Consider the following 57,208-nt stretch of genomic DNA (forward strand, 5'->3'; position numbering starts at 1 on the left):
ACCTCCCGGCCGAGGATGACGCCGGTCTCCCGGGCGCGCGCGACGTCGTGGCCGCCCGCCCGCAGGCGCGCGTCCACGTACTCGCGCGCGTCCTTCCACGGGAAGTGCTCGGCGAGCCCGACGCGGCCGGCGAGCTCCTTCGCGATCCACCACCCGGGCTTCGAGTCGTGGAGCGGCGGCACCGCCTCCTGGCGCAGCGCCAGGAACGGCCGCTTGTAGGCGGGCGCGGCGACGTCGTCGTCGCGCTCCAGGTAGGTCGCCTCGGGGAGCACCACGTCGCTCCAGCCGCAGATCTCCGCGGGCAGCACGTCGATGGAGACGACGAAGTCCAGCCCCTCGAGCGCCTTCACCGTCTGGCGCCGGTCCGGCAGCGCCTGGAGCAGGTTGCAGCCGTAGACGATCCACGCCTTGAGGTCGTAGAGCGCCTGGCCCGACACGCTCGCGTCGCAGAGCCCCGAGGCGATGACCTCGGTCGCGACGGGGAAGCCGCCCTTCTTCGGCCGGTCGGCGGCCCCCTTCCCGCCGTGCGGGGGCTCCGCCGCGGTCGGGTACGGCGGGAGCGACAGCTTCGCGTGGCTCACGTAGCCGCCGCGCCGGCCCCAGCTGCCGAGCAGGGCCGCCAGGATCGCCATGGCCCGCGCGCGCTGCGTGTCGTCGCCGTACCACGTGGTGTGGCGGCCCGGGTGGACGAGCGACGCCGGGCGCGCCGAGGCGATGAGCCGCGCGCTGTCGCGGATGAGCTCCGGGCGGATGCCGGTGATGGGGTACGCCCACTCCGGCGTCTTGTCGGCGACGTGCGCGCGGAGCTCCTCGAGCCCGACGGCGTGCTTCGCCAGGTACTCGGCGTCGTACGTCTTCTCCTCCAGCATCACGTTCATCCAGGCGAGGAGCAGCGCGATGTCCGTGCCCGGCTTGATGGGCAGCCAGTAGCGCGCCTTGCTCGCCGCCACCGAGAAGCGCGGATCGACCACCACGAGCTGGGCGCCGCGCCCGATGGCCTCGGCCAGCTCCTGCACCTGGGTGTTGTGCATGTTCTCGCCCAGGTGGCTGCCGATGAGCGTGATCACCCGGGCGTTGGCGAGGTCGATGGGCTCGGGCGAGCCGAGCGGCGTGCCGAAGGTGAGGAGGTACCCCGCCTCGCGCGGCCCGCGGCACTGCGCGTACGAGGGCGCGCCGACGTTGGGCGAGCCCCACGCCTTCATGAACTGCTTGAACCAGCTGCCTCCCGACCCGTGCGTGAAGAGCGCCACCGCCTCCGGGCCGTGACGGCGCTTCACCTCGAGGAGCCCCTCGCCGACGCGGTTCAGCGCCGCGTCCCAGCTCACCTCCTCGAACACGTCCTCGCCGCGCTTCTGCGTGCGGACGAGCGGCCTCCTCAGGCGATCGGGATCGTAGAGGAGGCCGGTCGCGCCGGCGCCGCGCGGGCAGAGCATGCCGCGCGAGAGGGGGTGGTCGGGGTTGCCGACCACCTTGGTGACCCGCCCGTCCTTCACGTGGGCCTGCACCCCGCAGCCCCAGAAGCAGAGCTCGCAGTACGAGGCGACGACGCGGTCGCCCTCCGTGCCGGGATCCTCGACGCGGTCGGCGTCGAGGCCCCACCAGCGCGTGGTGAGCCCGGAGGCGAGCGCCGCTCCGCCCGCGGCGGCGCCGCCGATCTGGATGAACTTCCTGCGGGTGAGGGTCATCGCTCGCTCCTTCGGTGAGGTCCGGCGGCGCTGGGGCGGCGCGCGGCTAGAAGCGGTAGCAGAGGGCGACGTCGACCGCGAGCTGCGACATCTCCGTCGAGTAGGAGGAGATGCCCTGCTCCGCGGGGTTCGCGCCCTCGATGCTGGCGTTCAGCGCGTAGACCCCGGCGACGTTCGCGCTGAGGCGATCGCTGAAGACGTAGCCGGCGCCGGCGGTCACGTGGTGCTCGGAGACGGCCGGGAACGCCATGTTCTCGAACGCCCGGTCGGGATCGAGCGGCATCTTGCCGTAGTTGTAGCCGGCGCGGAGCGCGAGCTTCGGGGTCGCCATCACCTGCGTGCCGACCTTCACGACCCACTGGTCGCTCCAGCCCATGTCGAACGGCATCGCCCCGGTGGCCATCGGGTCGCTGGAGTACTGGGGGAGCCCGTCGCCCATCGTGCTCGACCAGTCGATCCACTGCACGTCGACGGCGAGGAGCAGCGCGTCCACCGGCGTCACGGCCACGCCGAGGGTGGCGCTCTGCGGCTGGTCGAAGGCGAGCTCGTCGGTGCCGGCAGGGTTGGTGCCGCCCGTCATCGGGTTCGGGCGCTCGGGCACCGTGAAGGAGAAGTCCTGGAACCAGCTGCGCGTCTCGTACGCCGCGCCGAAGGAGACGCGCTTCACCGGAGAGTACTTCACGCCGAAGGTCGCGCCGGCTCCGAACGAGGTGGCGGTGTCATGCGCGGCCTGGCCGGCGCCGGAGGCCACGTCGTACTCCATCTGCGCGACCATGAGGTTCGCGGTCACGCCGAGGCTGAGCCGGTCGCTCACGCGATACGCCGCGGCGGGCGTGAAGCGGCCCTGCATGTACGACGTCAGCGTCGGCCCGTTGTAGAGGTTCATCCCGTAGTCGACGCCCATGCCGGCGACGCCGAACACGCCGATGCCGGTGGTGAGCCGGTCCGTCACCGGCTGGACGTAGGCGAGGAGCGGGATCGGCGAGGCGCCGCGGTCCGAGTCCAGCGACGCGCCGTCGTTCGCGACGAACATCTGGGGCATGGGCCCGCTCCCGCTGGCGCTGTAGCTCACCGACGGCTTGAAGTAGGAGCCGCCGAGCTCGAGGCGGCGGCCCAGGTCGGCCATGCCGGCGGGGTTCGTGAGCAGCGAGGCCGCGTCGAGCGTCGCGCCGACGCCCACGCCGCCCATGGCGTCCTGCACCGGGCTGAAGCCGATCATCCGCATGCCGTTCGTGGCGTGCGCCGCCGCCGGCGCGAGGAGCGACAGCGCGGCGAGGAGCGAGGCGATCCTGTTCGTCGTCATTGGCCCTTCCCTTCGTTCGGCGCGCCGGACGTGCCGGGGCGCGGTCGGTCGCCAGGCGGCATCGCCGTGGCATGTCTCGTCCCAGACGGCGATTGCGCGCCGCGTGCCCACGCGGGGTGGGCAGCAAATTCGAAGGGTTGGCTCGGATGAGCGACGACGCGTTTCAGCTGCGACGACACGCCACGTTTCATCGTGAAACGTGCTGTGTCATGGAGGGAGCCTGCACCCGGGCCGCTCACCCCGAGGCCGTGGAAGGGTGGACGGCGGGTCCGGAGGTTCCGATGCAAGCCGCTCCCGAGAGCACCCGTGACGTCGCCTTCGCCGCCGTGAACGCCGCGTTCGGCTCGCTCGGCCGCATCTGCATGGCGCTCGACTCCCAGTTCCGGATCCGCCACGCCTCGGAGCGCATGGAGTCGCTGCTCGGCGCGGGGGCCGCGGGGCGCATCGCGGGCGCGCCCGTCGAGACGGTGCTCGGGACGGAGCTGTTCGGGACGGACGGGCCGCTCCGCCAGGCGCTCCTCGCGGGAGAGCGGCGGGAGGGCTGGCGCGCCTACCTCCAGTGCGAGCGCGGCCCGCGCCTGCTCTCGGTCACGGCCGCCCCCCTCGAGCACGATCCTCACGGCGTCTGCGATCCCTCCGCCGCCTACCTGGTCGTCCTCCGCCCCGCGGACGACGAGTCCCCGGACGTCTGCGCGCCCGTCGCCGGGTTCGGCGTCATGTGCCGCTCGCAGGCGATGACGCGGGTGTTCCGGCTCATCGAGACCCTGCAGCACAGCGAGTCGACCGTGCTCGTCACCGGCGAGAGCGGGACCGGCAAGGAGGTGATGGCGCGCATCATCCACGCGCACTCGCCGCGCCGGAACGGCCCGTTCGTCGCCGTGAACGCGGCGGCGCTGCCCGCCGAGCTGCTCGAGAGCGAGCTCTTCGGCCACGTGCGCGGCGCGTTCACGGGCGCCATCCGCGACCGCCTCGGCCGCTTCGAGGCGGCCGAGGGCGGGACGCTCTTCCTCGACGAGGTGGGCGACCTGCCCTTGCCGGTGCAGGTGAAGCTGCTGCGCGTCCTCCAGGAGCACACCTACGAGCGCGTCGGCGACGACGCCGAGCGGCGCACCAGCGCGCGCATCATCGCCGCCACGCACCGCGATCTGCGCCGGGCCGTCGCGGCCGGGACCTTCCGCGAGGACCTCTACTACCGCCTGCGCGTCTTCCCGGTGGAGCTCCCGCCGCTGCGGGCGCGGCGCGAGGACATCGAGCCCATCGCGCGGGTCCTCCTCGGGCGCGTGGGCGCGCGAACGGCGCGCGCGCTCCGCTTCTCGCCCGACGCGCTCCGCGTCCTCCTGTCCTACGACTGGCCCGGCAACGTGCGCGAGCTCGAGAACGCCCTCGAGTACGCCGCCACGGTGTGCCAGGGGCAGACGCTCCAGCCCGAGGACCTCCCGCCGGAGATCGTCGCCGGCGCGCCGCACCGCGAGCCCCTCGCGGCGCCCCTCGCGGCGGGCTCCTCCACCCCCGCCCAGCTCGCGGCCGCCGCCGCCCGCCGCGCGAGCCCGCACGACGAGCGCGCGTCGCTGCAGGCGGCGCTCGACGCGCACCGCTGGAACCGGGCGGACACCGCCAAGGCGCTGGGCCTGTCGCGCAGCACGCTCTGGCGGCGGATGCGGGCGCTCGGGCTGCTCGAGCCGGCGGAGGGCGCGCAGGCGGCGGGCTGACGGTCTCGCCCCGGCGGCGAGGCCTCGCGGCGCCCCGGCCGCGGGGCGGGCCCCCTCACCGGCGGCGGCAGGATGGTGCCGTCAGCGCCGCGCCATCCCCCACCCCCGCTCCACCGCCCGCATCCCGCGCTCGAACGCCTCGGCGTTCACGGCGGCGAGCGCGGCGCGCTTCTGGAGCGCCTGGCGGATGACGGCGAGGAACGTCTCGGGGGGGAAGAGCCCGGTCGCGCCCTGAAGGGCGCCCAGCGCCACGACGTTCTTCACGAGCGGGTGACCCAGCGCGGCGGCGATCTCGGAGAGCGGTACGCCCAGCGCGCGGACGCCCGCGGGCAGCGCGGGGGACTCGCGGATGACGGAGCGGTCGTAGAGCGCGATGCCGGCCGGCGCGACGGCGGGGCCGAACTTCGCGAGGCTGGGCGCGTTGAAGGCGACGAGCGCGTGCGGCGCCGGGACGTCGGGGGAGAGCACCTGCGTGCCGGCGATCTTCACGTCGGCGTAGGAGGTGCCGCCGCGGGACTCCGGCCCGTAGCTCGGGATGTGCGTCGCGTCGAGCCCCTCGTTCACCGCCGCGTGGACCATCACCATGGCGGCCGTCTGGGCGCCGTCGCCCCCCGCGCCCGCGAACTTGAGCCCGAGCTCGTCGCCGCCGAACGGCGTGGCGGGGAAGCCGGACGCGAAGCGGGGGACGGCGGCCCCGCGCGCGTCGATGGCGTCGAGGAGCGCGTCGGCATCGTACGTGGGCGAGCGCCAGGCACCCCAGCTCGCCGTCGCGGCGACGTCCTTCTTCACCCCGAGCGGGAACACCGGGACCATCTGCTCCCTCACCCACCTCTCCGCCTCCGCCGGCGAGAGGCGCAGGTGCGTCGGGCACTCGGCGAGCACCTCCACGAAGGAGAAGCCCTTGTTCTCCGCCTGGAGCTGGAGCGCCTTCTTCACCGCCTTCGCGGCGCGGACCCGCTGCTTCGCGTCGAAGAGGGCGACGCGCTCCACGTACACCGGGCCGTCCAGCTGGGCGATGAGCTCCGCCATCTTGAGCGGCTTGCCCATGCTGGCGTCGCGCCCCTCGGGCGAGGTGGTGGTCTTCTGGCCGAGGAGCGTGGTGGGCGCGATCTGCCCGCCGGTCATGCCGTAGATGGCGTTGTTCACGAAGACGACGGAGAGCGGCAGGCCGAGCTGCGCGGCGTGGACGATCTCGGCGAGCCCGATGGAGGCGAGGTCGCCGTCGCCCTGGTAGCTCACCACCACGCTGTTCGGGTTCGCGAGCTTGTGGCCGATGGCGACGGCGGGCGCGCGGCCGTGCGGCGCCTGCGTGTTCCCCACGTCGAGGTAGTAATAGAGGAAGACGCTGCAGCCGACCGGGGAGATCGCGATGGTCCGGTCCTGGATGCCGAGCTCGTCGATGGCGTCGGCGAGGTAGCGGTGCACGAGCCCGTGGCCGCAGCCCGGGCAGTAGTGCGTGCTGCGGCCCTTCAGCCCCTCTCCGTGGTCGTGCCGCTCGAACCGCTCGTAGAACACGCTCACGCCGTCACCTGCCTTGCCGCGGCCCGTACCGCCTCGGCGATCTCGCGCTGGGAGGGGAGCACGCCGCCGTGCCGTCGCACGTGCGCGATGGCGACGCCGGCCCCGGCGCCGGCGTGCGCGAGCGCGAGGCGCAGCTCGTCCTCGAGCTGTCCCTCGCTCGCCTCCACCACCACGATCCGGCGGGCCCGCTCGAGGAGCGGGAGGAGCGGCTTCAGCGGGAAGGGCCAGACCGTCTGCGGTCGGAAGAGGCCCACCGCCACCCCCTCGGCGCGGAGCGCGCTCACCGCGCCCGCCGCCATGCGCGCGGGCGTGCCGCAGGCGACGACCAGGGTCTCGGCGTCCTCGCAGCGGAGCAGCTCCGCGCGCTGCTCGGCCTCGGTCATGCGGGCGTACTTGTCGAGCAGGTGAAGGACGTGCGCCTCCTGGTCGTGCTCGCACAGGCAGATCGACGCATGGACGTTCGCGCGGTGCGCGGCGTCGCCGCAGACCGCCCAGCCAGGCAGCCCGGGCTTCACGAGCGCGGCGGGGAGGTCGACCCTGCCGGTCATCTGGCCGAGGTGCGCGTCGGCGGCCACGATCACCGGGTTGCGGTAGCTGAAGGCGAGCTCGAACGCGAGCATCGTGAAGTCGAGCATCTCCTGCGGCGTCGCGGGCGCGAGGACGATGGCGTGGGTGGTGCCGTGGCCGAGGCCGCGGCAGGCGAGCTTCAGGTCCGACTGCTCCGGCGCGATGTTCCCGAGGCCGGGGCCCGCGCGCATCACGTTCACGAACACGGCGGGGAGCTCGGCGCCGACGAGGTACGAGACGCCCTCGAGCATCAGGCTGAAGCCGGGCGACGACGTGTACGTCATCGTGCGCCGGCCGGCCCCGCCCGCGCCGTACATCATGTTCACCGTCGCGACCTCGCTCGGCGCCTGCAGGAAGCTCCCGCCCAGGGCGGGGAGCAGCTTCGCCATGAGCTCCGCCCCCTCCGTGGACGGCGTGATCGGGTAGCCGTAGAAGTGGCGGCAGCCCGCGAGGAGCGCGCCGATGGCGGAGGCGTGGGTGCCCTTCACCACCAGCGGACGTCCGCGCGGCAGCGGAAACCGCTCGTCGGGGACGTCCCTCGCCCGTTCGGGCGGGGGTGAACGCCGGCCCGGAGCCGCCGGGCCCCCGGCTGGCGCCATCTCCAGCCCGTACGGCTCGGGGCACGCCTCGACGCACAGCCCGCAGCCGTTGCAGGCGTCGAGGCTCAGCACCACCGGGACGAGGCCGCTCAGCGGGTGGATCTCGTCGCCGGGCGCGAGACAGCCGTGCGCACAGGCCTCCAGGCAGCGCCGGCAGCCCTTGCAGCACTCGTCGTGGAGGACCGGCCTCTCGGCGACGTCGACGTGGGCCACGGGACTCCTCCGCCGCCGGACCGCGCGGCCTTCGCGAAAAGGCGACGGTCAAGGTACTCGGGATGAGGGACAAGTCCAAGCCGCTCGGGGCGGAAGTCCCCCTCCCGAGGGGCCGCCGGCGCCGCGCCGCGGGCGAGCCGTTGGACGCGCAACGAGATCGGGGCGGGCGAGGGCGCGCGTGCGATCGCACCACCCTCGCGCAGCACCGCTCGTCGCCCCGAAGCGCCCCATGTCGCCCGCGGACCGCACCGCCTCCTCCGGCGCCTCCACCACGCCGAGCGGGTGGTGGCCGGCGCCGCCGGCGTTCTCACGGTCGAGGCAGGCGACGCACCTCGGTCGGCGGCGGGTACTTCGCGGTGGGTGACATCTCGCCTCCCGCCGTCGGGTCGCCTCGCCCCGGTGGGTGCGGCCGACCGCGGGCGCGCGCGGTGGCCCGACAGCGTGACGTGCTCCGCGGCCAGGCCCCCGCACGCCCTCCGTGGATCTTCGGATCGCGCGCGCCGCGATCGGCCCCGGTCGGCCCGCCCGGTCGGCCCGCGGGTTCGTGCTCGCGGGCGGAGGGCGCCGCAGGTTTGGTCCGGAGGCGAGCGATGGCGACGGAGGAGGCTGGGAAGCTCGGCGCGCCGGGACGCGGGGGCACCGACGAGGCGCGCCACGACCGTGCCGGGGGCCGCGCTGGGCGCGCGGACGGCGGATCCGGACCGGAACACGACGACCTCCTCGAGGTGGCGCTCACGCCCGCGGAGGTGCTCGCGGCGCTCGCGAGGCTCGACGTGGAGGCGGCGCTGGCCTACGAGGCCGCCGCCGGGCTGGCAGACGACGACGAGACCGTCCGGCAGCTGCGCAGGTTCGGACGGGACCACCGCCGCCACGCGGAGGTGCTCGCCCGCCTGATCGGCGAGCGGGAGGCCGAGCGCGAGCCGGCGCAGCCGGTGCTCCCCGGGCTCGCGCGCGTGGCGGCGGGGCTCGGGCCGGGGTCCCTGACCCTCGCGCTGCTCGCGAACGAGCAGCTCACGAACCTCGCCTACGAGGACGTGCTCGCGTACGCGTGGGACGAGGCCGTGGAGCGCCTGCTCATGGAGCTCCGCGCCGACGAGGAGCGCCACCTGCGCTGGCTGTCCGAGCGGCACGGTCTCTCGGCGACGCCCGCGCCCGCCGATCAGGGGACCTGAGCGTCACCCCGCGCAAGCGCTCCGCCGAGCGGCGGCGCGGCTGCGGCTCCAACCCACCGTGAACGCCCGGAGACACGAAAGCCCGGCCCCTCTCGCGAGGAACCGGGCTCGTGTCGTTCAGACGTGAAGCGGCTTACAGCGGGCGGACGTTCGCCGCCTGGAGGCCCTTCGGGCCGCGCTGAACGTCGAACTCCACCTTCTGGCCCTCGGCCAGGGTGCGGAAGCCCTGCGTCTGGATGGCGGTGTGGTGGCAGAACACGTCCTCGCCACCGCCGTCCTGCGTGATGAACCCGAAACCCTTCGCGTCGTTGAACCACTTCACGGTACCAGTCGCCATTACTCTTACTCTTTTCTCTTCTCAATCGGCGGCAGAGAGTTGCCGCGTCGATGCGCCTCGACACGAGGCCGCCTGGGTGTAACTCGTCGCGCGGCCGGCGTCGAGAGGACCTCGCGGAGATCTTCGCGAAAAAGGGAGGGGGGCCTCCCATCGGGGGCCGGCGCAGGCCCGCTGCCGGAGCGGCGGTCCCGGTCCCTCGTCGGCGCCGGTGTGGGCGAAGGTAGCCGTCCCGAGCGCAGGCATCCGCTCGCGGCGCACGCGTCCCCCTGCTTGAATCCCCGCCACGCGCTCCCCGTCCAAGCCGGTGGAAGCGAACCCACGAACAGGAGCCGACATGATCCGGACCGCCCTCGCCGCCGCCGCCCTCCTCGCCCTGCCCGCCGCGGGCCACGCGCAGGTCGGGCGCGCCCCCGCCGAGCGCGCCCAGGATCGGGCCGAGCTGCGGCAGGACCGCCGCGAGCTCGCCCGCGACCGGCGCGATCTCCGCTGGATGCGGGAGCTCCTCACCAGGTTCGACGCGGCCCGTGCCCGCCGCGATCGCCGCGCCCTCGCCGCCGTCGAGCAGGACGTGTCACGCACCCTCGCGTACGAGGAGCGGGAGGCGCGGCTCGAGGTGAGGAACGCGCGGGGCGAGCTCGCCCGCGAGCGGGCCGAGGCCGCCCACGATCGGCGCGACGACCCGCACGATCGCCGCGACGACCGCCGCGACCTGCGCGACGATCGCCGGGACGCGCGCCGCGTCGCCGCCCTCCGCGAGAACTTCGCGCGGCTCGAGGGGCGGATGAACCGCCGCGCCCTGGACCGCAAGCGCGACATGCTCGTGGAGCTGATCCGCATGGCGCGCGCCGAGCTCCGCGAGGACCGCCGCGAGCTGCGCGAGGATCGCCGCGAGCTCCACGAGGCCCCGCACCGCTGAGCGGGCCCCCGCCGGGCCGCCCGCGCGCGGCCCGGCGCGCCTGATCGCGCTCAAGGCCCTACCCCCCCTCCGTCGTGACATCCTCCCGCCGCGCCCGATCGTTCGATCCGCAACGATCGCGAGCGGCGGCGCGGAGGACACCATGCTGAAGTGGACGCCGGCCCTGGCCGTCGGCATCGAAGAGATCGACGAGCAGCACCAGGAGCTGTTCCGGCGCGCCGAGCGATTCGTGGCGAGCCTCGAGACGGCGGACCGTCAGGAGATCGGGATCCTGCTCTCCTACCTGCGCATGTACTGCGTCACGCACTTCGGCGCCGAGGAGGCCTGGATGCGCGACGTCCGCTACGACGGCTACGCCGCGCACAAGGCCGAGCACGACCGCTTCGTGAAGGACGTCCTCCGGCTCTCCGACGAGCACGAGCGGCGAGGCGGCCCGGGCCTCGAGGCGATGAAGGTCGGCTCCTATCTCTCGCGCTGGCTGCGGGAGCACGTGACGAGCACCGACACCGCCTTCGCGCGCTTCCTGCTGTCCCAGAGCGCCTGATCCGCCGCCGGCGGGCGAGCGCCTCCCCCGCCTCCTGCTCACCCCGGCGGCCGCGCCCGGGCACCCCCGCCTACCGCTGGAGCCCGCCCTGCGGCGGGTGGTCTACTCGTGGGGGGCGCGATGCGCCGCGGTCGCGCCGTCGATCGGCGACGCGGCGGAGCGGGTGCCGGGGGGCAGTGCGATGACGGCGCTGCACGAGGCGAGATTCTACGAGCGGCTTCCCGGGAACGAGGTCCACTGCGCGCTCTGCCCGCACGACTGCCACGTGCGCGCGGGCGGGCGCGGCGCGTGCGGCGTCCGCTTCGACGTGCGGGGGACCCTCTACACGCTGGTCTACGACCGCGTGGTGTCGCGCGGGGTCGATCCCATCGAGAAGAAGCCGCTCTTCCACTTCCTGCCGGGCTCGCGCGCGTACTCGATCGCGACCGTGGGCTGCAACCTGCGCTGCTCGTTCTGCCAGAACTGGACGGTGTCGCAGTGGCCGAAGGATCACCTCCCCCGCACGATCGACGCCGGCGGAGGGCGCGAGCCGACCGAGCTCGTGTGCCCCCAGCTCGCCGCCGCGGCCGACGCGGTCGTGGGCGAGGAGGTCACCCCCGACGAGCTCGTGGAGCGCGCGTTGGCGAGCGGCTGCCGCTCCATCGCGTACACCTACACCGAGCCGACCGTCTTCTACGAGCTGGCGCACGACACGGCGGTGCTCGCACGCGCGCGGGGCCTCAAGAACGTGTTCGTGACGAACGGCTTCACGTCGGAGGCGCCGCTGCGCGAGATCGCGAAGGTGCTCGACGCCGCCAACGTCGACCTCAAGTTCTTCGACCCCGAGAGCTACCGGCGCATCAGCCGCGCGCGCCTCGAGCCGATCCTCGACGCCATCCGGCTGTACCGCGCGCTCGGCGTGTGGGTCGAGATCACCACGCTCGTCATCCCCGGCGTGAACGACTCGGACGCCGAGCTGCGGCGCATCGCGGAGTTCGTCCGCTCCGTCGGCCCCGAGGTGCCCTGGCACGTGTCGCAGTTCTACCCCGCGTACAAGATGCTCGACCGACCCTTCACGCCGCTCGAGACCCTGGAGCGGGCCGCCCGCATCGGCCGCGCCGCCGGCATCCGCCACGTGTACGAGGGGAACGTGCCGGGCGCGGACGGCGAGTCCACGCGCTGCCACCTGTGCAACACCCTGCTCGTCGAGCGCTACGGGTTCCACGTGCTCGAAAACCGCATCGCGGCCGGCCGGTGCCCGGCCTGCGGCACGGCGGTGGACGGCGTCGAGATGTCGGCGGTGCCGGCGCCGCGTGCCTGACGTCCTGGGAGGCGAGGCGCCATGCAGCGCGTCGCGCGCGTCGTCGTGGTGGCCGCGGCGCTCGCCCTCGTCGCGGGTGAGTGCGGCGGCGGGGACGAGACGGAGCTCGCCTGCCTCGAGGCCGTCGCGCACCTCGACGCCTGCTGCCCGGCCCTCGACGCGAGCCTGTTCGCGTGCGGCGGTGGGGGCGACGGCGCGCGCTGCGTGGTCGTGGTCCGCTCTGCCCGCCTCGGGCTCGAGGAGAGCCGCTGCATCTGCGCGCGCTCGTGCGCGGAGCTCGTGGACGGCGGCGTCTGCGCGCGGGCGGCGGAGGCGGCCGGCCCGGCGCCGGATGCGCCCTCCGGCCCGCCGCTCTGCCCTTGAGGTGCGGCTCACCCGCCGCGCCGCATCGGGACGAACCGCACCGGCGCGAGGTGCTCCTCGCGCGGCCCGCGCGCCGTCTTCGTCACGACCACGAGCAGCTGCACCTCGCCCTCCGGTCCCTTGGGGTAGACGATCCTGCCGCCCTGGACGAGCTGCTCCCAGAGCGGCGCGGGGATCTCCTCCATCGCGCAGCTCACGACGATCGCCCGGAACGGCGCGCGCTCGGGCCAGCCGAGGAACCCGTCGCCGCGCCGGAGGTGCACGTTCCCGTAGCCGAGCTCCGCGAGCGTCTCGACGCTGCGCGCGTGCAGCTCCGGCTCGAGCTCGATGCCGTAGACCGCGCCGGCGAGGTGCGCCAGCACCGCCGCCGCGTAGCCGGAGCCCGATCCCACCTCCAGGACGCGTTCGCCCCCGCGCAGCGCGAGCGCCTGCGCCATGAACGCGACCACGTAGGGCTGGCTGATGGTCTGGCCGCGGCCGATGGGGAGCGGCTCGTCGAGGTAGGCGAGCGACCGCCACTGCTCCGGGACGAAGCGCTCCCGGGGCACCTTCCCCATCGCCTCCAGCACCCGGCGATCCCGGATCCCGCGGGCGGCGAGCTGCTCCTCGACCATGCGCCGCCGCTCGGTCTCGGGGGTGGATCGCTCCGCCGAAGGGTGCCCGCGGTCCGCGCACGCGTCGCCCCCCGCGGTTGCGGCGAGCAGCAGCGCGAGTGCCGGCAGGAGCGAACGGGCGAGCACGCGAGCCCTTTCCGCGGCGAGGTCCGGGACGGCGCGCGGCCAGGACCCGCGCGTCGTGCTCGGCGTCGCCCAGCAGATCACGCCGCGCCGTGGCCGGTCGCTGGAATCGCGGGGTCCCCACTCCGTGGGCGTCGAGCGTGCGGGACGCCCCGCTCGTGCAGCCGCGCCGGAGGCGGCGGAGCGCGACATTGAGGGCGTGAGCCCCTCCTTCGTCACGCGCCTGCTCGCGCTCGCGGTGGTGGTGTTCGTGGGCGTCGCCTCCGCGATCCTGCTCTGGGACGGCCTCGCGGCGATCGGCCCGGGCGACTCCGCGGCCCACGCCTCGTGGCGGACGCGCGCCCGCATCGCGGTCGGGGTCATCGGGTTCGCGATCGCCGTCTGGATCGTGCTCGGGATGCTGACCCACGCCCACTGACGGCGCTCGTCCCGGGCAGGCCCGCGCGGCGGGCCGGCGGTAGAGGGCGTCGCGCGGCAGGGACCCGACCCTTCGGCATCGCGAGCGGACGAGCGCGCGCGGACCTCGGGCACGCACGCGCGCCGGAGCCCTCGTCTTGGCGGGCTCCGGAGCCGGTCGAACGGTCCATCATGCGCCGACACTGCGCGTCACGGGCGGTCGCCCCCGGACGGGCGGGCCCTCCGGACGCGGCTCGGGCGCGCGCCGAAGGCGTATCGTGGAGTTGCCCAGGGGACGCGCGACCTGCGACGGCTCTCTCGTGGAGTCGAAGGTGCCGCGGGGCGTACCCGCTCCTGACCGTCGGCCCGGGCGCGCGCCCGGCTCGCGGTCACGGCTCGCGCGCACGAGGCCATGCCCCTGGGCCCGGGGGGCCGCCTCCACGGCGGCCCTCGGCGTGCGCGGCGCCCCGCGCCGAGGTGGGAGATGACCTCGATCGTGCTGAGCGGGAGCGCCCACCCCGAGCTCACCCGCGAGGTCGCGGAGCGGCTCGGCCTCACGTCCGCCGAGCGCGTCGTCGAGCGCTTCCCGGACGGAGAGCTGCGCGTCGTCGTGAAGGAGCCGGTGCGCGGCGCCGAGGTCTACCTCGTGCAGCCGCTGTCGCCGCCCGCGGACGCCCACCTCCTCGAGCTCGTCTTCCTCGCCGACGCGTGCCGGCGCGCGGGAGCACGGAGCGTGACGGCCGTGGTGCCGTACCTCGCCTGGGCGCGGCAGGACCGGCGGCGCGTCGAGGGCGAGCCGCACGGCGCGCGGCTCGCGGCCGACCTGATCTCGGCGCGCGCCGACCGGGTGGTCTCGGTGGACGTGCACGGGCCGGCGGCGGAGGGCTTCTTCTCGGTGCCGCTCGATCACCTCACCGCGGCGCCGGCGCTCGCCGCGGCGATCGCGCGCTCGGTGCCGCGGGACGCGGTGGTGGTGGGCCCCGATCTCGGGGCGGCGCGGCGCGCCGCGCTCTTCGGCCGGCTCCTCGGCCTCCCCTCCGCGATCGTGCACAAGGCCCGGCTCTCCGCCCGCGAGGTCGAGGTCCGCGGCGTCGCGGGCGAGGTCGCCGGGCGCGCGCCCATCCTGGTGGACGACATGATCAGCACGGGCGCGACGATCGAGGCCGCGGTGCGGACCCTGCTCGCGGCGGGGTGCCGCCCGGAGATCGTGGTCGCCGCGACGCACCCGCTCTTCACGGAGAGCGCACCGGAGCGGCTCGCGCGGCTCCCCATCGCCCGCATCGTGGTCACCGACGCGCTCCCCGTCCCTCGCGCCCCAGGGCTCGAGCTCGAGGTGGTCCCGCTCGCGACCCTCCTCGCGGAGGCGATCGCGCGGCTCCGCGAGCAGCGGCCGCTCGGGGAGCTGCTTTCGACTACCTGACGACGACCTGCGGGCGCGTCGAACTCCTTCCCGCGCGCCGGAAGAAGAGCGTACGCTGGGTGCCGCGGGACCTGGCCCCGGCCTCGAACCTGCGCGATCGACGCCAGCCGTAACCCGGTTGGGTTATACTTTTGGGACCCTTCCGGGGCATCCCGGTGTCGGCCGCCCGCCCGGGGCGCCGACGGCCGAAAAAAGATCACGGAGGGGGTGGCAACCGGGAGGGGCGTTACTAACGTGGCGAGGGGTTGGGGAACGAACAGCCGGGCAGCCCGCGGCGGGCGGAAGCGGCGACCCAATCACACGAACGCAGAGAGGAGCGCGAACATGCCTCACATCGAGATCGACACTCTCACCCCGATCGCGGCCAAGTACATGGACGGCAAGAGCCTGACGCCGGCGGAGCGCGCCGAGGTGCTCCGGATCGCCCAGGGGTTCGCGTGCAAGGACTCGGCGGCCGCCGCCAACGTCTCCCCGGAGACGATCCGGGCGCGCCGCAAGCGCATCTACCGGAAGGTGCACGTCGCGGGCGCCGCCGAGATCATCTCCGGCCTGCTCTCGATCTCCCTGCAGATGCTCGCGTCCGGCGAGAAGGTGGAGCAGCGCACGGTCGCTCCGTCGCAGTCCGAGACGGACGCGGCGCCGATGGTCGCGGCGCTGTAGGAGACTGCTCGTCCGGAGCACCCTCCAGCGGAGCTTCCCGCTGGTCGGGCCGGCTGGCGTAACGTCCGCGGCGGGTCGCGGCGCGACGCAGGCCAACGCGATCCCGGATCACGGAGGTCGCGATGGCAAGCATCGCCGCCGCGCTCGCGGCGCTCTCGCTCGCAGGCGTGGCGAGCCCGGAGTCGTTCGCCCCCGGCGAGGAGGCGCTGTTCGAGGTCCGCTACCTGAACGTCGTCGCGGGCGAGGCGCGCATCGCGGTGGGTCGGCCGGAGGGGAGCATCTGGCCGGTCTTCTTCCAGGCGCGCACCCGCGGCGTCGCCGGGCTCGTCGACGTCCGCGAGCACCTGGTCTCGTACTGGGACGTGAAGTCCCGCCTCCCCCGCGGCTCGGAGCTGCGTGCGTTCGAGGCGGGCGACCTGCACGTGGACCGGTCGCGGTTCGATCGACAGCGCGGCAAGGCGACGTGGGTCCGCGAGCGGAAGGGACGGCGCTCGGAGCGGACGTTCGACGTGCCGGAGGGCGCGCACGAGCTGACGAGCGCGTTTCTGTGGCTGCGGCTGCAGCCGCTCGCCCCGGGTGACCGCCACGAGCTCCCCATCCTGTCGGGCCGCCGCCAGTTCTCCCTCGTCGCGGAGGTCCGCGGCCGCGAGGAGGTCGAGACGCCGGCGGGGAGGTTCCCCTGCGTGCGCGTGGACGTGCAGCTGCCCATCGCCGGCCGCATGTCCACGCGGGGGGCCGTCGCGCTGTGGCTCACCGACGATCCCCGCCACGTGCTCGTCCGCCTCGAGGCGCCGTTCTCCGTGGGCGAGGTCGTCGGCGTGCTGACGCGCTACTCCCCCGGGACCGTCATCCACGGTGCCCGGCGGAGCGGCGGTCAGCCGCCGCGCGCCGTCGCGGGGCGCTCGAGCGAGCGCGCATCGCAGAGGCGGCCGGTGGCGAGCTGGAGCGCACCGGCGAGCGCCTCCACCGACTGAGCCCCGACGAGCCGGCGCACCTCGCGCCCGGAGCCGTCGAGCACGAGGAACGTGGGGACGCCGCGGACGCCGTGGCGTCGCGCCAGCTCGGCCCCCTCCGGCTCCTCCACGAGCCGCCTCTGCACGTGCGCGCCGGGGCAGCCGCGCTCCGCCTCCGCGACGACGGGCTCCATGCTCCGGCACACGGGGCAGCTCCGGCTCATGACCTCGACCACCCGCGGACCGGCGGAGGCCGCGAGCTGCGCCGCGAGCGCGCCCGCGGGCTCCGCGGGCGCGGCGTCGATGGGCGGCAGCGCGCACTCCCTCGAGGATGGCGCGCTCGCGTCGCACGGGGCGGCGTCCCCGTCGATCGGCACGGCTGGGGGCGGCGGCGCGCCGGGGGCGAGGGCGAGCGGGGCGTCGCCGCCCATCGAGGGCATGAGGACCATCAGCCGGTCGGTCGCGAGGAGCGCGCCGACCGCCACGAGGAGCGCGCCGGTCGCGAGCTCCACCTTCCGCAGGTGCGGCTTCACGCGATCGAGGAGCCGCAGCGCGCGCGGCGCGAACGCGGCCGCCACGAGGAGCGGCGCGACGAGGCCGGCCGCGTAGGTGGCGAGGTAGAGCGCCCCGCGCGCCGCGCTCGCGCCAGAGCTGACGGTGTAGGTGAGCACCGATCCGAGCACCGGCCCGATGCAGGGCGTCCAGCCGAGCGCGAAGGCGCCGCCGAAGGCGAAGGACGCGAGCAGCGACCCTCCCGGCGCGGCGCGCGCGAGCAGGGGGCGCCGCTCGCGATCCAGCCCCGGCAGCCGCAGGAGGCCGAGGAACTTCAGACCGAACGCGACGACCACCACGCCCGCCACCCGCAGGAGCGTCTCGCGGTGCGCCTCGAGCAGGGCGCCTGCGGCGCTCGCCCCCAGGCCGAGCGCGACGAACACGCTCGCGAGGCCGAGGGAGAACGCGCCCGCGGTGGCGACGAGCCGCCCGCGCGCGCTGCCCGCGCGGACGTCGCTCGCCGACGCGCCGCCGAGGAGCCCGAGGTAGATCGGGACCAGCGGCAGGACGCAGGGCGACAGGAAGGTGAGGAGGCCTGCGGCGAACAGGCCGGGGATGTCGACGCTCATGAAGTCCTGGGCTCCTCGTGCGAGTCGGAGCCAGGGACACGGCGAGCGGTTCCGTGGGCCCCCGCCGTGGGGATGCCGGCCACGCCGAGCGTGGCGACGCGGCGTCAGGCGCGGCGCGAAGTCGAGGGGATCCGACCGCGCCCGCCTAGAACCCCGCGATCCCCTCGCGGACCGCGACGCCCTCGAACAGGACGGCCTCCACCTGCTCGAGCCAGCCGCCGTTGTGTCCGGCCACGTCCGCCGCCGTGGTCGCGTACGGCACGTGCGGCTGCACGGGCCGGTTCTCGAAGGCGAGCGCGGTGAAGAACTCCTCGGCGGAGCGCTCGGCCTGCGCCGCGAGGGGCGCATCCGCCTCGAGGGGCTGCACGCCCATCGCCGCGTTCGGGATCGACACGGACAGGAGCCCGTCGGGATCCGACCAGCGCGCGCCCAGGTTCTTCGCCTCCTGCTGGCTGCCGCCCGCGCCCTCCGTCGGCCCGCCGACGAGCACGGCGCGCCGCGCGCTGCGCAGCAGGCCAGCGAGCCGGTCGCAGGCGCTCATGCAGCTCGGGCTGGTGAGCACCACCACCCGCCCCGCGAAGCCGCCCACCGCGTCGCTCGGGTGCACCGGACCTTCCAGGAAGGCGGGCGTGTAGTCTCGGCGGTCGCGCCGCGCGCGCCCGATCGCCTCGACGATCTTGCGGGGCGCGAGGGCGTCCTCCGCGTCGCCGGCGGGCGCGGCGCTCGCGGTGGGCATGCGCTGCTCGTAGACGAGCTGGTTCTGCGTGGTCGCGCGCAGCAGGAGGGCGCCGCCGGGGTAGGCCTCCCCGGGGCGGGAGAGCATCGCGAACAGCGAGCTCGAGTGGGCGATGTAGCCGCCCTGGTTCTGGCGCAGGTCCACCACGAGGTCGAGGCCCTTCCCCTTGCACTCGCTGACGAAGCGCTCGAGCACCGAGGTGAACGCGCGCGGCTCCCCGCCGTCCGAGTGCAGCTGCTCGGTGTGGAACGACAGCACCTGCGCGTAGCAGAAGGCGCGATCGCGGCGGCGCACCACCTCGCCGAGCCGCATCGCGACGCGGTCGCCCTCGTCCAGGTACTCGGCGAGCGCCGCGGCGTCTCGCGCCGGCAGGATGGTGTCCGTCCGCAGGTACCCCTCGGCGGCGCCCGGATCGCGCGCCCAGGTGTCGGCGCCCTTGTCGTACCGCCAGGCGAGCCGCTCGTTCGTGGCGATCCCGGTGCGGCGGACGTAGCGCTCCGTCATCGGGTGCCGGGCGGCGTCGGGAGAGATCCACCAGGGCAGCTCCACCACCCGGCGGACGCCGCGCACCGACACCGCGATCGTCGTGGTGCGCCGCCGCGGGTAGGCGAAGTCGCGGCGCGTCATCGCGTCGACCGCCCGCTCCAGGCGGGCGGCACGCGAGCTCCCCTGCACGTAGCGGGCGAGCTCCTCGACCCGCTCCGCCGCGGGCGCCCCGTCGATCTCCAGCACCTCGTTGCCCACCGCGAGGACCTCGTCGATCCCGCGGAGCCCCGGCATCTTCGCGAGGTGGCCGAGGAGCCTCTTCTCGCGGTTCGCGATGAGGACCTCGCCCCCCGCGGTGAGCCGCAGGCCGAACCCGAGCGCGACCTGCGGGAGCCGCACCGGCGCGCCGAAGAGCAGGTGCCCGTCCTCGAAGGCGGCGGTGCAGCGGCGCATCCGGTCGTAGAAGCGGAACGGCTCGTCCTCCCGCGGGATGGCGCGCTCCTCGGCCACGCACGCGTCGAGGTGCGCGCGCGAGTCGAAGCTCGGCTTGCCGTCGCGCGCGAGGAGGCGCCCCTTCACCGGGAAGAAGACGTATCGCTTCTCCATCGCGTCGCGCAGGTCGCACGCGAGCTTCACCCGCTGGCGCGCGGAGCACAGCGGGGCGTCGCCGCAGGCCAGGTCCTCCGGCAGGGAGGCGGTCCCGTCGCACACGTCGGCGGCGGGGGCCGCCGGCGACGCCGCGGGCTCGACGGGTGCGGCGCCGCCGAGGGCGGGCGGAGGCGGGACGGCCGACGCGTGGGCCGCCGCGGGCGTCGCGGCGACGGCGAAGAGGAGCGAGAGCAGTGCGGGCAGCGCCATCGGTGGTCGGAGGTGCGAGCGGGCCCCACCAGCCTCGGCGGCCCTCGCGCGACTCCACCAACACCCCTCCGAAGCCGGGCATGCCCGCTCGCGCGTGGACGGCGCGGCCGACTGTGCGTCGAGCTGGGCGCGTGTCGCCCGATGTGCGGCGCCGGCCACCATCGGTGGGCGGACCGCCCCGAAGGCGCGAAGCGACAGGACAAAGCGGGGCGGCTCGGCCACCCCGCCTCATCCGGCGCTTGCTGACGAGGAATGCTACGAGGCTCGCGCCGCGCGGCGAGGCCTGCGGCGGGCGAGCCCTCGGCTACAGCATGGCGCGCCGCATGTCCGCGAGGAGCTGCGCGAGGTGGCTCGTGAACCGTGCGGCGGCCGCCCCGTCGACCACCCGGTGGTCGTAGGAGAGCGACAGGGGCAGCATCAGCCGTGGCGCGAACCGCTCCCCGTCCCACACCGGCTTCGTCGCGCTGCGCGACACGCCGAGGATGGCGACCTCGGGGGCGTTGATGATGGGCGTGAAGGCCGTCCCGCCGATGCCGCCCAGGCTCGACACCGAGAACGTCCCGCCCTGCATGTCCGCGAGCTGCAGCTTGCCGTCGCGCGCCTTCTGCGCGAGCTCGGCGAGCTCCCGCGCGATCTCGAGGACGCCCTTGCGATCCGCGTCCTTCACCACCGGCACGACGAGCCCACCGGGCGTGTCCGCCGCGAACCCGATGTGGAAGTAGCGCTTCAGGACGAGCTGATCGCCCTCGAGGGAGGAGTTGAACTCCGGGAACCGCCGGAGGGCTGCCACGCACGCCTTCAGCACGAAGGCGAGCAGCGTCACCTTCACCCCCTCCTTCGCGCGCTCCTGGTTCAGCTCGACGCGGAACCGCTCGAGCTCGGTGATGTCCGCCTCGTCGTGCTGCGTGACGTGCGGGATCATCACCCAGTTCCGCGCCAGGTTCGTGCGCGAGATCCGCTTGATGCGCGAGAGCGGCTGCACCTCGACCGGGCCGTACTTCGCGAAGTCCACCTTCGGCCACGGGGCGAGGTCGAGCCCGGCGCCCGCGCCGCCGCCCGCCGCGGCCGCGCTCACGACGCCCTTCACGAACCGCTGCACGTCCTCGTGCAGGATCCGGCCCCGCGGACCGGAGGGCTGCACGCGCGCCAGGTCCACGCCCAGCTCCCGCGCGAGCTTCCGCACCGAAGGCGAGGCGTGCGGCACCGCCACCCTCCCCTCCTCCTCGGCCGCCGGCGCGGGAGCGCGCGGGGGCGCCGGGGCCGGCCGGGCCTCGACCTCGGGCGGGGGCGGCGCCGCGGGCGCCGGGGCGGCGGGAGCCGCGGGAGCGGCGGCCGCCTCCGGACGGCCGCCGGCGGGCGCGCCGGCGGCGTCGAGGACGAGGATGACGCTCCCCTCGCTGACGCGATCGCCGACCTTCACCTTGAGCTCGCGGACGGTGCCGGCCGCCGGCGCCGGCACGTCCATCGTCGCCTTCTCCGACTCCAGCGTGACGAGCGGAGCGTCCCGCTCGACCCCGTCGCCGGCCTTCACCAGCACCTCGATCACCGGCACGTCCTCGAAGTCGCCGATGGCGGGCACCTTCACCTCGAGCGGTCCTCCGCCCGCCGGCGTGGCCGACCGCCCCGGCGGCGGAGGAGCGGGCTCGGCGCGGGCCGGAGCGGGCGCGGCGGGCCCGTCGCGTGGGGGAGCGGCCGCGGCGGAGGGCCCGTCGCGCCGCCCTGCCGCGGGCGCCTTCGCGGCGGCGGGCGCGGGCGGCGGAGCCTGCTGGGCCGCCTTCGCCCCCGCGGCCTCGCCGGCCTCGAGGGTGAGCACCACGCTCCCCTCGCTGACGCGGTCGCCGACCTTCACCTTGAGATCGCGGATGGTGCCGGACGCGGGCGCCGGCACGTCCATCGTGGCCTTCTCGGACTCGAGCGTGACGAGCGGATCGTCCTTGCTCACCGCCTCGCCCGGCTTCACGAGGACGTCGATGACCGGCACGTCCTTGAAGTCGCCGAGGGCCGGGACCTTCACCTCGATGGTGCTCATGGGGCGTTCGCTCTCCGGGCGCTAGACGGTCCAGGGGGCCGGCTTGGCGGGATCGATGCCGTACTTGCGGATGGCCTCCGCGACCTTGGCCGGTGGGAGCTTCCCCTCGTCGGCGAGCGCCTTCAGGGCCGCGACGGCGACGTGGTGCCGGTCCACCTCGAAGAAGCGGCGCAGCCGCTCGCGCGTGTCGGACCGCCCGTAGCCGTCCGTGCCGAGCACGAGGTAGCGGCGGCCGACGTAGGGGCGGATCTGCTCGGCGAAGGCGCGCACGTAGTCGGTCGCGGCGACCACCGGGCCGGAGGTCTCCCCCAGGCACCGCTCGACGTGCGACTTCTTCGCGGGCGCCTCCGGGTGGAGCAGGTTCTCGCGCGCGATCGCCATCCCGTCCCGGGCGAGCTCGGTGAAGCTCGGGCAGGCCCACAGATCCGCGTCCACGCCCCAGTGGCTCTTCAGGAGGTCGGCGGCGGCGATCACCTCGCGGAAGATCGCGCCCGACCCGAGCAGCTGCACGCGGGGCGCCTTCTTGTCGCCCGTCCCTCCCCGCTTGAAGAGGTACATCCCGCGGATGATGTCCTCGGCCGCGCCCTCCGGCATGGCGGGGTGGACGTAGTTCTCGTTCAGGACGGTGACGTAGTAGTAGACGTCCTCCTGCTCCTGCACCATGCGGCGCAGCCCGTCCTGCACGATGACCGCGACCTCGTAGGAGAAGGTCGGATCGTAGGAGCGGCAGTTCGGGATCACCGCCGAGAACACGTGCGAGTGGCCGTCCTCGTGCTGGAGCCCCTCGCCGTTCAGGGTGGTGCGCCCCGAGGTGCCGCCGACGAGGAAGCCGCGGCAGCGCATGTCGCCCGCCGCCCAGGCGAAGTCGCCGACCCGCTGGAAGCCGAACATCGAGTAGAAGACGTAGAACGGGATCATCGAGCGGCCGTGCGTGGAGTAGGCGGACGCCGCCGCCATCCAGTCCGCCATCCCGCCCGCCTCGGTGATGCCCTCCTGCAGCACCTGCCCCTTCTTGTCCTCGCGGTAGAAGGCGAGCTGCTCGGCGTCCTCCGGCGTGTAGAGCTGCCCCACGTGGCTCCAGATGCCGAGCTGCCGGTACATGCCCTCCATGCCGAAGGTGCGCCCCTCGTCCGGCACGATGGGCACCACGCGCGCGCCGATCTTCTTGTCGCGGGCGAGGATGCTCATCATCTGCACGAGCGCCATGGTGGTGGAGATCTCCCGGTCCTCGGTGCTCTTGAGGAGCCGGTCGAACGCGGCGAGCGGCGGCACCTCGAGCGACTCGGGCGCGCGGCGCCGCCGGCGCGGGCGATCGCCCCCGAGCTCGGCCCGCCGCGCCCTCATGTACTCGAGCTCCTTGGAGCCCTCCTCGAACCTGAGGAACGGCACCTCCTCGAGCGCGGCGTCGGGGACGGGCAGCTCGAAGCGGTCGCGGAACCGGCGGATCGCGTCCACCGCGATCTTCTTCTGCTGGTGGGCGATGTTCATCGCCTCGCCCGCCTCCCCCATGCCGTAGCCCTTGATGGTCTTCGCGAGGATGACCGTCGGCTGCCCCTCGTGCTTCACGGCCGCGTCGTAGGCGGCGTAGACCTTGAACGGATCGTGGCCGCCGCGGTTCAGGCGCCAGATGTCGTCGTCGGAGAGCTCGGAGACGAGGTCCTTCAGCTCGGCCGAGTCGAAGAAGTGCTCGCGGACGTAGGCCCCGCTGCGCGACTTGTACAGCTGGTACTCACCGTCGACGACCTCCATCATCCGGCGGCGGAGCGCGCCGCTCTTGTCCTTCGCGAGCAGCGGGTCCCAGTGCCGTCCCCAGATGACCTTGATGACGTTCCAGCCGGCGCCGCGGAAGGTGCTCTCCAGCTCCTGGATGATCTTGCCGTTGCCGCGCACCGGCCCGTCGAGCCGCTGCAGGTTGCAGTTCACGACGAAGATGAGGTTGTCGAGCTGCTCGCGGCCGGCGAGCCCGATCGCCCCCATGGCCTCCGGCTCGTCCATCTCGCCGTCGCCCGTGAACGCCCACACCTTGCGCCCCTCGGTGTCCACCACGCCCCGGTCGTGCAGGTACTTCATGAAGCGCGCCTGGTAGATGGCCATGAGCGGCCCGAGCCCCATCGACACGGTGGGGAACTGCCAGAAGTCGGGCATGAGCCACGGGTGCGGGTACGAGGAGATGCCCTTCCCGTCCACCTCCTGGCGGAAGTTCGCGAGCTGCTCCTCGCTGATGAGGCCGAGCAGGAACGCGCGCGCGTAGACGCCGGGCGAGGAGTGGCCCTGCAGGAACACGAGGTCCCCGCCGCGCTCCTCGCTCCAGGAGCGCCAGAAGTGGTTGTAGCCGACGTCGTAGAGCGTGGCGGCGGAGGCGAAGCTCGCGATGTGGCCGCCGACGTTGGTGTGCTTGTTCGCGCGGACCACCATCGCCATCGCGTTCCAGCGGATGTAGTGGCGGATCCGCTGCTCGAGGGCGAAGTCGCCGGGGAAGCGCGGCTGCTTCTCCACCGGGATGGTGTTGATGTAGGCGGTGTTCGCGGAGAACGGCACGTAGGCGCCGGACCTTCGCGCCCGGTCGATGAGGTGCTCGATGAGGAAGTGCGCGCGCTCCGTCCCTTCGCGCTCGAGGACGCCCTCCAGGGCGTCGAGCCACTCGCGCGTCTCCTGCGGGTCGATGTCGGGGCTGGAAAGCGGGTCCATTCGGGGCGCCTCGGGCTGTTTGCGATCGCGGCTGGAGCTCGGGGGAAACTCCTAACGCCAGGCGCCTGGCGATCAACGCCTGCCGCGCGGATCCGCACCTCGGGTGCGACGCGGCGAGCGCCTCCGGCGAGTTTCACCGCCCTGGCGGTGCCCTGCGGGGGGCCGACCGGCCGGCCTGCGGGTGTGGGAGGGATTCGCGCGCCTCGTCCGGCCTCCGGCGGAAGGCGGTACGCTCCACGCCATGCGCGCCATGGTCGTCGAGCACCCCGGTCGCCCGCTCGCCGCCCGCGAGCTCCCCGCTCCCGAGCCCGGTCCGGACGAGATCCTCGTGCGCGTCCTCGCCTGCGGGGTGTGCCGGACCGACCTGCACCTCGCGGACGGCGAGCTCGCCCTGCCCGGCCGGCCGGTCGTGCCCGGGCACGAGATCGTCGGGGAGGTGGTCCGCGCCGGGCCAGGCGTGACGCGCCTCGCGCCCGGCCAGCTCGCCGGCATCGCCTGGCTCGGCTGGGCCTGCGGCACCTGCCGCTTCTGCGCCTCCGGCCGCGAGAACCTCTGCGAGCGGGCGCGCTTCACCGGCTGGCAGCGCGACGGGGGCTACGCCGAGTACGCCGTGGCGGACGCGCGCTTCGCGTTCCCCCTCCCGCCCGGGACCGATCCGGTCGCGACCGCGCCGCTCCTCTGCGCCGGCCTCATCGGGCATCGCGCCTGGCGGATGGCCGGCGAGGCGCGCCGGCTCGGGATCTTCGGCTTCGGCGCGGCCGGTCACATCCTGGCGCAGGTCGCCCGCCACGCCGGCCAGGAGGTGCTCGCGTTCACGCGGCCCGGGGACGAGGGTGCGCAGCGGCTCGCCCGCGACCTCGGCGCCGCCTGGGCGGGCGGCTCCGACGCGCCTCCGCCCGCGCTTCTCGACGCCGCGGTGATCTTCGCGCCGGTCGGCGCGCTCGTCCCCGCCGCGCTCTCGGCCGTGGCGCCCGGGGGGACGGTCGTCTGCGCGGGCATCCACATGAGCGACATCCCCGCCTTCCCGTACGCGCTCCTCTGGGGCGAGCGCGTCCTCCGCTCGGTCGCGAACCTCACCCGCGCCGACGGCGAGGCGTTCCTCGCGCTCGCCCCGCAGGTGCCGGTCCGCTGCGCGGTCACGCCGTTCCCGCTCGCCGCGGCGAACGAGGCGCTGGAGCTGCTCCGCGCAGGGCGGATCGAGGGCGCCGCGGTCCTCGTGCCGGAGTGACGCGGAGCCCGCGCGCCCGGTCGCCTGCTCTTCCCCTCGACCCGGCCCGCCCGATCCGCCCTCTTGCAAATGAAAGCCATCCGCCTTAGGCTTTCCATTGCAAGGCGCCCGTCCCGGCCGCCCAGGAGGTCCATGCGCGCATCCGCCCACGCGAGGGCGCCCGAGCCGGGCGCGGTGCTGACCAAGGCGACGCTCCGCGCGGCCGAGCTGCTCGGGCTCACCGACGCGCAGCTCGCGAGGATCATCGGCGTCAGCGGCGCCTCGGTCTCGCGGCTCCGCGCCGCCTCGCGCTCGATCGACCCCGCGGCCAAGGAGGGCGAGCTCGCGCTCACTTTCCTGCGCATGTACCGCAGCCTCAATGCTTTACTGGGAGACGCAGCGAGCTGCCGCGCGTGGTTCCACGCCGAGAACGCTCACCTCGGCGGCGCTCCCGCGCTCCTGGTGCGGGGCGTCGAAGGGCTGGTGAATGTCACGCAGTATCTGGACGCGATGCGGGGGAAGGTCTAGCGCGCGGCCGCTGGCGTGCCGGCCGTGGCGCGTCGCCGAGAGCCAGCGGATGATCTCCACGCGGCCCCTCGTGGACACCGACGCCGAGCACGACCTGCTCGAGCGCATGATCGACGCGCAGAAGCCGCCGCTGCCGCCGGACCCCGCGTTCGCGGGGCTGCACTACCTCCTCTACTCGCCGTTCCGGTACCCGCCGCTCCGCTACGGCTCGCGCTTCGGCGGACGCCACGAGCCGAGCCTCTGGTACGGGTCCGAGGAGCTGCCCACCGCGCTCGCCGAGACGGCGTATTACCGGATCGTGTTCTTCGAGGGCACGGAGGCGAAGCTCGCGCCCCACGCCATGCCGTTCTCGGCGTTCCAGGTGAAGGTCGCCACCCGCGCGGGCGTGGACCTCTCGTCGCCCGCCTTCAAGGGCGCGGCCCGCCGGATCTGCTCGCCCTCCGACTACACCGCCAGCCAGCGGCTCGGCGCCGAGATGCGGGCGGACGGGATCGAGGTCGTCCGCTACCCCTCGGCGCGCGACCCGCGCCGGGGCCCGAACGTGGGGCTCTTCTCGCCGGCCGCGTTCGCGGCGCCGGCTCCCCTCGCGACGCCCGAGACCTGGTACTGCACGGTCACCGGGGCGCACGACGTCGAGTTTCGCCACGAGCGGGCGCTGGGCATCGACACCGAGCTCTTCCCGCGCAGCACGTTCCTCGTCGACGGCGCGCTGCCGGCGCCCGCTGCCTGATCGTGAGCCGGTCAGCCGCGCCGAGCGGGGCGCGGCGCGTGCGAGCCCCGCGCGATAGGCTAGGCGTATGCCGACGCGCCTCGATCGCCCGGACGCCCTCGCCCTCGAGCAGGCCAAGCGCGCCCTCGAGAGCCCCGACCTCGCCATCCAGCTCGCGAGCCGCGTGGGGCGGCCGATCGAGCGGCTCGTCGAGAAGCTCCCGGCGCGCTCCCGGGAGCTCGTGAGCGGCGCCACGCGCGCAGCGCTCGAGCGGGGGCTCGATCTCGCCGTGCGCACCCTCGACTTCCGGGAGCCGGGCCCCGGCGGCGCCTCGGGGACGGTGCTCGCCACCCCCGCCGGCGCCTCGGACCTCGCGCACCGCGCGGCCGTGATCGCCTCGGGAGCGCTCGGCGGGGCGCTCGGCGCCGCGGCGCTCCCGCTCGAGCTGCCCGTCTCGACCACCCTCATGCTCCGCTCGATCGCCGATCACGCCCGCGCGCAGGGAGAGGACCTCTCGGAGCTGCGGGTGCGGCTCGAGTGCCTCGGCGTCTTCGCCATGGGCGGCCGTTCCCCGACGGACGACGCGGGCGAGACGGGCTACTTCGCGGTGCGCGTGGCCCTCTCGCAGGCGGTCGCGCGCGCCGCCGAGCAGCTCGGGGCGCGCGCCCTCGGCGACGTCGCCGCCGAGCGCGGCGCCCCGGCGGTGGTGCGGCTCGTCGGGCTCATCGCGCAGCGCTTCGGCACGACGGTCGCGCAGAAGGCGGTCGCGCAGGTGGTGCCGATCGTGGGCGCGCTCGCGGGCGCCGGCATCAACTCGGTGTTCATCCAGCACTACCAGAAGACGGCGTGGGGGCACTTCACGGTCCGGCGATTGGAGCGAAGGTACGGGGAGGAGGAGGTGAGGAGCGCATACGACGAGGCCGCGATCTGAGGGCCTCGAGCTGACTCCGACCTCGACCGCGACCTCGACCGCGACCTCGACCTCGACCTCGACCGCGACCTCGACCGCGACCGCGACCTCGACCGCGACCGCGACCGCGACCGCGACCATCAGAAAGTCCCGCTCGTCCCGAGCGCCGTCCTGAGCCTGGCGAAGGACGGCGCGGAGTCGAGGGGCGAACGCGAGGACGTGAACCGCTCGATCAGCCGCCGCGCCGGGCTTTGCCCGTCACGGCGGCCTGCAGCGCGTGGTCCTCGTGAATGGGGGACGGGTTCGAGCTTGGGCGTTTGGCATCGCGCCTCCTGTCCGGGGTGAAGGAGGCGCGATGCCAAACACCGTTCTCGTCCAGCTGAAGCCCGGTTCCGTTTCCACTCCCTCCCCCACACCCTTCCCCTTCCAGACCCTCGACGTCTACCGCTGCGCCCGAGAGCTCGCGGTGCGCGTTCATCGCGCCCAGCTCTCCGACGCGGAGCTCCGCGATCACGCCACCCGCGCGGCCAAGAGCGCGTTCCTGAACCTCAGCGAGGGACTCCCCGACGATCGCGTCGCCATGCGGCGCAAGTACTTCCTCGCCTCCGACGGCTCGCTCCACGAGGTCGTCGCGGCGGTGGACCTCGCAGCCGGCATCGGGGCGGTCCAGGAGACCGACGCCGCCGAGATCCTCGCCCTCGCCGACCGGCTCCGGGCCATGCTGCGAGGGCTGCTCCGCAGGGCCGCCACGCGCTGAACGCAGCACGAGGCGCGGTGACCCGAGCGAGGTCACCGCGCCGCTCCGGTCTAAACCATGGTTCGTGATTCGCGATCACCTTCGGTGTCGCGAATCACGCCATGGTTTAGCCATGTTCTGACGGGGGCTGCGCCCCCGCCCCGCCGAGCGAAGCTCGTCGGGGCCCCACCCCTGCTACGCGGGGCCCGGGCGCGCTTCGCCCCTCGGGGCTCGCGCGCCGTCCCGCGGGCGCGGCTTCGCCGCGCTGTTTCCGAATCGCGCACGGTCGTTTAGCGCACCAGCCCCGTCAGCATCGCCACGAGGCGGTCCGCGATCCGGGCGACCTCCTCCGCGTGGGCGGCGGAGGTGTCCCCGCACAGCGCCGCGATCTCGACCGCCGCGGCGGCCTCGACGGTCTCCGCGCGGGCGATGGCGAACGCGCGGGCTTTGTCGCCCCTCGTCACTCGCCCGGCGCCCTCCGCGGTGTTGAGGCAGGCCGACTTGGCCGAGCGGACGGCCTCGTCGCGGAGCTTCGCGTCGCGGATGGGCGAGCCGACGACGGCGAGGAGCAGGTCACGCGCGACGGCGAACGCGTGGAGCTTGTGGTGAGGGAGGACGGGGACGGGGGAAGAATTGCGGGAGCGGGAGGAGGGGACGGTGGAGCGGGCTGCGTCTGCAAGGGAAGCGAGGTTGTTGGCCATGGGGCGGCTCCTTTCACCCCCGGGAGAAGGAGCCGCCCCATGACCAACGACTGTGAGCCCCCGGACGAAGACCGTCCGCCCGAACGACGCGTGGCCCCGAGAGCCGCAGGCGCAGTGCCACCCACCGGTGGCACGAGCCTGCCCGACGATGAGAGCGCCGTTCACGCGTAGTGACCGCGACCTCGACCTCGACCGCGGCGTCGACGGGATCACTCGAGGCCACTCATCCCGAGCCCTCCGACTCCGCGGCCCCGGCCGCTACGCTCAGGACAGGCTGCGCTCCGTCGCGTCAGCGACGGAGCGGAGTCGAGGGATCCCGACCGCGCGCGGATCACGCCCGCCCGGTCTGCAGCCAGCGCGCCCAGTCCTCCCGGCCGTTCCTTCGTGCGGCCGCGACGGCGGCGGCGTGGTCGTACTCGACGCTGCGAAGCGCGACGCTCCAGCCGCTCCGGGTCCGCTCGCAGATGGCGTAGCGAGCGTGGGGACTCCCGTTCTCGACCACGTGGAAGGACGGATGATCGTCGTCGTAGGCCTGCAACCCCACGCTGCCCGGATTCACGACGAGCCGCCCGTCCGAGAGCCAGTGGATGCCCGGCTGGTGCGAGTGGCCGCACACGATGAGGCGCTGCCCGGCTCCCGCGGCGCGTGCCTCGACCACTGCCGCCGGAGCGCGGACCACGCGGCCCCGCTCCACCTCCTCGAGGAGGTACGCGCGATCGTCCGACGGCGTGCCATGACAGAGCAGGATCGCGCCGTCGACCTCCAGCGTCGAGGGCAGCTGCCGCAGCCAGTCGCGGTGGCGGAGGCTGACGTGCTCGAACGCGTACTGGTCCGAGGGGCCCCCCGCGGCGTGCTCGCACGCGAGGAGCTGGCGCTCGTGGTTGCCGGCGACCGTGGGCAGGTCGAGCGACATGAGCAGGTCGGCCGTGGCAGCGGGGTCGAGCGGCCCGGAGAGCAGATCCCCCGCGTTGACGAAGCCGTCCGCTCCCTGTCCCTTCGCGTCCTTCAGCACAGCCTCGAGCGCCCACACGTTCCCGTGGATGTCCGCAAGCGCGGCGAGCCGGATCATGCTGGCCATGATGCCCCGGCGCCCGGGAGCACGCGACCTCGCCCTCGCGCGACGACTGCTGCACCGCATTCCGAACCCGACCCGCCCCGCCCACAGCGCGCCGCCCCAGAGTACGTGACTCGAGCGCTCGTGCTTGGACAGGCTCAGCACGAGCGGTAGAGAGGAACAACCCCGACCGCGACCCCGACCGCGACCCCGACCGCGACCCCGACCCCGACCGCGACCCCGACCGCGACCCCGACCGCGACCCCGACCGCGACCCCGACCGCGACCCCGACCGCGACCCCGACCGCGACCCCGACCGCGACCCCGACCGCGACCCCGACCGCGACCCCGACCGCGACCCCGACCGCGACCCCGACCGCGACCCCGACCGCGACCTCCCGGCCGTAGGCGTGTTACCCGAGCTCCCGGTCTGACCTGTCACCCAAGTACCCGGTTTGTACCGGCCCCGACCCCAACCCCAACCCCGGCCTCGACCCGCTCCCATTCACGTCCCCGGCTCGACCTCCTCTACGTTCCCGGGCTCCCGCTCCGCCCCGCACGCGATCCGCAGCACCGCGCCCTGCGCCGTGCCCGCCAGCAGCTCTCCCCCGCTCGCAGACAGGGCCGACACCGCGAGCCGCTCGAGCCCCAGCGGCCGCCCGGCCCCGAGCCCGGTCTCCGTCGGCCGCGCGAACACGAGGCCGCCGCCCTGCGTGCCCACCACCACCGCCTCGCCCGCGACCGCCGCGGCGCCCGGGTTCACCTCGTTCGCGCGCGCGTCGGCGAGCCTCAGCGCCGACACGGCGCCGTCCGCCCCCAGCCGCACGAGCCCGCCGTCGTCGGTGCCGGCCAGCGCTCCGGCGCCCAGCGGCGCGAGGGCGGTGACCACGTTCGTCGCCGCGCCGGGGGCTCCGAAGACGAGGGGGTGCCAGGTCGCGATCCGCGACAGGAGCGGCGCCTCCAGGCTCGCGCGCGAGAGCGCGTACGCGCCCGAGGCCGTCCCGATCCAGAGCTCCGTCTCGCTCGCGGCGAGCGCGCTCGCGCGGATGGGCTCGCCATCGGGGCCGGTGACGGACATCGGCTCGGCCCCGCGCCCCGCCGAGACGCGGAAGACGCCCCGCGCGGTCCCGGCGTAGAGCCGCTGCCCCGCGCGCGCGAGCGAGGTCACCCCCTCGCCCGCGAGCAAGGTGAGCGCGCGGCGCTCGCCGTCGAGGGCGACGAGCCCGCCCTGCGTCGCCGCCCACACGAGCCCGTCGTGCTCGGCGAGCGCGTTCACGAACCGTTCGCGGCCCTCGAGCCCCGCGATCTCCTGGGCCGCCCCGTCGGTTCCGAGGCGCACGATCCCCCCGTCGAACGTGCCGACGAGGGTCGCGCCGTCCGAGGCCGCCAGCACGGCGGTGACGCGCCGGCCCACCCGCGCGAGCTCGGCGCTGGCGCAGGGCGGCAGCGCGGCGAGCGCGGCGAGAGGCTCCGGCGCGAGCGACGGATCGCTCACCGCGGGGAGCGCCAGGTGGCGGAGACGGGCGCGCTCCTTCCAGGCGAGGGCGGCCGTGGCCGCTGCGAGGAGCGTCGCGCCGCCGAGGACGGCGACGAGCATCGCGCGGGCGAGCGCGACCCGGCCCCGGCGTCCCGGGCGCGGGGGGGACACCGCGAGGGAGGCGGGGCGGGCGTGGCCGACTGCCGGCGCGAGCGCCAGCGCGAGCAGCGTCGCGCGACGGCGGCCACGCCGCTCCGCCCCGAGCCGGAGGAAGGCGGCGGCGAGCGCCGCGCCGGCGAGGGCGAGGACGACCAGCCTCGCGCCGACGTCGGCCCGGAGGGCTCCCGCCGTACCAGGAGCGCGCGCGGGCACGACGGCGAGCGTCAGCCTGCGCCGGCTCACGTTGCCCGCCGCGTCGGAGGCGACCACCTCGAGTCCGGCCGCACCGGCGCGCGCGGCCACGGGGACGTGGAGCTCCGCCACCCAGGCGCCGAGCGGCCCCTCCATCCGCGCCCGCGCGCGCTCGCCCCACGGCGCGCGCACGAGCACCTCCTTCACCTCCATCGCCCCCTTCACCGCGTTGCCGAGGCCGCCCGGCCGCCGAGCCAGCTCGGGGAGCCACGCGACCGGCAGCGCCGGCTTGAGCGCGAGGCGCACGGTCTCGCCGGGCGCCGCCGTCGCGGGAGCGGCGAGCACGGCGACGGCGGCGGGCGTGGTGTCCACGCGGATCGGGGCGACCCGCTCCTCGCGCCTGCCGTCCTCGTGCCGGATGGTGACCCGCGCGTCGTAGCTCCCGTCCGGCCAGGCGGGCGGGACGAGGAAGCGGAGCACGAAGTCGCCGCGAGCGGGGTCGCGGATCGCCTCGCGCGCGCTCCGCTCGAAGGGGAGCGCGACGGAGACCGACACCGCGCCCGGCGGCGCCACCACGCGCAGCTCAGGATCGCCGGGCTTCACGCGGGCGGGGGCGACGTCCACCAGGGAGGCGGGTCCGAAGATGCCCTCGTACGAGACCCCCTCCGGCAGCTCGTTCGGGACCAGCGCCTGCGCGAGCGGCAGCGCCGGATCGACGCGGAGCTCGCGCTCGACCGCGACGAACGAGGTGTAGGGCGTGACCAGCTTGAAGCGCAGGGCGAGCGCGACGGTCTCCTCGATGGCGGAGCGCTCCGGCGCGGTGGGGCGCGCGCCGAGGAGGTCGTCGATCCGGCGTCGCGCCCAGAGCGTCCCCACCACCGGCTGCTCGGAGCCGTCGCCCACCGCGGCGCGCGCCGTCGCGACCTCGACGCGCGAGACCCACGGCGCCTCGCCGAGCCGGCCGCGCAGGATCACGTGCGACGGCCTGCCGCCGCGGACGCGCGCCGCCACGACGAGCGGCTGCCCCGCGAACAGGTCCGGCAGGCGCGCGGGGAGCAGGTCCGTCACCTCCGCGCCCTCGAAGCCGACCTCGAGATCGGTGAGGAGCGGGCGATCGATCCGCGCGAAGAGGCGGGCCACCGCCGCGTCCGGTGGCTCGTCCAGCGACACCACCTCGGAGGCGCCCCGGCCCGCGCGCCCGACGCCCTCCACCAGGTAGCGGTTCACCGAGGAGCCGATGCCGAAGCCGAACACGCGCGCCCGGCCGCGCAGCGCCTCCACCGCCTCGATGATCTCCGGCTCGTTCCCGATGAAGCCGTCCGTGCAGAACACCACCATCCGCAGCCGGCGCGGATCCTCCGGCGGCGAGAGCGCGGCGCGCACCCCCTCGAGCATCTCGGTCCCGCCCCCGCCCTCCAGCGACGCGAGCCACTCCTTCGCGCGCGCGATCGCGGACGGCGTCGCCGGCAACGGCGCCTCGCTCATCGCCTGCGCCGACCCGTCGAAGGCGACCACCTGGAAGGTGTCGTCCGGCCCCATCGCGTCGAGCGCCCGCGCCACTAGGGCGCGCACCCGGTCGAACGGCGCCCCCATCATCGACCCGGACTTGTCCACGAGGAACACGAGCTCCTTCGGGCGGACCAGCGCCGGAGCGACGCCGGCGGGCGGCTGGACGAACAGCATGAGGAAGTCCTCGCCCTTCTCCCGCTGCACGAGCGCGTGCGCCCCCGGGACGACGCCGGCGGGGCGCCAGGTGAGCACGAAGTCCTTGTTCGGGATCCGGTCGTCCTCGGCGAGGGCGACCAGCCGCGCCCCCGCGGGCTCGAGGCCGGTGACGACGCGGTGGCTGCGCGTCTCCACCTCGTCGAACGCGCCGCCGGGCACGAGCCGGACGAGGAGGTCCACGTCGTGGCCCGAGCGCGTCCCCGGCGGTGAGACGGGCGGGGTGACGCGCGACGCATCCGGCACGCGGCCGGTGTCGGGCGAGGTGCCCGGACCGCGTGCGCCCCCTGGCGCGTCCGGGGCGAGCGCGGCGCCGGGGACGTACCGCGGCCCCACGGTGGTGGGGAAGTGGAAGGCGTAGCGGCCCCCGTCGAACGGGACCTCGTGCACGTAGCGCAGCACGACCGCGACCGTCTCGCCGGGCGGGACGTTCGCGACCGACTGCGTGAAGAGGTTCGGCCGCTCCTGCTCGGTGAGCGCCGCCGTGCGACCCTCCCGCTTCGCCGCCTCGTACGTGCGGCGCGCCTCCTCGCGCCTGCGCACCTCGGAGATCACCACTCGGTCGCCGATGCGGAACAGCATGTCGGTGACGGCGGCATCGGGAGGCAGCGGGAACGCGTAGATCGCCTCGAGCCGGTCGGGCGAGGGGTTCGCGTAGAACTGCGTGACCTCGACCCGCGCCACGTCGCCGGTGATCTGGGCGGCCACGCGGGTGTGCACGAGCGGGAACTCGAGCACCGCCTCGCCGTCCGGGCCGCGGCCCGTGAGGCGCGGCGAGAACGGGACCGGCGCCGCCCCGGCCTCCGCGCCGTGCGGCTCGAGCGTCGTGTGGGCGGGGAGCGCCGCGACGAGCGCGGCGAGCCGGACGAGGTCCGCGCGCGGGGGCGCGCGGTCAGCGCTCGCTCGCGCCGCGCTCACGCCGGGCGGTCGCTGTGGGGACGGTGGAGCACCCCGGGGAGCCTCGCGCGAGCAGCCGAGCGCGAGGGCGACGAGCGCGGGGACGAGGCGGGAGCGGTTCGGTTGGAAAGCGGGCGATGGGCGCATGAGGCCCCTCCGTTCCCCGCCCCGCAGAGCAACGGCCGTGCCCCTCCGGGAAATGCACGTCCGTGTGCACTCCACGACTCCCGTGTCCGCCCGGCCACGCCGGCGAGGACGCGGGGACGCGGTCGCCGGGAGCGCGTCCCCTGCGGGCGAGAGAGGTGTTGTCGTCGGGCACTACCCTCGCGAGATTTCCACCGGGGACGAACCGGAGGAGACGGAGATGGGAATGCTGGACGCGCTGCTCGACGGGCTCGGAAGGGAGAGCTTCGAGGACTTCACCCGCCGCTGGGAGCAGGGCGCTCCCTGGGATGCGCTGCGGGACGACGAGACGATGGCAAACTACGACCGCGTCTCGGCCGAGCTCGGCCCGGCGGAGCTCCACGAGGCCGCCCTGGCGAGCGTGGAGCGTCTCTCCCCAGCGGAGCGGCGGCAGCTCGTGGAAGAGCTACAGCGCAACGCCAGGCGGGCGGACGTCAACTACCCCGGGGTCCACGACGACGGCCTCGACGAGCCGGCGGCGCTCGCCGCGCTCCTGTCGCGCATGCACGGCGAGCGCCGCGGGATGATCCGCCAGCTGCTGGCGGGGACCGAGGCGACGGCGGCCGCCGCAGGGAAGCTGTCCAGCCCGGTGGCGCGCGCCGCGCTGGCCGGCATCGCGGTGATGGCGGTGCGCCAGTTCACGAGCGCCGCGCGTCGCCAGGGTTAGCTCGCGCCGGAGAGGTGTTGCGGATCTCAACGCCCGGCCGCGAGCGCGCCACCCGCGCCAAGCTGCTCCGGGCGAGTTCACGCTCCGCGCACCCTGGCGGAGCCCCTCGGCGGCGCGTCGCCGCCACGTCCGCCCCAATTCCTGCGTGCTCGCGGGGCCCGGCGCGAATAGACGGTGAGTACGGGCTCCGATCTCCGCGCCGTGGGCGTGTCCGTCCCGTGGCTCTTCTTTCACGCCATGTCCACCACCTTCGCCCGGCGACTCACGCTCTGGAAGCTCCTCGCCACCGCGACGGAGCCCCTGCCGCTCGCCACCATCGCCGACCGCCTCGGCATCTCGAAGAACACGGCGCAGCGCGATCTCGACGCCCTCTCGGCGGCGGGGGTTCCCGTGCTCGAGGAGCGGCGCGGGCAGCGGCTGTACTTCAGCGTGTCGGGCGGAGAGTGGCTGATGGCGACCGGGCGACGGTCCAGCTCACACGGCGCCCGCCGCCGGTAGAGCGCCCGCGTGGACCGCCTCGCTCCGTGAACGCCGAGGCGGATCACCCTGGGCCCCCGGACCGCTCCGGGACCTGGAGCGGTCCCCTGATACCGATCCACTCGCCGGGGGGGAGGGCCGTGGCGGCGCGCGTGGCGCCTCGCCATGGCCCTTTTTTTGCGCCGTCCCCGAGAGCCGCCGCCGCGACGGAGCGCGAGCGGCCGGCGAGCGGCCCGGCAAGGACGTGCGGCCGGTGGACCGGCCCGTTCTTTTGAAGGGCCCGGGGGGTGACCTTGAAGATCGGTACGTGGAACGTGAACGGCATCCGGGCGCGGGAGGCGCAGGTCGCGGAGTGGATCGCGCGCGAGCACCCCGACGTCGTGTGCCTTCAGGAGATCAAGGCCCCTCCGGCGCGGGTCCCCCCCTCGCTGTGCGAGCTCGAGGGGTACTGGTGCCTGTGGCACGGCGCCACCGCGTACTCAGGAGTGGGCCTGCACGTGCGCCGCGAGCTCGCGGCCGAGCGTCCCGCCTTCACCCACCCCGACTTCGATCTCGAGACCCGCATCGCGGTCGCGGAGGTGGCGGGCGTCACCGTCGCCTCGGTCTACGTCCCGAACGGCGGCAAGGACTATCCGGCGAAGCTCCGCTTCCTCGAGGCGCTCGATCGCTGGGTCGAGGCCGCCTGCGCGGCCGGCCGTCCGCTCGTCGTGGCGGGTGACCTGAACGTCGCGCGCACCGATCAGGACGTTCACCCCAAGGAGCGGAAGGCTGGCGCCATCGGCCAGAGACCGGACGAGCGCGCTGTCTTCGAGCGAATCCTGTCGCACGGGCTCGTCGACCTCGGCCGCGCCATGGATCCCACCAACGAAGGGCTGTTCACCTACTGGGCGCCCTGGCGCAACCTGCGCCAGCGAAACATCGGCTGGCGCATCGACTACGTGCTCGTGAGCGCCGCCCTCGCGCGGCGCGCGACGCGCTGCGCGGTCCTGGCCGACTTCGGGACGAGCGATCACGCGCCGCTGGTGGCCGAGCTGCCGTGAACCCTGGCCCCCGCTCCGGCTCGCCTCAGAGGCCGTCACGTCCTGCCGTTGGCTCCGCGGACGCGGCGTACGGCTCCAGCGCGGCGGCGTAGCGCCGGACGAGCTCCGGCGGCGCGTCCACCGGCCGGCCGGCCACGAGCGACTCGAGCATCAGGGCGTTCGCCGGGGCCTTGCCCTCGAAGTGGTTGTTCGTGACCACGTAGACGTCCGGGTGGGCGGGGGCCGCGTCGAGCGCGCGGATCCGCTCCGCCCACGGCGCGAGCTCGGCCGCCGTGTACAGGTAGTCGTAGCGCGCGTCGCGTCCGGCGGTCTTGCGGAACCAGTCCTTCCAGTTGCGCCCGTGGACCCGCACGTACGCGACGGGTGAGGTGACCTTCGCGCCGGGGCGGAGCGAGTGGTGGAAGAGCGGCTGGTCGACGTTGACGAAGCCGACCCGCGCCTCGGTGAGCTCCTCGAGGACCTCCCGCGCCCCCCACGAATCGTGGCGCACCTCGAGCACGAGCGGCAGGCCGGCGAACGCCCGGAAGAGTCCCCGCAGCCACTCCTCGTTGGGGCCGGTGCGCTTGAACGACCAGGGGAACTGGAGCAGCGCCGCGCCCAGCTTCCCCGCGCCGTGCAGGGCGTCGAGCGCGGCCCGCCCCTGCTCGACCTCCTCCGCCCCGTACGCCTCGCGCTCGTGCGTGAACCGGCGCCAGACCTTGGCGCCGAAGCGGAACTGCGGCACGTCGGAGACGCGCTCGAGCCAGCGCGCCGCCACCGCGGCGGGGAACGGGCGGTAGAAGGAGGCGTTGACCTCCACGGTCCCGAAGTAGCCGGCCAGGAACCGGAGCCGGTCGAACCCGCGCGGCTCCGGCTTCGGGTAGACGATCCCGGCCCAGTCGTCGTACTCCCACCCCGCCGGCCCGAAGCGGATCACCCCCTGCGTCTAGCGCCGATCCCTCCGCGCGGCGAAAGTCAATCGGGGCGGCGGGCCGTCTCCGCGCACGTCGGGTGCGCGCGGGACGCCGAGGCGCGCCGCCGTGGGGTCGCCTCGGAGTAGAATCCGGCCCGGGGGGCGGACCATGGCGGCGAGGCCCGACGAGAAGGAGCGCACCTACACCGCGCTGCCGAGCATCGCGGCGGCGGCGGAGCGGCACGGCTTCCTGCTCGTGCTCTCCGGGCCGCAGTTCGGCGACGTCTTCCCGCTCTCCCCGGGGCGGGACATCGTCGTCGGCCGGCGCGAGGACGCGGATCTGCGCATCGTGGACGAGGCGGTCTCGCGCCGCCACGCCGCCATCCGGATCGAGGGCTCGGGCGTCGTGCTGCTGCGCGACCTCGACAGCGCGAACGGCACCTGGGTGGACGGCCGCCGCATCGCCGAGGAGCGGCTCTCCGACGGCGCGCGCATCCAGATCGGCGGCGCCACCACCATGAAGTTCGTGTGGGCGGACGAGCTCGAGGCGCGCTGGCAGATGAAGATCGCCGAGGGCGCGCTCCAGGACCCGCTCACCGGCCTGTTCAACCGCCGGCACCTCGAGGAGCGGCTCGCCTCCGAGCTCGCCGCGGCCCAGCGCCACGGGCGCGAGCTCTCGCTGCTGCTCGTCGACGTGGACTTCTTCAAGGCGGTGAACGATCGCCACGGCCACCTGGCCGGCGACGAGGCGCTCAAGATGGTGGCGTTCGTGCTCCGGGGCGCGATCCGCAAGGAGGACGTGCTCGCGCGCTACGGCGGCGAGGAGTTCATCGTCATCGCCCGCGAGACCGGGCTCCAGGGGGCGCGCGCGCTCGCGGAGCGCATCCGCCGCGCCGTCGAGCGGAGCCGGTGCGCCTGGCACGGGCACGACCTCGGGCTCACCGTGTCGATCGGCGTGACCGTCTCCATCGGCCTCGCCGAGTACGTCCCCGGCCGGAGCGATCGGGAGCTCCTCGAGACGGCCGACCGCGCGCTCTACCTCGCGAAGCAGGCCGGGCGGAACCGCGTGGTCGCGGTCGCCGCCGGCCCCGCCGCAGAAGGACGGTGACGCGCCGCTCGCGCGGCGCGCCCCCTGCGCCCGGCCCGGTTCAGCGCTGCGGCGCGGGCACGGCTGCCTCCGGCGACTGCGCCGGCTGCCGCACCGCCTCCAGCCGGCGGAACGGATCGAACTCGCCCGCCACCTGGAGGAGCCTCACCGCCGCGAGCTGCGCGGACAGCGACTCGGTCGTGACGGCGATCTCGGAGTTGCGGAGCTCGGCGGTGGCGTCCGCCTGCTCCACCGCGGTGGCGGCCCCCGCGCGGTAGGAGACGTCGACGAGGCGCTGGTTCTCGGCGGCCAGGTCGCGCTGCTCCCTGGCCTTCGCGGCGTTGGCGCGCGCGCTCTCGAGGTCGAGGATCGCCTGGCGCACCTCCCTTCGCGCGAGCGCCTCCGTGCTCGCCGCGCTGGCCTCCGCCTCGGCGACCTTGGCGTTGCCCTCGCGGAGCTGGGACTCGCGCAGCCCGCCGTCGAGGAGGGTCCAGGAGAGCCCGACGCCGGCGGCCCACGCCGTCTCCTGGCCGCTGAACCCGGCGGCGTTTTGACCCTGATACAGCCCGAACGCGGCGACGTCCGGGAAGTAGCGCCCCCAGCTGGCGTTGCGGCTCGCGCGCTGCAGCTCGACGTTGCGGCGCGCCGCCTGGACGTCGTTCCGGTGGCGCAGGGCGGCCTCCTCGAGCTGCGCGAGGTCCGGCGGCAGGTCCGGCTCGGGCGGGTCCGTCACCTCGAAGTCGACCGGACGATCGAGGAGCGTGGCGAGCGCGATGCGGGCGGACTCGTAGGAGTTGCGCGAGCGGCGGAGATCCTGCTCGGCGCGCGCGCGGTCGATCTCCGCGCGCAGGTAGCCGACCTTGGCGATGGTGCCCGCCTGGTAGCGCACGCGGGCGTCGCTCTCCTGCCGGCGCGCGATCTCGAGGAGCCGCTCGGTGACCTCCACCGACTGCTTCAGCGCCGCCACGCCGTAGTACGCCTGCGCCACGCCGAAGAGCAGATCGCGGCGGGCGTTCTCGATGCTGTGCCTCGCCACGGCCTCGCCCTTGTGCGCGGCGCGGATGCCGAACCACAGGGCGGGCGAGAACAGGACCTGGGTCGCCTCCAGCTGGCCGGTGAGCTGGTCCTTGGGGACGATGGTGATCTTCGGGCTGGGCGGCCGCACGCCGGGGACTCCCGGATCGAAGGCGCCCTCCGGGATCGAGCTCTCGCGCTCGTTCCGCGTGTACCGGCCGCTCGCCGTGAGCTGCGGCAGGAACCCGGCCCACGCCTGCGCCGACGCCTCGTCCGCCTGGCGGAGCCGCGCGTCGAGCGCCTTCAGGTCGAGGTTGCGCGAGGCGGCGATCCCGAGCGCCTGCTGGAGCGTGATGATCTCTCCGGCGGGCGCGGGCTGCGGCGCGGGCTGCGCGTCGAGGCTGGGCCGCTGGGGTCCGCCCTCCTGCGCCGCCGGCGGGGCCGCCTGCTCGGGCTGCGGCGCGGGCGCGGCGCTCGGGGCAGGCTCCTGCGCCTGCGCCGCCGCGAGCACGAGCATGGTCACTGCGGTCACTGCGTTCATGGCTCCTCCAGCCGGGTGGCGTGGCTGCGTGTTGCTACCGCGTATCCGCCCGCTTCCGCCGCTCCCTGCAAGGGGACGGGCGAGCCGGCGGGTCGCGCGCGATGACGAGCGGGCCGCGCCGCGGCGTGCGGCGCGGAGCTTCGCGCGACGCCCGTCACCTCCGGCCGCCCTCCTCCGGCGCGGCGAGGCGGGCGACGAGCTTGTCGAGGATGCGCGTCAGCGCCCTGCGATCGTCGAGGTCGAGGGCGCCGAGGAGCGCGGTGATCCTGTCCTCGATGTCGGCGTCGATGCGCCGGAAGAGCTGCTCGCCGCCCGAGGTGAGCCGCGCGCGCACGAGCCGCCGATCCTCCGCGTCGCGCTCCCGCTTCAGGTGCCCGTCGCGCTCGAGCCTGTCGACGATCCCGGTGACGGTCTTCTCGGTCACCGCCACGCGCCGGGCGAGCTCGCCCATCGTCAGCGGCCCGTCGTGACCGAGCCAGAGCAGCGCGTGGATCTGCGGCGGGGTGAGCTCGAGGTCGGCGCAGCTCGCCGCCACCGGGTCGCGCAGCGAGCGGTGGCGCGCCAGCGCGATGACGCGCCCGCGCAGCGCCCGCGCCTCGCGGCGCAGCCCGGCGTCGGAGGTATTCCGCATTCCGGACTGTCTCTAGGGCAGAAGGTCGCGCCGGTCAAGCGTCCCGGGAGCGCGTCTCACCTACAGCGCCCCGCCCAGATCCTCGATCTCCCCCTCGATGTCCTTCCGCTCGTCCGCGTCGGGCCTCAGGGCGAGGAAGGCCTTGAACGCCTCGACCGCGCGGCGGCGCTCGCCCCGCTCCTTGTAGAGGTAGCCGAGGTAGTAGTGCGGCATCGGGTTGCCCTTGTCCTCGCGGGCGGCGCGCTCGTACCACGGCAGCGCCGCGCGCTCGCCCTCCGACTCGTGCAGCGCGCGCCCCAGGCGGTAGAGCACCGGCACGGCCTTCGCGTCGGCGCGCAGCACGGCGCGGAACACCTTCGCCGCGTCCTCCGCCTTCCCCACGCGGAGCTGGCAGTCGCCGAGCGCGATCTGCAGCCGCGCCAGCCGCGGGGCGGCGGCGACCGCCTTCTCGTACGCGGGGATCGCCGCGTCGCAGCGGCCGTTCGCGGCGAAGAGGAGCGCGAGCCGCTCGTGCGCGTCGGCGCGGCGCGGGTCGGCCTTGGCGGCGGCGCGGTAGGCCGCGAGCGCCTCGTCGAGCGCGTTCGCCCGCTCGAGCGCCGCGCCGAGGTGCAGGTGGTGGTCGACGTTCGAGCCGTCGAGCTCGACCGCCCGGCGGAGCTTCGCCACCGCGGACGGGGTCTCTCCCCTGGCCAGCAGCGCGCGCCCGAGCCACTGCTGCGCCTCCGCCAGCTGGGGCGCCTCGCCGGCCGCCGCCGTGAGCCGCTGCACGGCGCCGTCCACGTCGCCACGCTCGAGCTTCACGGCGCCGAGCCGCATGAGCGCGGTGGCGTTGCGCGGCTGGAGCTCGACCGCGGTCTGCAGCGACTTCTCCGCCCCCGCCAGATCGCCGGCCGACCAGAGCAGGGTCCCGAAGGCGACGTGCCCCTCCGCGTCCCGGGGATCGAGGGCGAGGGCGCGATCGAGCCGCGCCCGCGCGGCCGCCGCGTCCCCGCGGGCGAGGGCGATCCGGGCGAGGCCGGTCTCGGCGGCCGCGCTCTCGGGCTCGACCGCGAGCGCCTGGCGGAAGGCCGCCTCGGCGCCCGCGGCGTTCCCCTGGGCGAGCCGGAGATCGCCCACCCCCACGTGCACGGCGGCGACGCGGGGCGCGCGCTCGACCGCCGCCTCGAGCTCCACGGCCGCCGCGTCCAGCTGCCGGCGCGTGAGCGCGATCCGGCCGAGCGCGAGCCGCGGCTCCCACGCCTCGGGGCTCCTCGCCGCCACCGCCCGGTAGAGCTCCGCCGCGTCCTCGATGCGGCCCGCCCCGGCGAGCGCGGCCGCCTTCGCGAGCGACAGGTTCGCGTCCGCCGGCGCGCTGGCGAGCGCCACGTCCGCCAGGGAGAGGGCGTCGAGCGCCCGCCCGGCGCCCGCGAGGGCGCGCACACGCACCGCCGCGAGCGCCGCGTCCTTCGCGGCGGACGCGGCGACGGGCTCGGTCGCGGCGACCGCCCCGCCGGCGTCGCCGTGGGCGAGCCGGTGCCGCGCGAGCGCGACGCGGATCTCGGTCGCCCGCGGATCGATCGCCGTCGCCGCCTCCCAGGTCCGAACGGCCTCGGCGGCGCCCGCCGCGCTCCGCGCGAGGAGCTCCGCGCGCAGCGCGAGCGCGCGCGCCCGCTCGCCCGGCGCGAGCTTCGCCTCCGCGTCCTTGGCGAGGAGCGGCGCGAGGTGGCGCTCCGTTCCCGCCGGGTCGCCGGCGGCCTGGGAGAGGGTCGCGAGCCCGAGCCGCGACGGCAGGTGACCTCCGTCCCGGGCGAGCGCGGCCTCGAAGGCGGCCTTCGCCGCCGGTGCGTCGCCGCGGGCGAGCGCGGCGAGCGCCTTGCCGTGCAGGGCGCGCGCCCCCTGGGGCTCGAGCGCCGCGAGCGCCTCGAAGCGCGCCGCGGCGGCCGCGGCGTCGCCCCTCAGCAGCGCCGCGCGCGCCAGCAGCGCGACCACCTCCGGGTCCCTCGCCGCCGCTCCGCCCGAGCGCTCGAGCGCGGCCTCCTGCGGCGCGGTGGCGCCGCCGCCCCCGGCCACGCTCAGCGCGAGCCGCGCGGCGAGCGCCGGCGCGTCGGGAGCGTCGCCGCCGGCGAGCCGGTCCGCGGCCCGGCGCGCCTGCTCCAGCGCCGCCGGCGGCGCGCCGTGCCGCAGCTCGAGCGCCGCCACCACCATCGCGTGCAGCGCCGCCGCGTCGCGCGCGTCCGGATCCGCCGCCACCGCCCGGGCCGCGAGATCGAGCGCGGTGCGCTCCGACGGGTAGTCGCCCTTCGCGAGCGCCGCGCGCGCCTGGGCGACGAGCGCCGCCGTGCGCGCCCCGTCCTTGCCGCGCAGCGCGGCGGTGAAGAAGTAGCCGTGGGGCGTGAAGCCGGCGCCGACGCCCACCGCGAGCACGATCGCGAGCGCGGCTCCGGCCACCGCCACCCCGGAGGCGCGGGGCCGGCCGGCGCCGCGGCCGAGCTTCGCGACCCGGCCGCCCTGCCTCGCCGGCGCCGCGGCGGCACCGGCGAGCGCATCGACCTCGCTCATGGGCGACCAGTCGTCCTCGCCCTCGCGGCAGACCTCCTCGTCGCCGGTGAGCTCGCCGCGCACGCGCAGCCCCATGACCTGCGGCACGCCGAGCGGCCCGACGATCTTCCCCGACCGTAGCCGCACCTGGTAGCGCACCTCGTCCGCCGGCGGAGCCTCGGCCCCCTCGCCGTAGAGCGTCTCGAGGGGTTCGCCCGCGGCGGGTGGCTCGCGCCGCGGCGCGCTCGCCGGGTCCTCGGGCTTCGCGAAGGGATCGGCGCCGCTCGCCGCGGCGAACGGCTGCGCCGCCGGCGCGGCGCTCGAAGGAGGCCAGGACGTCGCTCCCGGCGCGGGCGCGAACGGATCCGTGTCGTCCAGCGAGGGAGCTGCGCGCGCCGCGGGCGCGCCCCCGCCGAGGTCGACCTCGCCGAACCCGAGGGCCTCGCCCTCGGGCGCGGCCTCGACGGCGTCGGCGGTCGCGTCCGGCACGTCCATCCCGAACGGATCCGCGCCGGGCGGGGCCGCGAACGGGTCGGTGGATGCGTTGCCTGCGGGGATGGGCGGCGGCAGCGGGATGCCGGCCGAGGTGACGAGGTCCGGGGCCACGGCGGGAGCGGCGCGGGGGGCCGGCAGCGGGACGCCGCCAGAGGCCGGCGCCGCGGGCGGCGGGAGCGGAACGCCCGGCGCGGCGCCGGGGCGACCTTCGCTCGCGCTGGAGGGGGGCGCGAGCGGAACGGCGCCGGACGCCTGGCCGGTGCCGGTTGGGAGCGGGACGGGAGCGCCCTGCCCGGCGGGGTCGGCGGGACGCACGGGAAAGGTCTCCCGGCACTTCGGGCAGCGCACGTTCAGGCCCGTCGCCGGGATGCGGCGGTCGTCGATGTTGTACGCGGCGTGACAGTGCGGGCAGCCGACCCTCATTGGCGCGTTTCCTTCCCAGCGTTTGGCGGGGGTGCTCGGCGTGCGGGCGACGGAGCCCTCGCAGGTCACGGAAGGTAGCACCCGGCGCGAGGAGCCTTCAAGGAAGCAGGCCCGTGATAAACGGAGGGAATGTCGGAGTTGTCGGACGCCGTGCGCGAGCGGCTCAAGACGTGGACGTACCGCCTCGGCGGCCCCGGCACGCGCGCCCGCCTCGAGAAGATCACCGCCCCCGCCAACGAGTTCGGCGTCGACCCCTACGGCCTCGACCTCGACTTCGCCGTGGCGGCCGCGGCGCCGCTCAGCTGGCTCTACCGCAAGTACTTCCGGGTCCAGCTGCACGGCATCGAGCGCGTGCCGCCGGAGGGACGCGTGGTCCTCGTGTCGAACCACTCGGGTCAGCTGCCGTTCGACGCCGCGATGATCGAGATGGCGCTCCTCCTCGAGAAGGACCCGCCCCGCGTCGTGCGCGCCCTCGTCGAGAAGTGGGTGCCCACCCTCCCGTTCGTCTCGACGTTCATGGCGCGCTGCGGGCAGATCGTCGGCACGCCCGAGAACTGCCGCAGGCTGCTCGCCGCCGACGAGGCGATCCTCGTGTTCCCGGAGGGCGTGCGGGGCCTCAACAAGCCGTTCCGCGAGCGCTACCGCCTGCGCAAGTTCGGCCCGGGCTTCATGCGCCTCGCGCTCGAGTCCGGAGCGCCCATCGTTCCGGTCGGCGTGGTCGGCGCCGAGGAGCAGGCCCCGGCGCTGCTCGACCTCAAGCCGCTCGCGCGGCTGCTCGCCTTCCCCGCCTTCCCCATCACGCCCACGATCGTCCCCTTCCCGCTCCCGGCGCGTTACCACCTCCACTTCGGCGAGCCGCTCCGGTTCACCGGCTCGCCCGACGAGGACGACGCCGAGCTGGAGCGCAAGGTGGAGGAGGTCCAGGCCGCGGTCGCCGCGCTGCTCGAGCGCGGCCTCGCCGAGCGCAAGCACGTCTTCTGGTAGGAGCCGCCGTGGCGCCCCACCTCGATCCCTCCACGTCCCTGGACCTGCCGCGGAAGGTCCTCGTGACCGGGATCTCCGGCAACCTCGGCCGCGCGCTCGCGAAGCTCCTCCACACCGAGACGCGCGTCATCGGGCTCGACCGGCGGCCGTTCGCGGGCAAGCCGAAGGACCTCGCCCACCACCAGCTCGACCTCCGCAAGGCGCGCGTCGAGGAGGTCTTCCGGCGCCACCGCCCCGAGGCGCTCATCCACATGGGCATCATGCACGACCCTCGGGACCCCCGCAGCGAGGCCCACTCCTTCAACGTCCTCGGCACGCACAAGATCCTCGATCTCTGCGTGCGCCACGGCGTGAAGAAGGCCGTCGTGCTCTCCTCCGCGAACGTCTACGGCCCGCGCCCCGACAACTCGAACTTCCTCCCGGAGGAGACGCCGCTCATGGCGGGGGAGCGGTTCAGCGAGATGCGGGATCTCATCGAGCTCGACATGTACGCGCAGTCGTTCATGTGGAAGCACCCCGAGCTCGAGACGGTGGTGCTGCGCCCGGTGAACATCATCGGCCCCACCGTCCGGAACGCGCCCTCGAACTACCTCCGCCTCGAGCGGCCGCTCACGGTCCTCGGCTTCGATCCGATGGTGCAGATCATCCACGAGGAGGACGTGTGCCGCGCCCTCGTGCTCGCGCTGAAGCCGGGCCTGCGCGGGATCTTCAACGTGACCGGGCCGGGCCAGCTGCCGCTCTCGGCCATCCTGCGCGAGCTCGGGCGGCGCCCCGTCCCGGTGCCGCACTTCCTCATCCGGTCCCTGCTGCGCCGGGCCTTCGAGGCGCGGCTCACGAGCTTCCCGCCGGAGGAGGTCGATCACGTCCAGTACCTCTGCATCGTGGACGGATCCCGGTTCGCCCGGGAGGCGGGCTGGGCCCCTCAGCTGTCCCTTCGGGAGACCATCCGCAGCGTGGCGTAGCGCGAGGGCGCTCTGCTATGGGTGATCCCATGCGTCCCCGCGCCGCCGCCCTGCTGATCGCCGCCTTCGCCTCGTCGCACGCCTCCGCCCAGGAGGAGCTGCCGTTCGAGCCCACGGGCGAGATCCGCTTCCACGCCACCTCCGGGCTGGGCAGCGGCGCCTCGTTCGATCAGTACCGCATCGTGGGACCGGCCGTGAACCTGACGCGCCGCGAGGACGGCAGCTGGGCGGGGGACATCGCCGGAAACGACGTCAGCCTGGTGGGGAACGACTCGAAGCTCACCGGGCCGAACGTGAGCCTCACGTTCAAGCAGAAGGGCGGCACCACGGAGGTCGAGGGGCTCTTCTACGGCACCCGCGTCCGCCTGGCGGTCGACGGCAAGAAGCTCAAGGGCCGCTACGGCACCTGCTCGTTCGACCTGAAGCGCCGCGGGCCGCCGATGTACCGCGGCGACGTGGGGTGCATGCGCCAGGAGACGCGGCTGCCCATCGCGGGCACGGCCGCCGTCGAGCTCATCGGAGAGGCGGCCAGCGAGAAGCCGCCCGCGGCGCAGGTCGGGCTCGCGCTCGTCGCGATCCTCCCGCGCTGACCCGCGCGACGGGTTCAGTAGCGCCGGGCCGGACATCCGGCCAGAATCCTCCGGATGTCCGATCGTCTCTGCCGCGGCCTGTTCCCCGAGCGCGGGCTCCGGGCCGTGTTCGTCCGCGTGGGTGACACCGCGCGCATGGCGCGCGTCCTCCACGGCCTCTACCCGACGAGCGCCCACCTGTTCGCCCAGGCGCTGGCCGCGGGCGCGCTGCTCGGCGCCCTCCAGAAGGAGCGAGGACGCGTCAACCTGCAGCTCGAGTGCGACGGCCCGCTGGCGGGCCTGTTCGTGGACGCCGACACCGAGGGCAACGTCCGGGGCTACGTCCGCCGCCCCGACGTGCACTTCCCGGGCGACCCCGCCCGCGGTGCACGCGCGGCGCTGGGGGGCGCCGGGTTCCTGTCCGTCCTGCGCCAGCTCGGCGACGGCCAGCACTACCGCAGCGCGGTCGAGCTGCGCGCGGCGGACCTCGCGGAGGACCTCCGGCGCTGGTTCGCGGCGAGCGAGCAGGTCGCGACCGCCCTCGACCTCGCGGTCGTCCCGCTGGACGGCGAGCCGCTCGGGGAGGTGGCCGGCGTCCTCCTCCAGCGCTTGCCCGACGGCGACGACGGCGCCATCGAGGCCGCGCGCGCCCGGCTCGCCGCGGGCGCGCTGCCGGCGGCCCTCGCCCGCGGCGCCTCCGCCCAGGAGGTGATCGCCGAGGTGGGCGGCGCGGGGTTCGAGCTGCTCGCCGACGTGGAGGTCGCCTACCGGTGCGGCTGCAGCCAGGAGCGGGCGAGGACGGCCGTCTCGGCGCTGGGGCGCGAGGGCGTGCTCGAGGTGCTCGAGACGGAGCGACAGGCGGTGATCACCTGCGAGTTCTGCAGGTCCAGGTACGTCGTCGACGAGGAGGCGCTCCGCGAGATCGCGCGCCGGCTCGCCGAGCGCGAGGCGAGCGGGTGAGCGTGGCTGTGGTAGATTCGCCTCCCCTGTCGGGCCGGAAGCGCCCGCTCTCCCGGAGGATCGTCATTCCGACCTCGAAGAAGAGGAAGACCGCCGCGGCCCGGCGCCCGGCGAAGGCTCGCGGCCGCGCGGCCGCGACCTCCCGCCGCCGCAGCTCCGCGCGCGCGACCCAGGCCCGCGGCCCCGCGGAGCAGCCGCTCGGCATGGGCGTCGCGGACGGCTTCGCCATGGACCGCCTCGCCGCCCCGGTGCGCGCGAGGCGCTCGCCCAAGAAGGAGGTGCGCGAGATCGGCTGGGCCGCGTTCGGCGAGGTCGCGCGCACCCTCGCCCAGCGGATCTCCGCCCGCTTCCGGCCGGACGTCGTGGTCGGCGTCGCCAAGGGCGGCGTCTTCGTCGGGGGAGCGCTCGCCGCCGCCCTCGGCGTGGACTTCTACCCGGTCCGCATCGAGAAGCGCCGCCGCGACGCCGCTCCGCTCCCGGAGCCGGTGGTGGAGCTGCCCGACCTCTCCCGCAAGAAGGTGCTCGTCGTCGACGACGTCGCCTCGAGCGGCGCGACCCTCGCCAAGGCGCGCGCCGTCGCCCGCAAGGCGGGCGCACGCGAGGTGCGCACCGCGGTGCTCGTCGTCCGGCCGGACGGCGCGCGGCCCGACTTCTCCGCGATCGAGACGGACCAGCTCGTCCTCTTCGGCTGGGACTACCAGCTCGACGGAGGGCCGGCGGGCGGCGTCGATCCCGGAGAGGTGGGGGTCTGATCCCAGGAGTCCGGGTCTCACGACCGGGGTGCACATGAAGCGCGTCGTCGTCGGCACTGCCGGTCACATCGATCACGGCAAGACCTCGCTCGTCCGGGCGCTGACCGGGATCGACACCGATCGGCTCCGGGAGGAGAAGCGCCGCGGGATCACCATCGAGCTCGGCTTCGCGCACCTCCCGCTGCCCGACGGCACCGTGGCGGGCGTGGTGGACGTCCCCGGTCACGAGCGGTTCGTTCGCGCCATGGCCGCCGGCGCGGGCGGGATCGATCTCGTCGTGCTCGTCATCGCCGCCGACGAGGGCGTCATGCCCCAGACGCGCGAGCACCTCGACATCTGCCGGCTCCTCGGCGTTCCGCGCGGGCTCGTGGCGGTGACGAAGTCGGACCTCCTGCCCGAGCTGGGGACAGACTGGCTCCCGCTGCTCGAGCAGGACGTCCGCGAGGTGACGCGGGGCACGTTCCTCGAGGGCGCGGCGATCGTCCCGGTCTCCGCCGCCACCGGCGAGGGGCTCGACGAGCTCCGCGCTGGGCTCGGCCGGCTCGCGGCCGAGGTGCAGGAGCGGCCCGCGGACGGGCCGGTCTTCCTGCCGATCGATCGCGCCTTCTCGATGAAGGGGTTCGGGACGGTGGTCACTGGGACGCTGCTCTCCGGCCAGATCGCCGAGGGGGACGAGGCGGCCTTGCTGCCGTCCGCGCCCGGCGCCCCCGCGCTGCGCGTCCGCTCGGTGCAGGTCCACGGCAAGCCCGCCGCGCGCGCGCTCGCCGGCCAGCGCACCGCGGTGAACCTCCCCGGCGTCGAGCCCGCCGCGATCCAGCGCGGACAGGCCCTCGTGCACGCGGGCGTGGTGCCGCAGTCGTCGATGCTCGACGTGGAGGTGACGCTCCTCGCCGCCGCGCCGAGACCGCTCAGGCACCGCGCGAAGCTGCTGCTCCACGTCGGGACCGCGCAGGTCCCGGCGGCGGTCGCGCTCGTGGACCGCGGCGAGCTCCGGCCCGGGGAGACGGCGTTCGCCCAGCTCCGGCTCGGCCAGCCCGTCGCGGCGCTGCCGGGGCAGCGCTTCATCCTGCGCGGCTTCACGGTCCTCCAGGGCCGCGGCAAGACGCTCGCCGGCGGCCGCGTCCTCGCGGTCGCCGCCCCGCGCCGCCGCCGGGGGCGCCCCGAGGGGCTGCGCCAGCTCGAGGTCCTCGCGCGCGGGGAGCCCGACGCGCGCGTCGCCACGGTGCTCGAGATGTCCGGTCCCGCCGGGCTCGAGCTCGGGGGGCTCGTCGGGCGGACGGCGCTCTCGCCGAAGGCGGCGCAGACGGCGCTGGACCGGCTCGGCGCCAAGGGCGGTGCGCTGCTCTTCGACCGCGAGCGGCGCGCCTACGTGGCGGGGACCGTCGCGCAGGAGCTCGCCCAGCGGCTCCTCGCGGCGGTGGACGCCTTCCACGCGGAGCGGCCGCTCGCGGCCGGCGTCGGGCGCGAGGAGCTGCGCGGGCGCCTCCCGCCGGTCACCGACCCGCGCCTGTTCCAGCGGCTCCTCGCGCAGCTCGCCGACAGGGGCGAGCTGGTGCTCGAGGGCGACCACGTGCGCCGCAAGGGGCACGCGGCGGCGTCCGGCGCCGACGCCGGGGCCCTCAAGGAGAAGGTCGCGCAGGCCCTCTCGAAGGGCGGCCTCACGCCGGCCTGGCTCGCCGAGCTGCCCCCGCTCGTCGGCGGCTCTCCCGCCGACGTCCAGGCGGTGCTGAAGCTCCTGCTCGCCGAGGGGCGGGTGGTGCGCGCGTCGTCGGAGCTCTGGTTCGACGGCGCCGCCGTGGCCGCGCTGCGGGAGCGGCTCGTCGCCTTCCTGCGCGAGCGGCGCGAGATCACCACCCAGGAGTTCAAGGAGCTCGTGGGCGCCACCCGCAAGCACGTCATCCCGCTCGCCGAGTACTTCGATCGCGAGAAGGTGACGCTGCGCGTCGGCGAGAAGCGCGTGCTGAGAGGCGAGGGGCGAGGATGAGGGAGGCGGCGTCGCTCGAGGCCGTCGGCACCCTCGTCGTCCGCGACGGCCGGATCCTCTACGCGAGCCCGCTCGTGGCGGCGCTCGCCGAGTCCGCGCCGGAGGCGCTCGTCGGCACCGATCCGTTCGCGCTCATCGCGCCCGAGGATCGCCCGCGCACGGCGGAGCGGTACGCCCGGCGGCTCCGCGGCGAGCCCACCCCCGCCGAGTACGAGGTGGCCCTCGCCCTCCCCTCGGGCGAGCGGCGCGCGGTCGAGCTGCGCGTGGACGTGGACGGGCCCGACGTGGTGGTGCGCCTGCGGGACGTCTCCGCCCGGGCCGACCGCCGCCCGCGCCTCGAGGCGCTCGCGGCGCTGGGCGCCGCGATCCAGCGGGAGCGCAGCGAGGCGGCCGTCTTCGAGCGCGTCCGCGACGGCCTGCGCGGGATCGGGCTCACCGCGCTCCTCATGCGGCCGGACGGGGACGGGGTTCGCATCGAGTGGGCGTCGCCGGCGCCGGATGTGGCCACGGCCTTCGAGGAGCGGGCGGGCCCCCTGGTCGGCCGGCCGGGCCGGTGGAGCCCGTTCTCGCGCACCGTCTGGGAGGAGGGCGCGGCGTACTCCGACGACTGGGGCGCGGACGTCGCCGCGTTCGTGGGCGAGGTCCGGGCGGAGGAGGCGCGCGCCACCGCCGTCGCGCTCGGGCTGTCGCGCGCCATCGCCGTGCGGCTCGACGAGCGCGCCGCGATCCGCCACTACCTCGTGATCGTCGGCGACTGGCTCGACCGCGGGGACCTCGCCGCCGTGCGCCTCTTCGGGGCGCAGGTGGCCGCCGCGCTCGACGCGTCGCGAATCATCGCGGACCTGTCGCGCCGGAACGCCGAGCTCGCCGCGCTGAGCCGCCTCGGCGCGATCGCCGGAGACGCCCCGGACCTCCCGAGCTTCTTCGCGCGCGCCGCCGATCTGGTCCGCGCCGCGAGCGGCTGCGACGGGCTGTGCGTCTACGTGCTGGACGACCGCGCCGGCGAGCTCGTCTGCCGGTTCCACGACGGCGTGGACGCCCCGCCGCCCGGGCAGCCTCGCCTCTCCCTCGCGTCGCCGATCGGCGACGTGGTGCGCGATCGCGCCGCGCGCGTGGTGGAGGGCGGCGGCGAGGGGCCCGGCGCCAGGCTCGCGGCGAGCGCCGGGTTCGCCGCGAGCGCCTGGGTGCCGCTCGTCGCCCGCTCCCGCGTGGTGGGCGTCATGGTCGCGGGCTACCGGGACGGAGCGGAGCGGGCGCGCGCGCGCCTCGACGTCCTCGCCGCCGGGGCCGCCCACTTCGGCGGCGCCATCGAGTCGCACGGGCTGCTCGCCGACCTCCGCCGCCGCGTGGGCGAGCTGACGCTCCTCAACGACCTCGCGCTCGCCTCGGCGCAGCTCGACCCGGTCCTGCTGCTCGACGCCGCCCTCCGCCGGGTGTGCGACACCCTCGACGCGGGCGGCGCCGCCTTCCTGCGGGACGGCGACAGGCTCCTGCTCGTCTCGGGCGTGGGCCTCGCCCCGGACGCGGCCCGCGCCGTCTCCCAGCTCCAGGTGGGCGAGGGGGCGCCCGGGCTCGCGGTGACGCGGCTCGCGCCGGTGGACGGCCGCGACGCGGCCGCGCGCGGCGCGGCGTGGGACGCGTTCCGCGCCGTCCGCGGCGACGGCCCGCTCGTCGCGGTGCCGCTCCTCGCGAAGACCCACGCGCTCGGCGCGCTGGTGCTGGGGCGGCCGGCGGGCGGGCGCGACCTCGAGCCCGGCGACGTGGGCCTCCTCTCGGCCATCGGCGTCCAGCTCGGGGTGGCGGTGGAGAACGCCCGCCTCTTCTCCGACGTCCGGCGCCGCCTCTCCGACCTCGAGGCGGTCCACGCGCTCGCCCTGCGCATCTTCGGGAACGCGCCCGGGGACGTTCGCGCGCTGCTGGAGGACGGCTGCCGCGAGACCGCGCGGGCGCTCTCGGCGCGGGCGGCCGCGGTGCTGCTGGTCGAGCCCGACGGCAGATCCCTCCGCGGCGTGGCGGCCTTCGGCACGCCGATGGACGCCAGCCAGCTCCGCGTCTCGCTCGACGAGGACGCCCTCGCGGCCGAGGCGTTCCGGCGCCGCGCCCCGGCGTGGACCCCCGACACGAAGACCGACCCGCGGACGACGTTCGGCGCGGCCCCCGCGATGCCGCCGCTCGCGCTGCTGGCCGTGCCGCTGTCCTCGCGCGCGGCGACGCGCGGCGTCCTGTACGTGGCCGACGACGCCGGCCGGACCTTCGGCGATCCCGAGCTCGCCCTCGCGAACGCGCTCGCGGGCGAGCTGGCGGTCGGGCTCGAGAACGCGGAGCTCTACGCCGAGACGCGCGCGCGCGTCGAGGAGCTCTCCCTGCTGAACGAGATGGGCCGCACGGTGGCGGCCTCGCTGGATCTCGAGCAGGTGCTGCGCGAGGGCGTCGAGGCGGCGCGCCGGCTGGTGGGCGCGACGCGCGGGGCGGTGCTGCTCTACGATCCGGTCGCGAACGCGCTGCAGCTCGCGACCGGGACCGGCCTCACCCCCGAGGAGGTCGCCGCCTCCCGGGGCGCCATGCGCTCCGGCGGGATCTCGCTCCGCGTGATCCGCGAGCGGCGCGCCATCGTGGTCGACGACGTCGCCGCGGACCCGCAGATCAACGCGCTGTTCAGGCAGCGGCTCGCGCCGCGCTCGCTGCTCGCGGCGCCGATCCTGCTGCGGGGGGAGCCGCTCGGAGTCCTCCTCCTCGACGAGTCCCGCCGGCTTCGCCACTTCACGGAGGCCGAGGTGCAGCGCGTGGCCGCGGTCGGGAACCAGCTCGCGGTGGCCATCGAGAACGCGCGCCTGTACCAGGCCGCGCGGAATCGGCTCGCCGAGCTCTCGGCGGTGATCGACGTCGCCCGGGTGGTGTCCTCCTCCCTCGAGCTCGAGGAGGTGCTGGGCGCGGGCGCCGAGCAGCTGATGCGCACGCTCGAGAGCCCCGCGTGCGCGATCCTCCTCGGCGACGGGCGCGGTCAGGCGCTGCGCCGCGCGGCCTCACGGGGCGCCCTGATCGGAGCGGAGCGGCTGTCGCTGGCCGAGCCGTCGCTCGCGCGCGCCGCGCTCGAGGCGCGCGCGCCCCTCACCGGGCCCGCGGACGCGGGCGCGGCGGACGGGCCGCCCGTCCTCGCCGTGCCGCTCCACGTCCGCGACCAGCCGGTCGGGGTGGCGCTCGTGGCCGGGGCGGACGCGGAGCGCACCTTCACCCCCGGAGAGCTCTCGCGCGCCATGGCCATCGCGAGCCAGCTCGCCGTCGCGGTGGACAACGCCCGCCTCTACTCGGAGACGCGCCGCCGCGCCGAGGAGCTCGCCCTCCTGCACGACGTGGGACGCTCGCTCGCGACCCTCGACATCGAGCAGGTGCTCGGCGAGGGCGTGAAGAACCTCGCGCGCATCGTCGAGTGTCCCGCGGCGTTCCTGGCGCTGGGCACGAGCGAGGGGGCAGACCTCGACGTCCGCGCCGTGGCCGGCCCCATCCGCCCCCTGCTCGGGAAGCGCCTCTCGGCGGGCGCGACGGCGCTCGTGGCGCGGGTCCTCGAGCGGCGCGAGCCGCTCGCGCTCGAGAACGTCGACGAGGACGCTCGCATCTCGGCGGAGGCCCGGGCGCTCACGGGGGCGCGCGCGGCGGTCGTCCTGCCGCTCCTCGTGCGCGAGCGCGCCATCGGCGTCGCCGTCGTCCTCGACACGCGCGGGGAGCGGCGCTTCACGTCCGCCGAGATCCAGCGGGCGGCGGCCATCTCGAACCAGCTCGCCGTCGCCGCCGACAACGCCCGCCTGTACGAGGACCTGCGCGGGAGCTACGCCGAGCTCGGGCGCGCGCAGCGCCAGCTCATCCAGCAGGAGCGGCTCGCGGCGCTCGGCGAGCTCTCCGCGGTCGTCGCCCACGAGGTGCGCAACCCCCTCGGCGTCATCTTCAACTCGCTGGGCTCGCTGCGGCGCCTGCTCCGCCCCGCCGGCGACGCGAAGCTGCTCCTCGACATCGTGGGCGAGGAGGCGGACCGGCTGAACCGGATCGTCGGCGACCTGCTCGACTTCGCCCGCCCCTCCGACCCGCAGCTCCGGCCCGAGCGGCTGGAGCGCGTCGTCGAGGAGGCCATCCACACCGCGCTCGCGCAGAACCCGCAGGGGGTGGAGGTGAGCCGGGACGTGGACCCGGAGCTGCCGGCCGTGCCCATCGACGCGCGGCTGGTGCGGCAGGCGGTGATCAACGTGGCGGTGAACGCCATCCAGGCGATGCCGCGCGGCGGCCGGCTCACCGTGCGCGTCCGCCGCGAGGACGGCACGGCCGCGCTCGACGTCGAGGACACCGGCCCGGGCATCCCGGACGAGGTGAAGCACCGCATCTTCGAGCCGTTCTTCACGACGAAGGCCAGCGGCACCGGGCTCGGGCTCGCCGTCGTGAAGCGGATCGTGGACGGACACGGCGGCGAGCTGGTGGTACACAGCCGTCCGGGGGCCGGCACGCTGTTCCGCATCCGCCTGCCGCTGCGCGACCCCGCGTCCGCCGAAAAGGAGCCCCGCCTTGGCTGAGATCCCCCCCGGCATGCCCGCCCCGGACGAACCGCGCCTGGAGCCGCGCGGCGGCGCGCTCGTGGCCGGCAAGATCCTGGTGGTCGACGACCAGAAGAACATGCGCGCCACCACGGCGATCGTGCTGCGCCAGGGGGGGCACACCGTCGAGGAGGCGGAGGACGGCGCGGCGGCGGTCCAGCGCATCCAGCAGGAGACCTTCGACGTCGTCCTGACGGACCTGCGCATGCCCAGCGTCGACGGCATGGAGGTGCTGCGCGCGGCGCAGCGGCTCGCTCCCGAGACGCAGGTCATCGTCATGACCGCCTACGGGACCATCGAGTCCGCGGTCGACGCGATCCGGCAGGGCGCGTACGACTTCCTCGCGAAGCCCTTCAAGGAGGACGAGCTCCTCCTGCGCGTCTCGAAGGCGCTCGAGAAGCGCCGCCTGCTCGGCGAGGTGAGCCTCCTCGCCGGCGAGTTCCGCAAGCGGTACGGCCTCGAGCACATCGTCGGCCGCTCCTCGGCCATGCGCGACGTGCTCGATCGTGTCGTGCGCATCGCCCCCACCGACGCCACCGTCCTCGTCAGCGGAGAGTCCGGCACGGGCAAGGAGCTCGTCGCGCGGGCCATCCACGTGGCGAGCCGCCGCGGCGACAAGCCGTTCGTGCCGGTGAACTGCGCCGCCATCACCGAGACGCTCCTCGAGTCGGAGCTCTTCGGGCACGCGAAGGGCGCCTTCACCGGCGCCGTCCGCGCCCGGCGAGGGATGTTCGAGGAGGCGAACGGCGGCACGCTCTTCATCGACGAGATCGGCGAGACCGCGCCCGGCTTCCAGGCGAAGCTCCTGCGCGCCCTGCAGGAGGGAGAGATCCGCCGCGTGGGCGAGTCGACGCCCGTCCAGGTGGACGTCCGCGTGATCGCGGCGACGAACCAGGATCTCCGCCGCGCCATCGCCGAGCGCCGCTTCCGCGAGGATCTCTACTACCGCCTCGCGGTGGTGCCGGTCCGGATCCCGCCGCTCCGGGAGCGCCGCGAGGACGTTCCCCTGCTCGCCGCGCACTTCCTCCAGCGATACAACCGCCGCACCGCCGAGGGGAAGACCCTCGCCCCCGAGGCCCTCGCGCGCCTCGTCGAGCACGACTGGCCCGGCAACGTCCGCGAGCTCGAGAACGCCATCGAGCAGGCGGCGGCGCTCTCGCCCGGGCGGGAGATCCGCGAGGGCGACGTCCAGCTCGAGCACGCGCGCGGGCTCCCCGCCGCGCCGGCGGAGGAGGCCCGTACCCTCGCCGAGGCGGTGGAGGAGGCGGAGCGGTGCGCGATCGAGGCGGCCCTGGCTCGCTGCGAGGGCGATCTCGGCCGCGTCGCGCGCGAGCTCGGCGTCTCCGCCACGACGCTGTGGCGGAAGATGAAGCGACTCGCCATCGAGGCGCGCGGGGCGCCGACGCAGCCCTGAACCCCGGCCCGTTTTTCAGCGCTGCAATGGGGTCTTTCACCCGTGCAATGCGGCGCTCGACGTCCGTGTGTGCGGCGCCTCCGCGCAGGCAGGAGCGATCCGCGAAGCGGGCGAGATCGCTCAGGACGCTTCGCGTGGTGGGGCCGGCCCCCAAATGGCACTGAAGTTGCTATGCGTGAGGGAAGAGAAGTGCAAAGCAGCCTGGTTGAAGGAGGTCCCCCCCCGCCACTTCAGCTGCGCTTTGCACTTCTCTTTTCTTTTTCTCGCGGCGCGCATGGCCTCGTTCCTCATCGTCGACGCTGACCGCAACTTTCGCGAGGCAATCGCCATCGCGCTCAGGCTGGACGGGCACACCGCGGTGGTGGTGGCGAGCGCGGACGAGGCGCTCGCCCGGATCGGCCACGGTCCGCTCGACTGCTGCGTCGTGGACGCGC

45 protein-coding genes (2 of these 45 only partly in view) are annotated in these 57,208 nt (G+C 75.2%); 28 read left to right on the top strand and 17 right to left on the bottom strand.

Going from position 1 to position 57,208, the window contains the following annotated elements:
* A protein-coding gene (locus ANAE109_RS21100; protein WP_012098927.1) for a molybdopterin-dependent oxidoreductase crosses the window boundary here: on the bottom strand, positions 1–1,685 show its 5' portion. Its footprint begins 550 nt before the window's first position; only the first 1,685 of its 2,235 coding nucleotides appear in the window; the start codon lies at positions 1,683–1,685; its stop codon lies off the left edge, out of view.
* Positions 1,686–1,731: 46 nt separating this feature from the next.
* Positions 1,732–2,988, bottom strand: a complete 1,257-nt coding sequence (locus ANAE109_RS21105; protein ID WP_012098928.1) for an OmpP1/FadL family transporter — start codon at positions 2,986–2,988, stop codon at positions 1,732–1,734.
* A 281-nt stretch (positions 2,989–3,269) separates the two neighbouring features.
* Here ANAE109_RS21105 and ANAE109_RS21110 point away from each other — a divergent pair, with 281 nt between their 5' ends.
* Positions 3,270–4,697: a sigma-54-dependent Fis family transcriptional regulator gene (locus tag ANAE109_RS21110; protein ID WP_012098929.1), complete on the top strand. Its 1,428-nt coding sequence runs from the start codon at positions 3,270–3,272 to the stop codon at positions 4,695–4,697.
* An 81-nt stretch (positions 4,698–4,778) separates the two neighbouring features.
* Here ANAE109_RS21110 and ANAE109_RS21115 read toward each other — a convergent pair whose 3' ends face one another.
* Both ANAE109_RS21115 and vorB read right to left on the bottom strand, forming a co-directional pair.
* Entirely contained in the window at positions 4,779–6,218 is a 1,440-nt protein-coding gene (locus ANAE109_RS21115) for a 2-oxoacid:acceptor oxidoreductase family protein (protein ID WP_012098930.1), read from the bottom strand.
* Positions 6,215–7,597, bottom strand: coding sequence for a 3-methyl-2-oxobutanoate dehydrogenase subunit VorB (gene vorB, locus ANAE109_RS21120; protein ID WP_012098931.1), 1,383 nt, complete (start codon positions 7,595–7,597; stop codon positions 6,215–6,217). The genes ANAE109_RS21115 and vorB overlap by 4 nt, the downstream gene beginning before the upstream one ends.
* Before the next feature lie 590 nt (positions 7,598–8,187).
* Between vorB and ANAE109_RS21125 the strand changes: the two genes are divergently transcribed.
* Positions 8,188–8,769, top strand: a complete 582-nt coding sequence (locus ANAE109_RS21125) for a ferritin-like domain-containing protein (RefSeq protein WP_041448591.1) — start codon at positions 8,188–8,190, stop codon at positions 8,767–8,769.
* A 133-nt stretch (positions 8,770–8,902) separates the two neighbouring features.
* On the opposite strand, the gene ANAE109_RS21130 is transcribed toward ANAE109_RS21125, so the two are convergent.
* Positions 8,903–9,106 (bottom strand): cold-shock protein, encoded by a 204-nt coding sequence (locus ANAE109_RS21130; protein ID WP_012098934.1) that lies wholly within the window; start codon positions 9,104–9,106, stop codon positions 8,903–8,905.
* A 334-nt stretch (positions 9,107–9,440) separates the two neighbouring features.
* Here ANAE109_RS21130 and ANAE109_RS21135 point away from each other — a divergent pair, with 334 nt between their 5' ends.
* From ANAE109_RS21135 to ANAE109_RS21150, 4 genes are all read left to right on the top strand, one after another.
* On the top strand, positions 9,441–10,022 hold the full coding sequence (locus tag ANAE109_RS21135; RefSeq protein ID WP_041448592.1) for a hypothetical protein: 582 nt from the start codon (positions 9,441–9,443) through the stop codon (positions 10,020–10,022).
* Between the two features lie 142 nt (positions 10,023–10,164).
* A complete protein-coding gene (locus ANAE109_RS21140) occupies positions 10,165–10,566 on the top strand; it encodes a bacteriohemerythrin (RefSeq protein ID WP_012098936.1) in 402 nt (133 codons plus the stop codon).
* 181 nt (positions 10,567–10,747) lie between these two features.
* Complete coding sequence (gene amrS, locus ANAE109_RS21145) at positions 10,748–11,866, top strand: AmmeMemoRadiSam system radical SAM enzyme (RefSeq protein ID WP_012098937.1); 1,119 nt, start codon at positions 10,748–10,750, stop codon at positions 11,864–11,866.
* Positions 11,867–11,887: 21 nt separating this feature from the next.
* Complete coding sequence (locus ANAE109_RS21150; RefSeq protein WP_041448593.1) at positions 11,888–12,229, top strand: hypothetical protein; 342 nt, start codon at positions 11,888–11,890, stop codon at positions 12,227–12,229.
* A gap of 8 nt (positions 12,230–12,237) precedes the next feature.
* Here the strand turns inward: ANAE109_RS21150 and ANAE109_RS21155 are convergent, their stop codons facing one another.
* Positions 12,238–12,969 carry a protein-L-isoaspartate(D-aspartate) O-methyltransferase gene (locus ANAE109_RS21155; protein ID WP_255342597.1) on the bottom strand — a complete coding sequence of 244 codons (732 nt, stop codon included), beginning with the start codon at positions 12,967–12,969 and terminating at the stop codon, positions 12,238–12,240.
* A 196-nt stretch (positions 12,970–13,165) separates the two neighbouring features.
* Between ANAE109_RS21155 and ANAE109_RS21160 the strand changes: the two genes are divergently transcribed.
* From ANAE109_RS21160 to ANAE109_RS21175, 4 genes are all read left to right on the top strand, one after another.
* Positions 13,166–13,384, top strand: a complete 219-nt coding sequence (locus tag ANAE109_RS21160) for a hypothetical protein (protein ID WP_041448594.1) — start codon at positions 13,166–13,168, stop codon at positions 13,382–13,384.
* 462 nt (positions 13,385–13,846) lie between these two features.
* Positions 13,847–14,782 carry a ribose-phosphate pyrophosphokinase gene (locus ANAE109_RS21165; RefSeq protein ID WP_012098939.1) on the top strand — a complete coding sequence of 312 codons (936 nt, stop codon included), beginning with the start codon at positions 13,847–13,849 and terminating at the stop codon, positions 14,780–14,782.
* Positions 14,783–15,106: 324 nt separating this feature from the next.
* Complete coding sequence (locus ANAE109_RS21170; RefSeq protein WP_012098940.1) at positions 15,107–15,442, top strand: LuxR C-terminal-related transcriptional regulator; 336 nt, start codon at positions 15,107–15,109, stop codon at positions 15,440–15,442.
* A 122-nt stretch (positions 15,443–15,564) separates the two neighbouring features.
* Positions 15,565–16,416 carry a DUF3108 domain-containing protein gene (locus ANAE109_RS21175; protein WP_012098941.1) on the top strand — a complete coding sequence of 284 codons (852 nt, stop codon included), beginning with the start codon at positions 15,565–15,567 and terminating at the stop codon, positions 16,414–16,416.
* Here the strand turns inward: ANAE109_RS21175 and ANAE109_RS21180 are convergent.
* The 4 genes from ANAE109_RS21180 to aceE all read right to left on the bottom strand — a co-directional run bounded on the left by ANAE109_RS21180 (position 16,317) and on the right by aceE (position 24,313).
* Positions 16,317–17,516, bottom strand: coding sequence for a cytochrome c biogenesis protein CcdA (locus tag ANAE109_RS21180; RefSeq protein ID WP_012098942.1), 1,200 nt, complete (start codon positions 17,514–17,516; stop codon positions 16,317–16,319). The genes ANAE109_RS21175 and ANAE109_RS21180 overlap by 100 nt on opposite strands.
* Positions 17,517–17,661: 145 nt before the next feature.
* Positions 17,662–19,596, bottom strand: a complete 1,935-nt coding sequence (locus ANAE109_RS21185) for a S41 family peptidase (protein ID WP_049768662.1) — start codon at positions 19,594–19,596, stop codon at positions 17,662–17,664.
* Positions 19,597–19,900: 304 nt separating this feature from the next.
* Positions 19,901–21,625, bottom strand: coding sequence for a dihydrolipoyllysine-residue acetyltransferase (aceF, locus tag ANAE109_RS21190; RefSeq protein WP_012098944.1), 1,725 nt, complete (start codon positions 21,623–21,625; stop codon positions 19,901–19,903).
* A 21-nt stretch (positions 21,626–21,646) separates the two neighbouring features.
* Positions 21,647–24,313, bottom strand: a complete 2,667-nt coding sequence (gene aceE, locus ANAE109_RS21195; protein WP_012098945.1) for a pyruvate dehydrogenase (acetyl-transferring), homodimeric type — start codon at positions 24,311–24,313, stop codon at positions 21,647–21,649.
* A 241-nt stretch (positions 24,314–24,554) separates the two neighbouring features.
* On the opposite strand from aceE, the gene ANAE109_RS21200 reads away from it, so the two are divergent.
* The 5 genes from ANAE109_RS21200 (at position 24,555) to ANAE109_RS21220 (ending at position 28,424) form a co-directional block, all read left to right on the top strand.
* The gene (locus ANAE109_RS21200; protein ID WP_012098946.1) at positions 24,555–25,541 is read left to right on the top strand and encodes a zinc-dependent alcohol dehydrogenase family protein; all 987 of its coding nucleotides are present in this window, start codon (positions 24,555–24,557) and stop codon (positions 25,539–25,541) included.
* Between the two features lie 132 nt (positions 25,542–25,673).
* The gene (locus ANAE109_RS21205; protein ID WP_041448595.1) at positions 25,674–26,048 is read left to right on the top strand and encodes an MbcA/ParS/Xre antitoxin family protein; all 375 of its coding nucleotides are present in this window, start codon (positions 25,674–25,676) and stop codon (positions 26,046–26,048) included.
* 49 nt (positions 26,049–26,097) lie between these two features.
* Positions 26,098–26,778 (top strand): RES family NAD+ phosphorylase, encoded by a 681-nt coding sequence (locus ANAE109_RS21210; RefSeq protein WP_049768663.1) that lies wholly within the window; start codon positions 26,098–26,100, stop codon positions 26,776–26,778.
* 67 nt (positions 26,779–26,845) lie between these two features.
* On the top strand, positions 26,846–27,688 hold the full coding sequence (locus ANAE109_RS21215; RefSeq protein ID WP_012098949.1) for an EcsC family protein: 843 nt from the start codon (positions 26,846–26,848) through the stop codon (positions 27,686–27,688).
* 334 nt (positions 27,689–28,022) lie between these two features.
* Entirely contained in the window at positions 28,023–28,424 is a 402-nt protein-coding gene (locus tag ANAE109_RS21220; protein ID WP_012098950.1) for a four helix bundle protein, read from the top strand.
* Positions 28,425–28,693: 269 nt separating this feature from the next.
* Here the strand turns inward: ANAE109_RS21220 and ANAE109_RS21225 are convergent, their stop codons facing one another.
* From ANAE109_RS21225 to ANAE109_RS23800, 3 genes are all read right to left on the bottom strand, one after another.
* Positions 28,694–29,104, bottom strand: coding sequence for a four helix bundle protein (locus ANAE109_RS21225; RefSeq protein WP_012098951.1), 411 nt, complete (start codon positions 29,102–29,104; stop codon positions 28,694–28,696).
* Positions 29,105–29,435: 331 nt separating this feature from the next.
* Positions 29,436–30,182, bottom strand: coding sequence for a metallophosphoesterase (locus tag ANAE109_RS21230; RefSeq protein WP_234945200.1), 747 nt, complete (start codon positions 30,180–30,182; stop codon positions 29,436–29,438).
* Between the two features lie 481 nt (positions 30,183–30,663).
* On the bottom strand, positions 30,664–34,626 hold the full coding sequence (locus ANAE109_RS23800) for a VIT domain-containing protein (protein WP_049768664.1): 3,963 nt from the start codon (positions 34,624–34,626) through the stop codon (positions 30,664–30,666).
* A gap of 343 nt (positions 34,627–34,969) precedes the next feature.
* On the opposite strand from ANAE109_RS23800, the gene ANAE109_RS21240 reads away from it, so the two are divergent.
* From ANAE109_RS21240 to ANAE109_RS21250, 3 genes are all read left to right on the top strand, one after another.
* A complete protein-coding gene (locus ANAE109_RS21240) occupies positions 34,970–35,455 on the top strand; it encodes a hypothetical protein (RefSeq protein ID WP_012098954.1) in 486 nt (161 codons plus the stop codon).
* Between the two features lie 201 nt (positions 35,456–35,656).
* The gene (locus tag ANAE109_RS21245) at positions 35,657–35,953 is read left to right on the top strand and encodes a helix-turn-helix domain-containing protein (RefSeq protein ID WP_041448598.1); all 297 of its coding nucleotides are present in this window, start codon (positions 35,657–35,659) and stop codon (positions 35,951–35,953) included.
* Between the two features lie 266 nt (positions 35,954–36,219).
* On the top strand, positions 36,220–36,972 hold the full coding sequence (locus ANAE109_RS21250) for an exodeoxyribonuclease III (protein WP_234945201.1): 753 nt from the start codon (positions 36,220–36,222) through the stop codon (positions 36,970–36,972).
* Between the two features lie 25 nt (positions 36,973–36,997).
* Here the strand turns inward: ANAE109_RS21250 and ANAE109_RS21255 are convergent, their stop codons facing one another.
* On the bottom strand, positions 36,998–37,888 hold the full coding sequence (locus ANAE109_RS21255; protein ID WP_012098957.1) for a DUF72 domain-containing protein: 891 nt from the start codon (positions 37,886–37,888) through the stop codon (positions 36,998–37,000).
* Positions 37,889–38,033: 145 nt separating this feature from the next.
* On the opposite strand from ANAE109_RS21255, the gene ANAE109_RS21260 reads away from it, so the two are divergent.
* Positions 38,034–38,972 (top strand): GGDEF domain-containing protein, encoded by a 939-nt coding sequence (locus ANAE109_RS21260; protein ID WP_012098958.1) that lies wholly within the window; start codon positions 38,034–38,036, stop codon positions 38,970–38,972.
* A gap of 40 nt (positions 38,973–39,012) precedes the next feature.
* On the opposite strand, the gene ANAE109_RS21265 is transcribed toward ANAE109_RS21260, so the two are convergent.
* The 3 genes from ANAE109_RS21265 to ANAE109_RS21275 all read right to left on the bottom strand — a co-directional run bounded on the left by ANAE109_RS21265 (position 39,013) and on the right by ANAE109_RS21275 (position 44,572).
* On the bottom strand, positions 39,013–40,506 hold the full coding sequence (locus tag ANAE109_RS21265) for a TolC family protein (RefSeq protein ID WP_012098959.1): 1,494 nt from the start codon (positions 40,504–40,506) through the stop codon (positions 39,013–39,015).
* A gap of 154 nt (positions 40,507–40,660) precedes the next feature.
* Positions 40,661–41,137: a MarR family winged helix-turn-helix transcriptional regulator gene (locus ANAE109_RS21270; RefSeq protein WP_012098960.1), complete on the bottom strand. Its 477-nt coding sequence runs from the start codon at positions 41,135–41,137 to the stop codon at positions 40,661–40,663.
* A gap of 60 nt (positions 41,138–41,197) precedes the next feature.
* Entirely contained in the window at positions 41,198–44,572 is a 3,375-nt protein-coding gene (locus ANAE109_RS21275; protein ID WP_012098961.1) for a tetratricopeptide repeat protein, read from the bottom strand.
* 129 nt (positions 44,573–44,701) lie between these two features.
* Here ANAE109_RS21275 and ANAE109_RS21280 point away from each other — a divergent pair, with 129 nt between their 5' ends.
* The 9 genes from ANAE109_RS21280 to ANAE109_RS21320 form a co-directional block, all read left to right on the top strand.
* On the top strand, positions 44,702–45,556 hold the full coding sequence (locus ANAE109_RS21280) for a lysophospholipid acyltransferase family protein (RefSeq protein WP_012098962.1): 855 nt from the start codon (positions 44,702–44,704) through the stop codon (positions 45,554–45,556).
* A gap of 8 nt (positions 45,557–45,564) precedes the next feature.
* Complete coding sequence (locus ANAE109_RS21285; RefSeq protein WP_012098963.1) at positions 45,565–46,518, top strand: SDR family oxidoreductase; 954 nt, start codon at positions 45,565–45,567, stop codon at positions 46,516–46,518.
* A 29-nt stretch (positions 46,519–46,547) separates the two neighbouring features.
* Positions 46,548–47,108, top strand: a complete 561-nt coding sequence (locus ANAE109_RS24700; protein WP_012098964.1) for a hypothetical protein — start codon at positions 46,548–46,550, stop codon at positions 47,106–47,108.
* A 54-nt stretch (positions 47,109–47,162) separates the two neighbouring features.
* Positions 47,163–48,047 carry an Hsp33 family molecular chaperone HslO gene (locus ANAE109_RS21295; protein WP_012098965.1) on the top strand — a complete coding sequence of 295 codons (885 nt, stop codon included), beginning with the start codon at positions 47,163–47,165 and terminating at the stop codon, positions 48,045–48,047.
* A gap of 203 nt (positions 48,048–48,250) precedes the next feature.
* Complete coding sequence (locus tag ANAE109_RS21300) at positions 48,251–48,799, top strand: phosphoribosyltransferase (protein ID WP_041449529.1); 549 nt, start codon at positions 48,251–48,253, stop codon at positions 48,797–48,799.
* A gap of 34 nt (positions 48,800–48,833) precedes the next feature.
* Positions 48,834–50,783, top strand: a complete 1,950-nt coding sequence (selB, locus tag ANAE109_RS21305) for a selenocysteine-specific translation elongation factor (RefSeq protein ID WP_012098967.1) — start codon at positions 48,834–48,836, stop codon at positions 50,781–50,783.
* On the top strand, positions 50,780–55,339 hold the full coding sequence (locus ANAE109_RS21310) for a GAF domain-containing protein (RefSeq protein ID WP_012098968.1): 4,560 nt from the start codon (positions 50,780–50,782) through the stop codon (positions 55,337–55,339). Before selB ends, ANAE109_RS21310 begins: the two co-directional genes overlap by 4 nt.
* Positions 55,332–56,774: a sigma-54 dependent transcriptional regulator gene (locus ANAE109_RS21315; RefSeq protein WP_012098969.1), complete on the top strand. Its 1,443-nt coding sequence runs from the start codon at positions 55,332–55,334 to the stop codon at positions 56,772–56,774. Before ANAE109_RS21310 ends, ANAE109_RS21315 begins: the two co-directional genes overlap by 8 nt.
* 175 nt (positions 56,775–56,949) lie before the next feature.
* A protein-coding gene (locus ANAE109_RS21320; RefSeq protein WP_234945202.1) for a hypothetical protein crosses the window boundary here: on the top strand, positions 56,950–57,208 show its 5' portion. 173 nt of this gene lie beyond the right edge of the window; 259 of the gene's 432 nt are visible here — the first part of the coding sequence; its start codon is at positions 56,950–56,952; its stop codon lies off the right edge, out of view.

The organism is Anaeromyxobacter sp. Fw109-5 (genome assembly GCF_000017505.1).
Classification (GTDB): Bacteria; Myxococcota; Myxococcia; order Myxococcales; family Anaeromyxobacteraceae; genus Anaeromyxobacter.

Excerpts from the sequence above, each read along its gene's own strand:
- ANAE109_RS21105 (WP_012098928.1), bottom strand. The coding sequence starts at position 2,988 with ATGACGACGAACAGGATCGCCTCGCTCCTCGCCGCGCTGTCGCTCCTC.
- ANAE109_RS21110 (WP_012098929.1), top strand. The coding sequence starts at position 3,270 with ATGCAAGCCGCTCCCGAGAGCACCCGTGACGTCGCCTTCGCCGCCGTG.
- ANAE109_RS21125 (WP_041448591.1), top strand. The coding sequence starts at position 8,188 with ATGGCGACGGAGGAGGCTGGGAAGCTCGGCGCGCCGGGACGCGGGGGC.
- ANAE109_RS21130 (WP_012098934.1), bottom strand. The coding sequence starts at position 9,106 with ATGGCGACTGGTACCGTGAAGTGGTTCAACGACGCGAAGGGTTTCGGG.
- ANAE109_RS21135 (WP_041448592.1), top strand. The coding sequence starts at position 9,441 with ATGATCCGGACCGCCCTCGCCGCCGCCGCCCTCCTCGCCCTGCCCGCC.
- ANAE109_RS21140 (WP_012098936.1), top strand. The coding sequence starts at position 10,165 with ATGCTGAAGTGGACGCCGGCCCTGGCCGTCGGCATCGAAGAGATCGAC.
- amrS (WP_012098937.1), top strand. The coding sequence starts at position 10,748 with ATGACGGCGCTGCACGAGGCGAGATTCTACGAGCGGCTTCCCGGGAAC.
- ANAE109_RS21150 (WP_041448593.1), top strand. The coding sequence starts at position 11,888 with ATGCAGCGCGTCGCGCGCGTCGTCGTGGTGGCCGCGGCGCTCGCCCTC.
- ANAE109_RS21165 (WP_012098939.1), top strand. The coding sequence starts at position 13,847 with ATGACCTCGATCGTGCTGAGCGGGAGCGCCCACCCCGAGCTCACCCGC.
- ANAE109_RS21170 (WP_012098940.1), top strand. The coding sequence starts at position 15,107 with ATGCCTCACATCGAGATCGACACTCTCACCCCGATCGCGGCCAAGTAC.
- ANAE109_RS21175 (WP_012098941.1), top strand. The coding sequence starts at position 15,565 with ATGGCAAGCATCGCCGCCGCGCTCGCGGCGCTCTCGCTCGCAGGCGTG.
- ANAE109_RS21180 (WP_012098942.1), bottom strand. The coding sequence starts at position 17,516 with ATGAGCGTCGACATCCCCGGCCTGTTCGCCGCAGGCCTCCTCACCTTC.
- ANAE109_RS21185 (WP_049768662.1), bottom strand. The coding sequence starts at position 19,596 with ATGGCGCTGCCCGCACTGCTCTCGCTCCTCTTCGCCGTCGCCGCGACG.
- aceF (WP_012098944.1), bottom strand. The coding sequence starts at position 21,625 with ATGAGCACCATCGAGGTGAAGGTCCCGGCCCTCGGCGACTTCAAGGAC.
- aceE (WP_012098945.1), bottom strand. The coding sequence starts at position 24,313 with ATGGACCCGCTTTCCAGCCCCGACATCGACCCGCAGGAGACGCGCGAG.
- ANAE109_RS21200 (WP_012098946.1), top strand. The coding sequence starts at position 24,555 with ATGCGCGCCATGGTCGTCGAGCACCCCGGTCGCCCGCTCGCCGCCCGC.
- ANAE109_RS21205 (WP_041448595.1), top strand. The coding sequence starts at position 25,674 with ATGCGCGCATCCGCCCACGCGAGGGCGCCCGAGCCGGGCGCGGTGCTG.
- ANAE109_RS21210 (WP_049768663.1), top strand. The coding sequence starts at position 26,098 with ATGATCTCCACGCGGCCCCTCGTGGACACCGACGCCGAGCACGACCTG.
- ANAE109_RS21215 (WP_012098949.1), top strand. The coding sequence starts at position 26,846 with ATGCCGACGCGCCTCGATCGCCCGGACGCCCTCGCCCTCGAGCAGGCC.
- ANAE109_RS21220 (WP_012098950.1), top strand. The coding sequence starts at position 28,023 with ATGCCAAACACCGTTCTCGTCCAGCTGAAGCCCGGTTCCGTTTCCACT.
- ANAE109_RS21225 (WP_012098951.1), bottom strand. The coding sequence starts at position 29,104 with ATGGCCAACAACCTCGCTTCCCTTGCAGACGCAGCCCGCTCCACCGTC.
- ANAE109_RS21230 (WP_234945200.1), bottom strand. The coding sequence starts at position 30,182 with ATGGCCAGCATGATCCGGCTCGCCGCGCTTGCGGACATCCACGGGAAC.
- ANAE109_RS21240 (WP_012098954.1), top strand. The coding sequence starts at position 34,970 with ATGGGAATGCTGGACGCGCTGCTCGACGGGCTCGGAAGGGAGAGCTTC.
- ANAE109_RS21260 (WP_012098958.1), top strand. The coding sequence starts at position 38,034 with ATGGCGGCGAGGCCCGACGAGAAGGAGCGCACCTACACCGCGCTGCCG.
- ANAE109_RS21265 (WP_012098959.1), bottom strand. The coding sequence starts at position 40,506 with ATGAACGCAGTGACCGCAGTGACCATGCTCGTGCTCGCGGCGGCGCAG.
- ANAE109_RS21270 (WP_012098960.1), bottom strand. The coding sequence starts at position 41,137 with ATGCGGAATACCTCCGACGCCGGGCTGCGCCGCGAGGCGCGGGCGCTG.
- ANAE109_RS21275 (WP_012098961.1), bottom strand. The coding sequence starts at position 44,572 with ATGAGGGTCGGCTGCCCGCACTGTCACGCCGCGTACAACATCGACGAC.
- ANAE109_RS21280 (WP_012098962.1), top strand. The coding sequence starts at position 44,702 with ATGTCGGAGTTGTCGGACGCCGTGCGCGAGCGGCTCAAGACGTGGACG.
- ANAE109_RS24700 (WP_012098964.1), top strand. The coding sequence starts at position 46,548 with ATGCGTCCCCGCGCCGCCGCCCTGCTGATCGCCGCCTTCGCCTCGTCG.
- ANAE109_RS21295 (WP_012098965.1), top strand. The coding sequence starts at position 47,163 with ATGTCCGATCGTCTCTGCCGCGGCCTGTTCCCCGAGCGCGGGCTCCGG.
- ANAE109_RS21300 (WP_041449529.1), top strand. The coding sequence starts at position 48,251 with ATGGGCGTCGCGGACGGCTTCGCCATGGACCGCCTCGCCGCCCCGGTG.
- selB (WP_012098967.1), top strand. The coding sequence starts at position 48,834 with ATGAAGCGCGTCGTCGTCGGCACTGCCGGTCACATCGATCACGGCAAG.
- ANAE109_RS21310 (WP_012098968.1), top strand. The coding sequence starts at position 50,780 with ATGAGGGAGGCGGCGTCGCTCGAGGCCGTCGGCACCCTCGTCGTCCGC.